This window comes from Streptomyces sp. NPDC047028 (assembly GCF_040644095.1).
GTDB lineage: Bacteria > Actinomycetota > Actinomycetes > Streptomycetales > Streptomycetaceae > Streptomyces.
Window position 1 is genome coordinate 1 of the sequence record NZ_JBEYVS010000044.1, and the last position, 56,041, is coordinate 56,041.

At 72.9% G+C, this 56,041-nt stretch carries 49 protein-coding genes (1 of these 49 cut by a window edge); 18 read left to right on the top strand and 31 right to left on the bottom strand.

Annotated features, from left to right (window positions below; all coding sequences use genetic code 11):
* Positions 1-124: 124 nt before the first annotated feature.
* The 4 genes from ABZ854_RS30255 to fabG form a co-directional block, all read right to left on the bottom strand.
* Positions 125-1,393, bottom strand: coding sequence for an FAD-dependent monooxygenase (locus ABZ854_RS30255; RefSeq protein WP_361217021.1), 1,269 nt, complete (start codon positions 1,391-1,393; stop codon positions 125-127).
* Positions 1,390-3,552, bottom strand: a complete 2,163-nt coding sequence (locus ABZ854_RS30260; RefSeq protein WP_361217024.1) for an AMP-binding protein — start codon at positions 3,550-3,552, stop codon at positions 1,390-1,392. The genes ABZ854_RS30255 and ABZ854_RS30260 overlap by 4 nt, the downstream gene beginning before the upstream one ends.
* A complete protein-coding gene (locus ABZ854_RS30265) occupies positions 3,545-4,513 on the bottom strand; it encodes an aromatase/cyclase (RefSeq protein ID WP_361217027.1) in 969 nt (322 codons plus the stop codon). The genes ABZ854_RS30260 and ABZ854_RS30265 overlap by 8 nt, the downstream gene beginning before the upstream one ends.
* Before the next feature lie 63 nt (positions 4,514-4,576).
* Positions 4,577-5,362: a 3-oxoacyl-ACP reductase FabG gene (gene fabG, locus ABZ854_RS30270; protein WP_361217030.1), complete on the bottom strand. Its 786-nt coding sequence runs from the start codon at positions 5,360-5,362 to the stop codon at positions 4,577-4,579.
* Between the two features lie 194 nt (positions 5,363-5,556).
* Here fabG and ABZ854_RS30275 point away from each other — a divergent pair, with 194 nt between their 5' ends.
* Positions 5,557-6,006 carry a nuclear transport factor 2 family protein gene (locus tag ABZ854_RS30275; RefSeq protein WP_361217033.1) on the top strand — a complete coding sequence of 150 codons (450 nt, stop codon included), beginning with the start codon at positions 5,557-5,559 and terminating at the stop codon, positions 6,004-6,006.
* Positions 6,007-6,483: 477 nt separating this feature from the next.
* Here the strand turns inward: ABZ854_RS30275 and ABZ854_RS30280 are convergent, their stop codons facing one another.
* The 7 genes from ABZ854_RS30280 to ABZ854_RS30310 form a co-directional block, all read right to left on the bottom strand.
* Positions 6,484-7,647: a nucleotide disphospho-sugar-binding domain-containing protein gene (locus tag ABZ854_RS30280; protein ID WP_361217037.1), complete on the bottom strand. Its 1,164-nt coding sequence runs from the start codon at positions 7,645-7,647 to the stop codon at positions 6,484-6,486.
* 156 nt (positions 7,648-7,803) lie between these two features.
* Positions 7,804-8,067, bottom strand: coding sequence for an acyl carrier protein (locus tag ABZ854_RS30285; RefSeq protein WP_361217040.1), 264 nt, complete (start codon positions 8,065-8,067; stop codon positions 7,804-7,806).
* Between the two features lie 82 nt (positions 8,068-8,149).
* Positions 8,150-9,403 carry a ketosynthase chain-length factor gene (locus tag ABZ854_RS30290; RefSeq protein WP_361217043.1) on the bottom strand — a complete coding sequence of 418 codons (1,254 nt, stop codon included), beginning with the start codon at positions 9,401-9,403 and terminating at the stop codon, positions 8,150-8,152.
* Positions 9,400-10,668, bottom strand: a complete 1,269-nt coding sequence (locus tag ABZ854_RS30295) for a beta-ketoacyl-[acyl-carrier-protein] synthase family protein (protein ID WP_361217046.1) — start codon at positions 10,666-10,668, stop codon at positions 9,400-9,402. Before ABZ854_RS30295 ends, ABZ854_RS30290 begins: the two co-directional genes overlap by 4 nt.
* A gap of 75 nt (positions 10,669-10,743) precedes the next feature.
* Complete coding sequence (locus ABZ854_RS30300) at positions 10,744-11,661, bottom strand: thioesterase domain-containing protein (RefSeq protein WP_361217049.1); 918 nt, start codon at positions 11,659-11,661, stop codon at positions 10,744-10,746.
* Positions 11,658-12,485 (bottom strand): cyclase family protein, encoded by an 828-nt coding sequence (locus ABZ854_RS30305; protein ID WP_361217051.1) that lies wholly within the window; start codon positions 12,483-12,485, stop codon positions 11,658-11,660. Before ABZ854_RS30305 ends, ABZ854_RS30300 begins: the two co-directional genes overlap by 4 nt.
* 687 nt (positions 12,486-13,172) lie before the next feature.
* Positions 13,173-13,997 carry an AfsR/SARP family transcriptional regulator gene (locus tag ABZ854_RS30310; protein WP_361217054.1) on the bottom strand — a complete coding sequence of 275 codons (825 nt, stop codon included), beginning with the start codon at positions 13,995-13,997 and terminating at the stop codon, positions 13,173-13,175.
* A gap of 275 nt (positions 13,998-14,272) precedes the next feature.
* On the opposite strand from ABZ854_RS30310, the gene ABZ854_RS30315 reads away from it, so the two are divergent.
* Genes ABZ854_RS30315 through ABZ854_RS30330 form a run of 4 tightly spaced genes read left to right on the top strand, consistent with a single transcriptional unit; the run spans position 14,273 to position 19,896 of the window.
* Entirely contained in the window at positions 14,273-14,431 is a 159-nt protein-coding gene (locus ABZ854_RS30315) for a hypothetical protein (RefSeq protein WP_361217057.1), read from the top strand.
* Between the two features lie 2 nt (positions 14,432-14,433).
* Positions 14,434-16,731 (top strand): TOMM precursor leader peptide-binding protein, encoded by a 2,298-nt coding sequence (locus tag ABZ854_RS30320; protein ID WP_361217060.1) that lies wholly within the window; start codon positions 14,434-14,436, stop codon positions 16,729-16,731.
* Between the two features lie 46 nt (positions 16,732-16,777).
* The gene (locus ABZ854_RS30325) at positions 16,778-17,503 is read left to right on the top strand and encodes a hypothetical protein (protein WP_361217063.1); all 726 of its coding nucleotides are present in this window, start codon (positions 16,778-16,780) and stop codon (positions 17,501-17,503) included.
* Positions 17,500-19,896, top strand: coding sequence for a histidine kinase (locus ABZ854_RS30330; protein ID WP_361217066.1), 2,397 nt, complete (start codon positions 17,500-17,502; stop codon positions 19,894-19,896). Before ABZ854_RS30325 ends, ABZ854_RS30330 begins: the two co-directional genes overlap by 4 nt.
* A 2-nt stretch (positions 19,897-19,898) precedes the next feature.
* Here the strand turns inward: ABZ854_RS30330 and ABZ854_RS30335 are convergent, their stop codons facing one another.
* The 9 genes from ABZ854_RS30335 to ABZ854_RS30375 form a co-directional block, all read right to left on the bottom strand.
* Positions 19,899-20,504 carry a response regulator transcription factor gene (locus tag ABZ854_RS30335; protein WP_129308643.1) on the bottom strand — a complete coding sequence of 202 codons (606 nt, stop codon included), beginning with the start codon at positions 20,502-20,504 and terminating at the stop codon, positions 19,899-19,901.
* A gap of 162 nt (positions 20,505-20,666) precedes the next feature.
* Positions 20,667-21,614, bottom strand: coding sequence for a 4'-phosphopantetheinyl transferase superfamily protein (locus tag ABZ854_RS30340; protein WP_361217070.1), 948 nt, complete (start codon positions 21,612-21,614; stop codon positions 20,667-20,669).
* Positions 21,611-23,395 (bottom strand): acyl-CoA dehydrogenase, encoded by a 1,785-nt coding sequence (locus tag ABZ854_RS30345; protein ID WP_361217073.1) that lies wholly within the window; start codon positions 23,393-23,395, stop codon positions 21,611-21,613. The genes ABZ854_RS30340 and ABZ854_RS30345 overlap by 4 nt, the downstream gene beginning before the upstream one ends.
* On the bottom strand, positions 23,392-24,495 hold the full coding sequence (locus ABZ854_RS30350) for a polysaccharide pyruvyl transferase family protein (RefSeq protein ID WP_361217075.1): 1,104 nt from the start codon (positions 24,493-24,495) through the stop codon (positions 23,392-23,394). The genes ABZ854_RS30345 and ABZ854_RS30350 overlap by 4 nt, the downstream gene beginning before the upstream one ends.
* Before the next feature lie 55 nt (positions 24,496-24,550).
* Positions 24,551-25,771: a nucleotide disphospho-sugar-binding domain-containing protein gene (locus tag ABZ854_RS30355; RefSeq protein ID WP_361217078.1), complete on the bottom strand. Its 1,221-nt coding sequence runs from the start codon at positions 25,769-25,771 to the stop codon at positions 24,551-24,553.
* A 59-nt stretch (positions 25,772-25,830) separates the two neighbouring features.
* Positions 25,831-27,339 (bottom strand): NDP-hexose 2,3-dehydratase family protein, encoded by a 1,509-nt coding sequence (locus ABZ854_RS30360; protein ID WP_361217081.1) that lies wholly within the window; start codon positions 27,337-27,339, stop codon positions 25,831-25,833.
* On the bottom strand, positions 27,326-28,561 hold the full coding sequence (locus ABZ854_RS30365) for a nucleotide disphospho-sugar-binding domain-containing protein (protein ID WP_361217083.1): 1,236 nt from the start codon (positions 28,559-28,561) through the stop codon (positions 27,326-27,328). The genes ABZ854_RS30360 and ABZ854_RS30365 overlap by 14 nt, the downstream gene beginning before the upstream one ends.
* A gap of 157 nt (positions 28,562-28,718) precedes the next feature.
* Positions 28,719-30,962 carry an MMPL family transporter gene (locus ABZ854_RS30370; RefSeq protein WP_361217086.1) on the bottom strand — a complete coding sequence of 748 codons (2,244 nt, stop codon included), beginning with the start codon at positions 30,960-30,962 and terminating at the stop codon, positions 28,719-28,721.
* A 127-nt stretch (positions 30,963-31,089) separates the two neighbouring features.
* Positions 31,090-31,689 carry a TetR/AcrR family transcriptional regulator gene (locus tag ABZ854_RS30375; protein ID WP_361217089.1) on the bottom strand — a complete coding sequence of 200 codons (600 nt, stop codon included), beginning with the start codon at positions 31,687-31,689 and terminating at the stop codon, positions 31,090-31,092.
* Between the two features lie 220 nt (positions 31,690-31,909).
* Between ABZ854_RS30375 and ABZ854_RS30380 the strand changes: the two genes are divergently transcribed.
* Positions 31,910-35,197, top strand: a complete 3,288-nt coding sequence (locus tag ABZ854_RS30380) for a S41 family peptidase (protein WP_361217092.1) — start codon at positions 31,910-31,912, stop codon at positions 35,195-35,197.
* A gap of 222 nt (positions 35,198-35,419) precedes the next feature.
* Here the strand turns inward: ABZ854_RS30380 and ABZ854_RS30385 are convergent, their stop codons facing one another.
* From ABZ854_RS30385 to ABZ854_RS30400, 4 genes are all read right to left on the bottom strand, one after another.
* Entirely contained in the window at positions 35,420-35,665 is a 246-nt protein-coding gene (locus tag ABZ854_RS30385) for a hypothetical protein (RefSeq protein ID WP_361217095.1), read from the bottom strand.
* Positions 35,666-35,759: 94 nt separating this feature from the next.
* On the bottom strand, positions 35,760-36,644 hold the full coding sequence (locus tag ABZ854_RS30390; protein ID WP_361217098.1) for an SDR family oxidoreductase: 885 nt from the start codon (positions 36,642-36,644) through the stop codon (positions 35,760-35,762).
* Positions 36,641-37,591 (bottom strand): alpha/beta hydrolase, encoded by a 951-nt coding sequence (locus ABZ854_RS30395; RefSeq protein ID WP_361217101.1) that lies wholly within the window; start codon positions 37,589-37,591, stop codon positions 36,641-36,643. Before ABZ854_RS30395 ends, ABZ854_RS30390 begins: the two co-directional genes overlap by 4 nt.
* A complete protein-coding gene (locus tag ABZ854_RS30400; protein WP_361217104.1) occupies positions 37,588-39,129 on the bottom strand; it encodes an NAD(P)/FAD-dependent oxidoreductase in 1,542 nt (513 codons plus the stop codon). The genes ABZ854_RS30395 and ABZ854_RS30400 overlap by 4 nt, the downstream gene beginning before the upstream one ends.
* A 175-nt stretch (positions 39,130-39,304) precedes the next feature.
* Here ABZ854_RS30400 and ABZ854_RS30405 point away from each other — a divergent pair, with 175 nt between their 5' ends.
* Entirely contained in the window at positions 39,305-39,925 is a 621-nt protein-coding gene (locus ABZ854_RS30405) for a MerR family transcriptional regulator (RefSeq protein WP_361217163.1), read from the top strand.
* Between the two features lie 11 nt (positions 39,926-39,936).
* On the opposite strand, the gene ABZ854_RS30410 is transcribed toward ABZ854_RS30405, so the two are convergent.
* Positions 39,937-40,743: an exodeoxyribonuclease III gene (locus tag ABZ854_RS30410; protein ID WP_361217107.1), complete on the bottom strand. Its 807-nt coding sequence runs from the start codon at positions 40,741-40,743 to the stop codon at positions 39,937-39,939.
* 251 nt (positions 40,744-40,994) lie between these two features.
* On the opposite strand from ABZ854_RS30410, the gene ABZ854_RS30415 reads away from it, so the two are divergent.
* From ABZ854_RS30415 to ABZ854_RS30425, 3 genes are read left to right on the top strand one after another with little or no spacing between them, the layout of a single operon-like run.
* Positions 40,995-41,375, top strand: coding sequence for a hypothetical protein (locus ABZ854_RS30415; protein WP_361217110.1), 381 nt, complete (start codon positions 40,995-40,997; stop codon positions 41,373-41,375).
* Positions 41,372-41,794 carry a hypothetical protein gene (locus ABZ854_RS30420; RefSeq protein ID WP_361217113.1) on the top strand — a complete coding sequence of 141 codons (423 nt, stop codon included), beginning with the start codon at positions 41,372-41,374 and terminating at the stop codon, positions 41,792-41,794. Before ABZ854_RS30415 ends, ABZ854_RS30420 begins: the two co-directional genes overlap by 4 nt.
* A 30-nt stretch (positions 41,795-41,824) precedes the next feature.
* Positions 41,825-43,669: a hypothetical protein gene (locus tag ABZ854_RS30425; protein WP_361217116.1), complete on the top strand. Its 1,845-nt coding sequence runs from the start codon at positions 41,825-41,827 to the stop codon at positions 43,667-43,669.
* 25 nt (positions 43,670-43,694) lie between these two features.
* Here ABZ854_RS30425 and ABZ854_RS30430 read toward each other — a convergent pair whose 3' ends face one another.
* The gene (locus ABZ854_RS30430) at positions 43,695-44,327 is read right to left on the bottom strand and encodes a PadR family transcriptional regulator (protein ID WP_361217119.1); all 633 of its coding nucleotides are present in this window, start codon (positions 44,325-44,327) and stop codon (positions 43,695-43,697) included.
* Positions 44,328-44,389: 62 nt separating this feature from the next.
* Here ABZ854_RS30430 and ABZ854_RS30435 point away from each other — a divergent pair, with 62 nt between their 5' ends.
* Together ABZ854_RS30435 and ABZ854_RS30440 are read left to right on the top strand one after the other, a co-directional pair.
* Complete coding sequence (locus ABZ854_RS30435) at positions 44,390-45,241, top strand: methyltransferase domain-containing protein (RefSeq protein WP_361217122.1); 852 nt, start codon at positions 44,390-44,392, stop codon at positions 45,239-45,241.
* A gap of 254 nt (positions 45,242-45,495) precedes the next feature.
* Positions 45,496-46,302, top strand: coding sequence for a class I SAM-dependent methyltransferase (locus tag ABZ854_RS30440; protein ID WP_361217125.1), 807 nt, complete (start codon positions 45,496-45,498; stop codon positions 46,300-46,302).
* 146 nt (positions 46,303-46,448) lie between these two features.
* Here the strand turns inward: ABZ854_RS30440 and ABZ854_RS30445 are convergent, their stop codons facing one another.
* Entirely contained in the window at positions 46,449-47,531 is a 1,083-nt protein-coding gene (locus ABZ854_RS30445; protein WP_361217128.1) for a methyltransferase domain-containing protein, read from the bottom strand.
* 709 nt (positions 47,532-48,240) lie between these two features.
* On the opposite strand from ABZ854_RS30445, the gene ABZ854_RS30450 reads away from it, so the two are divergent.
* Positions 48,241-48,717, top strand: coding sequence for a GNAT family N-acetyltransferase (locus tag ABZ854_RS30450; protein ID WP_361217131.1), 477 nt, complete (start codon positions 48,241-48,243; stop codon positions 48,715-48,717).
* 37 nt (positions 48,718-48,754) lie between these two features.
* Here the strand turns inward: ABZ854_RS30450 and ABZ854_RS30455 are convergent, their stop codons facing one another.
* The 3 genes from ABZ854_RS30455 to ABZ854_RS30465 all read right to left on the bottom strand — a co-directional run bounded on the left by ABZ854_RS30455 (position 48,755) and on the right by ABZ854_RS30465 (position 50,323).
* Positions 48,755-49,024, bottom strand: a complete 270-nt coding sequence (locus ABZ854_RS30455) for a hypothetical protein (protein WP_361217134.1) — start codon at positions 49,022-49,024, stop codon at positions 48,755-48,757.
* 210 nt (positions 49,025-49,234) lie between these two features.
* The gene (locus ABZ854_RS30460; RefSeq protein WP_361217137.1) at positions 49,235-49,603 is read right to left on the bottom strand and encodes a holo-ACP synthase; all 369 of its coding nucleotides are present in this window, start codon (positions 49,601-49,603) and stop codon (positions 49,235-49,237) included.
* Positions 49,604-49,672: 69 nt separating this feature from the next.
* Entirely contained in the window at positions 49,673-50,323 is a 651-nt protein-coding gene (locus tag ABZ854_RS30465; RefSeq protein ID WP_361217140.1) for a ScbR family autoregulator-binding transcription factor, read from the bottom strand.
* A 207-nt stretch (positions 50,324-50,530) separates the two neighbouring features.
* On the opposite strand from ABZ854_RS30465, the gene ABZ854_RS30470 reads away from it, so the two are divergent.
* The 5 genes from ABZ854_RS30470 (at position 50,531) to ABZ854_RS30490 (ending at position 55,622) form a co-directional block, all read left to right on the top strand.
* The gene (locus ABZ854_RS30470; protein WP_361217143.1) at positions 50,531-51,634 is read left to right on the top strand and encodes a ScbA/BarX family gamma-butyrolactone biosynthesis protein; all 1,104 of its coding nucleotides are present in this window, start codon (positions 50,531-50,533) and stop codon (positions 51,632-51,634) included.
* A gap of 128 nt (positions 51,635-51,762) precedes the next feature.
* Positions 51,763-52,947 (top strand): acyl-CoA dehydrogenase family protein, encoded by a 1,185-nt coding sequence (locus ABZ854_RS30475; protein ID WP_361217146.1) that lies wholly within the window; start codon positions 51,763-51,765, stop codon positions 52,945-52,947.
* A complete protein-coding gene (locus ABZ854_RS30480; protein WP_361217149.1) occupies positions 52,944-53,672 on the top strand; it encodes an HAD-IB family hydrolase in 729 nt (242 codons plus the stop codon). The genes ABZ854_RS30475 and ABZ854_RS30480 overlap by 4 nt, the downstream gene beginning before the upstream one ends.
* Positions 53,673-53,845: 173 nt before the next feature.
* Positions 53,846-54,484 (top strand): TetR family transcriptional regulator, encoded by a 639-nt coding sequence (locus ABZ854_RS30485; protein WP_361217152.1) that lies wholly within the window; start codon positions 53,846-53,848, stop codon positions 54,482-54,484.
* 157 nt (positions 54,485-54,641) lie between these two features.
* Positions 54,642-55,622 carry a LuxR C-terminal-related transcriptional regulator gene (locus tag ABZ854_RS30490; RefSeq protein ID WP_361217154.1) on the top strand — a complete coding sequence of 327 codons (981 nt, stop codon included), beginning with the start codon at positions 54,642-54,644 and terminating at the stop codon, positions 55,620-55,622.
* A gap of 317 nt (positions 55,623-55,939) precedes the next feature.
* Here ABZ854_RS30490 and ABZ854_RS30495 read toward each other — a convergent pair whose 3' ends face one another.
* Positions 55,940-56,041, bottom strand: partial view of an SUMF1/EgtB/PvdO family nonheme iron enzyme gene (locus tag ABZ854_RS30495; RefSeq protein WP_361217166.1) — the 3' end only. 573 nt of this gene lie beyond the right edge of the window; 102 of the gene's 675 nt are visible here — the last part of the coding sequence; the start codon falls outside the window, past its right edge; it ends in the stop codon at positions 55,940-55,942.

The window sequence follows — 56,041 nt, forward strand, 5'->3', positions numbered from 1 at the left end:
GGTCAGTCCGGCGTCGGCCGGTCCGGCGTCAGCACCGCGTCAGCGGCTCGTGGAGCTCACCCCTCCGCTATCACCACCGCCGAGGCCCCCGATCCGGGGTCCGGCCCTCCGTCGTCGTGGGCACTCAGGCGTCGTCCGTGAACAGCTCCTTCGCCACCCGGATGTCCGGGTTGCCGTACGCGATGTGGCGAAGGACCTTGCCGTACAGCGGGGTGCGCCGCAGCAGCGCGGCGAGCGCGGGGCGGATGCGGGTGGCGACGACGCCCCGGCCGAGCATGGCCGCGCTCTGCACGCGCTGGGTGCGCATGACGGCCGCGATGTCCGGTGCCCGGCGCGCCTCGAACGTGCCGAGGAACGCGGCGCTCGCGTCGCCCTCGGCCAGAGACGTGATCAGCAGCGGGTGCAGGGCGACGGCGTCCTGCACGGCCAGGTTGATGCCCTGGGCGCCGATTGGGCTGTGCGTGTGCGCGGCGTCGCCGATGCAGACGAGGCCGTCGACCGCCCACCGGTCGGCGCGCCCGGAGAACACGTCGAGCAGGCTCACGTCCTTGAAGGAGGTGATCTGCTCGCGGATCAGCTCCGCGTACGGCGGTGCGGCGGCGGCCAGCTGGTCCTTGAGGTGCTCGACGCCCCGGCCCGCGAGGTCGGCGTAGCCGCCGTGCGGCAGGGTCCAGCCGATCTGCACCTTGTCGGGGTAGGAGTCGTAGGCGAGGACGGGGCTGGCGCCGTGCCGGAAGACGCGGACGTCACGGCGTCCGGGCGTGCTGTCCGGGACGGACAGTTTGAACCACAGCACGTCCAGGTCGAACACGTCGCTGCGGCCGGCCCCGATGCCGGCGAGCCGGCGCAGCTTGGAGAAGCGGCCGTCGGCGGCGACGGTGACGTGTGCGCGGATCTCGCGGCGTCCTTCGGGGCCGTCGGCGCACACCCCGGTGATCTCCCCGCCGGGCCCGTGCAGCAGGGCGCTCGCCCGGTGTCCTTCGAGGTGGGTGAAGGCGTCGAACTTGGCGCAGTGCAGCACGAGTTCGTCGAGGAGGTGGGGCTGCGGGATGCTCAGCAGGTGGTCGTGGGGGGCGGGCAGGGTGCGGTAGTCGATGTCGAGCAGTACCCGTTCGCCCTCGACGAGCCGGAACCGGTCGTGCTCGTGGCAGCCGCGGGCCCGCGCCCCGGCGAGCACGCCGAGCTCGTCGAGCAGCCGCATGGCGCCGGGCTGGAGGATCTCGCCCCGGAACTCCCGGTGGTGCGCCCGGGAGCGCTCGACCAGGGTGACCCGCACCCCGGACTTCAGCAGGAGCAGGGCGAGGACCAGGCCGGCGGGGCCGCCGCCGACCACGCAGACGTCGGTGTCCGGTGCGTCGGCGGCGGGGACGGCTCCTGGCCCGGCGGTGCTCATCGGGTGCCGATGACGGGGGCCGCCGTCACCGTGCGCGAGGTGGTGAGCGCGGCCAGGGCCGCGTACTCGGGCAGTTCACGGGCGTGCCGGGCGGCGTCCGCGTCGCGCCAGCTCTCGACGGCGGTGTAGCGGCCGGGGCGGGGCAGGGAGCGGGCCAGGTCGAGCCAGGCGAAGCCGTCCAGGGCACGGGCGGCCTCGGCGTAGGCGCGGTAGGCGGTCTCGTACTCGCCCGCGTCGCCGGTGACGTCGGCGACGGTGACGTACTGGGCCTGGCCGCCCTCGTTCTCGGCGACCCGCAGGACTCCCATGGAAGGGTCGGCCTCGACGTCGACGATCCGGTGGAACTCGGCGGCGTGCGCCTGGAAGGTCTCCGAGCCGAGGACGGCCTTGAAGTCCTGCGGGGTCGCCCACCAGCCGATGTTGACGTACGTCCCCGGAGTGTCCAGGTCGCGGACGGCCTGGTGGGCACGGAAGCCGCCCTGGGCGCGCATCCACTGGACGTGGGAGCCGAAGTGCTCCTCGAAGTGGGCCGCCTCGGCGGGGTCCTTGAGGGTGAAGGTGTTGACGACGGTGAACTCGGGGGCCATGGCGGGAACCTTTCCGTTCGAGGTGGGCCGGGGCTGTGAGGCCGGACCCCGTGTCAGGTCGAGGAGCCGGGCGCGCAGGTCGCGGCGCTGGATCTTGCCGTTGCCGTTGCGCGGGATCGCGGGGACGGCGACGGCGTCCTGGACCCGCTGGTAGTACGGGAGCCGGGGGTTGACGTCGGCGAGGACGGCCTCGGGCGTCGTCTCCGGGTCGGCCAGCACGAGCAGGGCGCCCGCGACCGCCGACGAGTACGGGTGCGGCAGGTCCACGACGACGGCCTCGGCGACCGCCGGGTGGTCGAGCAGGGCGCGCTCCACGTCGGAGGGTGCGACGAGGAAGTTGTCGCACTTGAAGACGTCCTTGAGGCGGTCGACGAGGAACAGCCGCCCGTCGGTGTCGACGCGGCCGACGTCGCCGGTGGCGAACCAGCCGTCCGCACCGACCCCGCCGCCGCCCAGGTAGCCGGCCATCACCTGCGGCCCGCGCACCTCCACCTCGCCGGCCTCGCCCGCCGCCAGCACGGCACGCGTGTCGACGTCGACGATCCGGCACTCGGTGCCGAGGACGGGGCGTCCGACGCTGCCGTGCACGGGGGCGTCGGCGTCGTCGCTGTGGGTGAGCGGGGAGGTCTCGGCGAGGCCGTAGCCCTGGAAGACGGGCACGCCGAGCCGTTCGCCGAGCCGGGCCGCGGCGTGCGGCGGCAGCGCCGAGCCGCCCGAGGCGACGTAGCGCAGGGCGCGCGGGGCGGGCCCTGCGGGCTCGGCGGCGTCGGCGAGGCGGGCCAGGCGGACGGGGAGGCTGTAGTAGTGGGTGGCGCCGTAGCGGTCGGCGGCGGCCAGCGCCTCGGCCGGGTCGGGGCCCGCGAAGAGGATCTGCGGGGCGCCCGCGTGGACGGCCGAGTTGAGGTGCATCGGGTGGTACGTCGGCAGGTGGTTGAGGGTGACCGAGGCCGCGTCCAGGCGGTGGGCGTACGCGATCTGCGCGGCGTTCACCGTGAGGTTGCGGTGGGTGAGCCGGACCGCCTTGGGCAGTCCGGTGGTGCCGCTCGTGAAGTGCAGGCAGGCGATGTCGTCGCCGCCGCCCTCGTAGGGGGTGCCGGCCGGCGCGGTCTCGGCGAGCGCCTCCAGCGTGGTGTCGGCCGGGCCGCCGGGGGACGCGCCGCCGATGAGGACGACGCGCTCCAGGTGCGGCAGGCGATCGCGCAGGGCGCCGATCCGGGCGTACAGCGCGGCGTCCACGAACGCCACGCGCGCCTCACAGGTGCCGAGCACGTGGAGGAGGCCCTCCTCGCGCAGCAGCGGGTTGACGACGGCGGCCACGTGCCCGGCGCGCATCGTCGCGTAGTAGGCGACGGGGAAGTCCGGGTGCAGGACGGCGGCGACGGCGATCCGCTCGCCGGCCTGCGGCAGCAGCTCGCGCAGCGCGGCGGCGACGGCCCGGGTGCGCTGCTCCAGGGCGCCGAACGTGGTCCCGGTGCCCTCGGCGATCAGCGCGGTCCGGTCCGGGTACCGGCGGGCCGTCTCGGCGAGCAGCCCGTCGACCCGGGTGGGCACGGTGAGCTCCAGGTCAGCCACGGCGTTCCTCCGCGTACGCACGGGCGAGGTTCATGGTGGCGGTGCTGTTGGTGCTGAGCGCCTTGTGGACGTAGGCGCGGGCGTCCGCGACGGTGGCGCCCTCGCCGAGGATCCGCTCGACCGTGTCGGTGCGCAGCCGCACGTCGTGCCGCGAGGAGACGTCGACGCCGGTGCCGGACGCCTTGATGGTCCAGGCTCCGGTGTGGGCGGTCATCAGCAGTGGCACGGTGGTCTGCTTGTAGACGATGCGGCCGCCCGCCGCGTCGGGGAAGCAGACGCGGATCGACTCGGTGGTGTGCACGGAGCCGTCCTTGGTGCTGGTGTCCATGCGCATCACCTGCACGCCCGGCTCGTCCTCGGTGAGGTCGAGGGCGGCGACGTGCGGCAGCCGCTCGGGCCACAGGTCGGCGCGGTTCAGGAAGTCGAAGACGTCGGCGCCGTCGCCCTCGACGTGCACGGTGTCGGTGAAGGAGAACTCCAGCTCGGTGAGCCGGCCGCCCAGTTCGGCGACCTGGCGGATGTTGTCCAGTTCCTGGCCGCTGTTGCGGTCGAGGGCGGCGCGTATCCACTCGACGTTCTCGGTGGCGTCGTCGACGGCGCTGAAGTCGTGCCTGAGTTCCAGCCGGGAGCGGCCGGGACCGAGCTGAGTGACGATCCACTCGCCGCCCATCGCGGCCACCGGCGGCGTGGACACCTCCTGGCGGAAGGTGACGCGCAGCGCCTCCGGGTCGAGGGTGCGCACCGAGGTCCAGGACTTGACCGCGCCGTTGGCGGTGGCCCAGATGCGGATGCGCTCGAAGCCGTCGGACTCCTCCAGGTGTTCCACGTGGACGTTGGGAAGGAACCGCAGCGGCCAGGAGCGGGCGTCGGCGACGACCGCGTACACGGCCTCCGCGTCGGCGGCCACCTCGACCGCGTGCGTGGTCTCGTACGTCACCGGCTGCTGGACCGGTACTGCCATGGCGAACGCCTCCAAAGCGTGGATCTGCGTTGATCTGGTTACGGGTTTGGCGGGAGCGGGGGATCAGAAGTTGCCGAGGCCGCCGCAGACGTTGAGGGCCTGCGCGGTGATGGAGGCGGCGGTGTCGGTGGCGAGGTAGCCGATCAGGCCCGCGACCTCCTCCGGGGTGGAGTAGCGGCCGAGCGGGATCTTCGCCTGGAACTTCTGCAGGATCGCGTCCTCGCTGGTGTCGTAGGCGGCCGCGTAGCCCTGGCGGACGCGCTGGGCCATCGGCGTCTCGACGTAGCCGGGGCAGACCGCGTTGACGGTGATGCCGGTCGGCGCGAGCTCGTTGCCGAGCGCCTTGGTGAAGCCGACGACGCCGTGCTTGGAGGCGGAGTACGGGGCGCCGAGGACGACGCCCTGCTTGCCGGCGGTGGAGGCCACGTTGATGACGCGGCCCCAGCCGCGCTCGCGCACCCCGCTCTCGCGCAGGAACGCGCGGGTCAGCAGGAACACGGAGGTGAGGTTGGTGGCGATCACGTCGTCCCACAGCTCGTCGTCAAGGTCGGCGGTGACGCCGCCGCCCGAACGGCCCGCGTTGTTGACGAGGACGTCGATCCGCCCGTACGTCCCGACGGCCGCGGCCACCAGCGCGCGCACGGACTCCGCGTCGCGGACGTCCGCGGTGGTGCCGTTCGCCTCGTAGCCCTCGGCGCGCAGTTCCTTGACGGTCAGTTCGACGCTCTCGGCGGTGCGGGCGCACACGAACACCGCGTGTCCGGCGGCGCCGAGGGCCCGGGCCGCCGCCAGGCCGATTCCGCTGGTGGCCCCGGTGACCAGGGCGACTTTCTGCTCGTTGTTCGCCATCTCGGGCGCTCCCCTAACGCTGGTGGTGTCGCTGTTGCAGGTCCGGACCCGGACGGCGCCACGGTGCAGGGGTGTACTCGGGATGCGATGGAGCGGTGCTGGAAGGAGCGGTGCTCCGTCCCGTGTCGAGCGGGGCGCGAGGGCGGCGGCCCAGAGTCGGCGGCGACACCCCAGGCCCATCAGGAGGGACCGCCATGACCGTGACGGAGACGGAGTACGCGCAGGGCGCCGGCTTCGCCGAGCTGTACCAGCAGGTGCAGCAGTTCTACGCGCAGCAGATGCAGCTGCTCGACTCCGGGCGGGTCGAGGAGTGGGCGGCGACGTTCACCGAGGACGGTGTGTTCGCGGCCAACGCCAAGCCGGAGCCGACCGTCGGCCGGGACACCATCGCCGCCGTCGCCGGCCAGGTCGTCGCCCAGTACGAGCGTGACGGCATCCAGCGCCGGCACTGGATGGGCATGGTCGCGGTCGACGAGGCCCGCGGCGAGGTCGTCCGGGCGCGCTCCTACGCCCTCGTCATCGAGACGCCCCGGGGCCAGGCCCCGTTCATCAAGGCCTCCACGACCTGCGAGGACGAGCTGGTCCGCGAGAACGGCCGCTGGTTGGTCCGCCACCGCCTGATCTCCCGGGACGACCTGGCGTAGCCCACGCACCCCCTGAGGGCCACCGGACACCGTCCGGTGGCCCTCAGCCGTGCCGCACCCCCGCCCAGGGGCCAACGCCGGCCCCGCCTCGGGCAGTCCTCGCCTGACGGCCAACGCCCGCCCCCCCGGCCTCGGGGCCAGCCCCCGGCCCCGCCTCAGGCAGCCCCGCCTCCGCGGCCAACGCCCGGCCCCGCCTCAGCCAGCCCCGCCTCAGGGCCTACGCCCGCCCCCGCCTTGGGCAGTCTGCCGCCTGGGGCGGCAGGGTGGGCAAGGCGGCACCCGACGCCGGATGCGTCCCTCACGTGCCCGGAATGCGACCCCGGTACGGTCGCGTCTGCCGGGCCGGCCCATCGTCTCGGGCCCACGGCCGTCACTGGTTGCTCGCGCAGTTCCCCGCGCCCCTTACGGGGCACAGGCCGAGGGCCAAACGACCGCCGTTATGGGTTGCTCGCGCGGTTCCCCCCGCCTCCACGGGGCTCAGCGCAGTGCCAACTGCTCGATCTGCGGGACCATGTCCGCCGGCAAGGGCATTGACGCGATCTCGGTCGCCACCTCCCGCGCTGCCGACGCGAACCCCGGATCACCCAGCAGGGACGCCACCGCCTCCCGCAGCACCCCGGAGTCCGACTGCCCGTCCAGGGCCACCCGCACCCCCGCCCCGCGCGCGGCGAGTCGTTCGCCGTACACGTCGAGGGCGGGCAGTGCCTGGGGCAGGACCAGTTGGGGGAGGCCGCGGGCGAGGGCGGTGAGGCCGGTGCCGGCGCCGCCGTGGTGGATCAGGGCCGTGCAGCCGTCGAGGAGCAGGGACAGCGGGGCGGGGTCGACGACCTCGACGTTCGCGGGGACCGGGCCGAGGGCGGAGGCGTGCTCGGGGGTGAGGGTGATCAGGGCGTGTACGCCGTCGAGGCCGTCGAACGCCTCCGCGAGGGCCGCGATGCCGTCGAGGCCGCACTCGTCGACCGTCCGGGTGCTGTAGGAGACGCAGACCGTCCGCCCGGTCGTCGCGGCGCGCCGGCCGGGGTAGCCGCCCGGCCCGTTGTACGGCACGAAGCGCACCGGCCGCCCGGGGTCGGTGCCGGGGGCGACGAGGCTCGGCGGGCTGGGGTCGAGGAGCAGGGCGGGGTCAGGCAGTCCGCCGAGTGAACCCGACTGTTCCGCGAGGGATTTCAGGGCGCGGCGGGCGGGCTCGCGGGCCTGGGTCGTCAGCAGGTCGGGGCCCCAGCGGTGCACAACGCACGGCACGCCGAGGGCGCCCGCGACGATCGGCCCGGAGAACTCCAGCGGGTCGGACACGACCACGTCGGGCCGGAAGTCGCGGGCCAGCGACAGGTAGCCGTCGATGACGCGGCCCACCCTGCGCTGCCAGTTCGCCGCCAGTTTGTCCCAGTCGGGCTGCCAGCCCGGACCGGGCGCGGCGGTCCGGGCGGGTGCCTGTTTCGGCCGGACCGCCTGCGGCGCGGGAGGGGCGGGAGGCGGGGCGTCGACCTCCACCGCGTGCAGGCCGGCCGCCCGCGCGGTCGCCGCGGCGACGGGTTCGCCGCACAGCAGCACCTGGTGGCCCGCGGCGGACAGGGCCCAGGCCAGGGGCACGATGGGAAGCAGGTGACTGTTGACGGGGGTCACCACGAGCAGGACGCGCATTCGGGCTCCGTCTCAGAAGGCTGTCGTGAAGGCTGTCGTGAAGGCAGTCGGGAAGGCAGTCGTAGGAGGACAGAAAGGTCACGGCGCCCCGGCACGGGCAGCGGGGAGGCTGTCGTGCCGGGGCGCCGTGTCGGGGGGCCGGTCCGCGTGGGCGCGTCAGGCGGCGACCTGCGTACGGCTGTCGGCCAGGCTCTCGTTGATGTACGCCAGCAGCAGACGCGGGGTGTCCGCCTCGGCGAGGGTGTCGTCGGAGAGCTGTATGTCGTACTCGCGCTCGATGTGACCGGTGGTCTGGAGCACGGCGAGCGAGTCGTAGCCGAGTTCGGCGAGGGGGACGTCGAGGACGTCGCCGTCGAGGTCGACGCCCTCGGCCTCGCCGGCGCACTCGCGGAGCAGGGCGGTCAGTTCGTTCAGCGTCATGGCAGTGCCTTTCTTCGCGTTCTCGTGGGTCGTGGGTCGGTGAAAGGGGACGTGAAGGGGGCAGGCGGAGGAGCCGCGGGCATCAGGCCGCCGAGACCACCAGCGCCGCGTTGAACCCGCCCTGCCCGCGCGCCACCACCAGGGCGTTACGCAGGGGCGCCGGCCTGGCCTCGGTCACCAGATCGAGGCGGATGCCGTCGGCCGGGCGGGAGGTGCCCACGGTGGGCGGGATCACGCCGTCGCGCAGGGCGAGCAGCGCGGCGGCCACGTCGAGCGAGGCGCCGCCCGCGGCGAGCCGGCCCGTCATGGTCTTGGGCGCGGTGACCGGTACGGCCTCGGAGGCGAAGATGGCGGCGAGCGCGTCGGCCTCCGCACGGTCCAGTTCCGGCACCCCGGCCGCGTCGGCGAACACGACGTCGATGTCACCGGGGGCCAACCGGGCGTCGGCGAGGGCGAGTTCGATGGCGCGGCGCAGGGTGGAGGGGGCGCCACTGTCGGGTGCCGGGTCGAAGGTGGCGGCGTATCCGGTGAGCCGCCCGTAGATCCGGGCGCCGCGCTCGCGGGCCGCGTTCTCCTCCTCCAGGACGAGCAGGGCACCGCCCTCGCCGGACACGTGACCGCCGGCCCGCTCGTCGAAGGGGACGTACGCGGAGGCCGGGTCGGTGCCGGTGCTGAGCCGGCCGCCGGCCAGCTGGGCGGTCCAGCCCCAGGGGCAGACCGCGCCGTCGACGCCGCCGGTGACGATGAGGCCGCTGCCCTTGCGGAGCTGCCGCCGGGCCTGGCCGATGGCGTCGAGGCCACCGGCCTGCTCGGTGACGAGGACGCCGCTGGGGCCGCGCATGCCGTGCCGGATGGAGATCTGGCCGCTGTTGACGGCGTAGAACCAGGCGAAGGACTGGTAGGCCGAGACGTACTTGCCGCCCTTGCTCCACAGCGCCTCCAGCTCGCGCTGTCCGAACTCGAAGCCGCCGGCCGAGCTGGCGGTGACCACGCCCGCGGCGAACTCGGGGAGTTCCTTTACGGTGACGCCGGCGTCGTCGATGGCCTCCTGCGCGGCGGTCAGGGCCAGCCGTGTCATGTGGTCGGTCTGCGGCATCAGCCGGGACGGGATGTGCTCGGCCGCCTCGAAGCCGGGCACCTCGCCGGCCAGGGTGGCCGGGTAGCCGGAGGCGTCGAACCGGGTGACCGGTCCGATGCCGCTCTGCCCGGCGAGGGTGGCCGCCCACCAGGCATCGGTACCGAGCCCGTTGGGGGCGGCGACGCCGATGCCGGTGAAGACGGAGCCGGTGACCGGCGCCCCGGCGGCCCGCTCCAGGAGGTCCGTTGACGTACTCATGCTGCCTTCCGTTCCGGGCCGGTGAGGACCATCGCGCTCTGGAACCCGCCGAATCCGCTGCCCACCGTCAGCACGGTGTCGGTGCGCTGCTCGCGGGCGGTCAGCGGGATGTAGTCCAGGTCGCACTCGGGGTCGGGGTCGTGCAGGTTGGCGGTGGGCGGCAGCACGCCGTGCTCGATGGCGAGGGCGCAGGCCGCGATCTCCAGGGAGCCGATGGCGCCGAGCGAGTGCCCGATCATCGACTTGATGGAGCTGACGGGCGTGCGGTAGGCGTGCTCGCCGAGGCTGCGCTTGAACGCGGCGGTCTCGTGCCGGTCGTTCTGCTTGGTGCCGGAGCCGTGCGCGTTGATGTAGTCGACGGCGGTGGGGTCCAGGCGGGCCTCGTCGAGGGCGACGCGGATCGCCTCCGCCATCTCCTTGCCGTCGGGGCGCAGCCCGGTCATGTGGTAGGCGTTGCTGCGCGAGGCGAACCCGGAGATCTCCGCGTAGATGTGAGCGCCGCGGGCGAGGGCCTGCTCGCGCTCCTCCAGGACGAAGACGGCGCTCCCCTCGCCGAGGACGAAGCCGTTGCGGCTGGCGTCGAACGGGCGGGAGGCGTGCTCCGGGTCGTCGTTGCGCGGCGAGGTCGCCTTGATGGCGTCGAAGCAGGCGACGGAGATCGGTGAGATCGGCGCCTCGGTGGCACCGGCGATCATCGTGTCGGCGCTGCCCTCGCGGATGAGTTCCACGGCGTGGCCGACCGCGTCGAGGCCGGAGGTGCAGCCGGTGGAGACGACGGCGGTGGGACCCTGGGCGCCGGCGGTCCAGGCGACCTCCTTGGCGAAGGACGCCGGGACGTAGTAGTCGAACAGGTGGGGTACGGCGTACCGGTGGTCGACGTGCCAGTCGGCGCCGTCGCCGCTGACGATCCGGTACTCGGTGTCCAGGCCGGTGGTGGCGCCGACCGCGCTGCCGATGGTGACGCCGGTGCGCACCGGGTCGGCGCCGGACAGGTCGATGCCGCTGTCGGCGAGCGCCTCGCGGGCGCTGACCACGGCGAACTGGGCGGCCCGGTCCATGCGGCGGATCTCGCGGGCGTTCAGCCCGGCCGCCCACGGGTCGAAGTCGGCCTCGGCGGCGATCCTGGACCGGAACTGGGCGGCGTCGAAGAGGGAGATGGCCCGGGTCGCGGTGCGGCCCTCGGTGAGCAGGGACCAGAACTCCTTGGTGCCCACTCCGCCGGGTGCCACCACTCCGATGCCGGTGATGACCACACGCCGTGTCATCGCTGCCTCCCGGCCCACCGCCGCGCCCCGGACCGCATGGCGCGGTCGCGCTTCCTGGTCAGCTGCATCGCCCTGTCACCTCTCGCTCGTGCACTTGAGTTCTTCGGTCCGCTGTCTGGGCAGGACGGCCGCGGTGGGACCGTTCACCGCTGCCCCGACTGTGCCGCCCGCCTCTCGCGCCCGGCTCAACCCGTCCCGGAGAACGGCTGGTTGGAGGGCCGCCCCTGGTTGAAGAGCCCCCGACTGCGGACCGTCGGCGTGGTGCGTGCCGTCGGTCTGGCGCAGGCCGAGTGCGGCCGCCCGCAGGGTGCGCGGTGCCTCCTTGCCCCGGACGAAGAAGTGGTCGCCGGCGACGGTGCGCAGCCCGAACCCGGCGGGCGCGTAGTCGGCCCATTCGGCCATGCCGACGAGCGGCGAGATCGGGTCGTTGCGGGCGGCGAGCGCCAGCATGGGGGCCCGCAGCGGGGTCTGTTCGGTCTCGCACAGCGCGGCGGCCAGCCGCAGGTCGTCGCGGAGCGCGGGCAGCACCCGCCGCTCCCACACGTGCCCGCCCGCCGCGGCCTGCGGCGGCAGCGCCCCGTAGGCGACGAGGACGCGCAGCAGCTCCCGGTCGGGCAGTTCCGCCGACCGCAGCACCGGGGAGCGCAGGTGCGGTGGCTGTACGGCGCCGACGGCGACCAGGGCGGGCCCGGCCAGCCCGGCGCGTTCACGGGCCCGCGCGAACGTGTAGGCGACGAGACCGCCGAGGCTGTGCCCGTACAGCAGGTAGGGCCGGTCCTCCAGCAGCGGGCCCAGCAGCCCTTCCAGTTCGGCGACCAGTTCACCGGGGTCGGTGATGCGGGCCTCGCGGATGCGGGTCTCCCGGCCGGGCAGCAGCACGGGCACGACCTCGGCGGCGTCGCCGACGACGCCCTGCCAGGGGGCGAAGCAGGAGATGCCGGCGCCCGCGTGGTGGAAGCAGACCAGCCAGGGCGGACGCGCCTCGCCGGTCACGCGTCCACCAGGGCGACGGCCCGGGTCCAGCCGGCCCCCGCTCCCGCGATCTTCACGGGGAAGCAGGTGACGGTGAAGCCGCTCGGTCCCGGCAGGGCGTCCAGGTTGGTCAGGCGCTCGATCTGGCAGTACTCTCGGCGCCGGCCGGCGAAGTGGGCGGGCCACAGGACGGAGCGGTCGCCGCTCTCCTGGAAGCGCCGGATCATGTCGCCGAAGGGGGCGTCCAGGCTCCAGGCGTCGGTGCCGATGACGCGGACGCCGAGGTCGAGCAGGTGGTCGGTGGCGGGGCCGTCGAGGCCGGCGAAGTCGGTGAAGTAGCGCGCGGTGCCCGCGTGCCGGTCGGCGCCGGTGCGCAGGATGACGATGTCGAGCGGGTCCGGCGTGCGGCCCGCCTCGTCGAGGGCGCGCTCGATGCGCTTTCTGCCGATCACTCCGGTGCCCACGTCCCGTACGTCCAGCAGCAGTCCGGGCCGGTGGAACCAGTCGAGCGGCATCGCGTCGATGTGCCGGGGGGTGCCGTAGTCGCCGCGCGAGCCGTAGTGCGAGGGGGCGTCGACGTGCGTCCCGGTGTGGCTGGTGAGGGTGAGCGTGTCCAGGGACAGCAGCTCACCGCCGGGCAGGTCGGCCGGGTCGAAGTCGAGGCCGAAGTGCAGCTTCATCTCGTCGGCCATGTGCCGGGCGCCCTCGGCGGGCGTCATCACCTCGTGCACGATCGGGTCCGGCTCCCAGGCCGCGGCGTCGACCGCCTGGGACAGGTCGATGATCCGGGGCGCCTTCGCCGCACCTGCCGGTGCTGCCGCTGACGCCGCTTCTGTCACGGTCACGGTCACAGTGAACTCCCCACGGACACAGTCCTGTTGGCGCGTCCACCGCTGGACGGGGCGGAACGCGGCCGTTGATGGGGCAACCATCGCCGCGGCCGCTCGACCCGTGATCGAGACCGGCCACGGCGCCACTGGACACGGGCCCGCGACCGTCGGCCGGAGGGGCCGGCCGGGGCGGGCGGCTGTCGCCGGCCACCGGCGTGTGGAGCATGCCTCGGCAGGCGCGCAGGACAGCCTGTCCCGTGCGGCACCGTGTCCACCGGGGCTTCCTGAGCGGCCGGCCATCGCCCGGCACTGCCAGCGCATCCAGGCCATCGCTGGGCACGGGTCGGGGCACCCGGTCATCGCTGGGCACGAGCCGGGGCATCCGGCCACCGCCCGGCACGGATCGGAGCATCCGGCCATCACCCGGCACGGATCGAGGCACCCACCCATCGCCCAGCCCGGGTCGAGGCATACGGCCACCGCCCGGCACGGATCGGAGCATCCGGCCATCACCCGGCACGGATCGAGGCACCCACCCATCGCCCAGCCCGGGTCGAGGCATACGGCCACCGCCCGGCACGGGTCGAGGCATCCGGCCATCACCCGGCACGGATCGGCGCATCCGCCCATCGTCCAACGTGGGCCGAGGCACCCGGCCGTCGCCGGACACCGGTCGGAGGGCCAGGAGGGCCACGCGCCGGGTCAGACCGCGAGCCGCTCCAGGAAAGGGGCGTGCCGCTCCGCGTGGCCGGCCAGGTCCAGGGCCGGGTCGCCGTTGAGCACCGCCCGGTGCAGCCGCTGCAGCCGGTCGGAGGGGTCCACGCCCAGTTCGTCGACGAGCTGGTTGCGCAGGTCCTGGAAGACGTCGAGGGCCTGGCCGCGGCGGCCCGAGCGGTGCAGCGCGAGCATGCACTGCGCGTGCAGCCCCTCGTGCAGCGGGTGCCGGGCGATCAGTGCCCGCAGCTCGGCCACGAGCGCGCTGTGCCGGCCGAGGGCCAGCTCCGCGTCGATGCGACGCTCCAGGGTCGCGAGCCGGCTCTCCTCCAGCCGGACCAGCTCCACCTCCAGCATCGGCCCCACCTTGACGTCGACCAGGGCGGGCCCCCGCCACAGGGCGAGCGCCTGCTGGCACAGGTCGGCGACGGCCGCCGCGTCACCCCGGTCGGCGGCGGTGCGGCTGCGGGACACCAGCTGGTCGTAGGCGTGGACGTCGACGGACTCGGGGGCGACCCGCAGCGTGTACCCGCCGTACTCGGTGGCCAGGATGTCCTTGGCCGTACGGTCGGCGTCGGGGCCGAGCGCCTCGGTGAGCTTGCGGCGCAGCTGCAGGATGTACGTCTGCAGGGTCGTCGACGCGCTCCGCGGCATGTCGGCGCCCCAGATCTCCTCCATCAGCGTGGGCACCGGCAGCACCTGGCCCGCACAGCCGGCGAGCAGCGCGAGGATCTGCCGGGGCTTGCCCGCGCTCGGCACGATCGAGACCCCGCCCAGGTGTGCGCTGAGCGGACCCAAGAGCTTGATGTCCATCGGTTCCTCCCGTTACGCAGTGGGCCGGCGGGCTGCCGGGCGGACCGAGCGGTTCGGTCCGGGTCCACTGCGTCATCGAGACTCCCCTGACCTGCGCCGTTTCGACAGTGCGGTCGTCCCGAACCGGGGGTGAGGTTTCCCCGCTTCGAAGCGTGAATTTTTCATGTGCGCCTTGTGACGGCGGCACTGGCCGCCGGGCGGGGGGGTGGCGAGGATCGTTCTCGTCGCTGCGGGACGCGGCGGCATACGGATGAGTCACTCGACGGGGGAAAGCGATGAACATGCTTCACTGCACAACGGTTTCGGCTCACGACGACCTGCTGATAGAGGAACTCGGAACACATTCGGACGTCGCCGGCACGCGGGATCCCATCCCGTGCTACGTGACCGCCCTGCCGTCGTCCCGGCAGGCCAACGGCACGGCGGCCGCCTGACCATGGGCGCGCCTGGGGGAAGCGACAACACACTGCTGGGGTTCCGCCCGCATCTGCGGGTGGAACACGTCCCCGGTGAGGCCGTCTACGTCCTCACCGGATCGAGGGCCACGGCGCTGCACGGCCGCCACATCGCGCGGCTCGCCCCGCTGCTGGACGGGACGCGGAACATGGCCGAGCTGATCCGCCAGACGGAGGGCGCCCTCGGCGCCGAGCAGACCCGGAGTCTCGTCGACCGGCTCCGCACGGCCGGCCTCGTCACCAGCCGCGACCCGGGTGACCCCGGCTGCCCGAAGGGTGAGCCGGCGTACTGGGAGACGGCCCGCCTGGACGGTACGCAGGCGGCCAGGGCGCGGACGGCAGCCACCGTGCGCGCCCTCTCGGCGGGCGCCGCCCGGGCGGTGGCACGAAGCGCGCTGCACCTGGCTCTCTCGGACGCGGGCCTGACCGTGACCGACGCGGACACCGCCGCAGGCGCCGACCTCAGCATCGTCCTGTGCGACGACTATCTCGATCCGGCGCTGCGCGCCGTCGACGAGGAACACCGCGAGGCCGGGCGCCCCTGGCTCCCCGTGCTGGTCCACGGCACCGAAATCCACGTGGGCCCCTTTCTCGGCGTACCTGAGCGCGCGTGCTGGTCCTGTCTCGCGGACCGGCTCTGGCGCGGCCGGCAGATAGAGGCGCACATCCAGCGAGCGCTGGGACGCACGGGCCCGCTGCCCGGGCCCGACTGCGCGCTGCCCGCGGCAATCCGATCGGGCCTCGGCCTGGCCGCTCTGGAAGCAGTCAAGTGGCTTGCCGGATATCGGCATCCGGGGCAGCGGTCGCTGTGGGTCCTGAACACCCTGACAATGGAGTCCGCGCACCACCCGGTGCCGCGCCGTCCGCAGTGCGCGTCGTGCGGCGATCCCGGCCTGGTCGCCGCACGCGTGACAGGGCCGCTGCGACTGCGACGCCGTACGAAGACGGACACCACGGGCGGTGGCCACCGCGCCCTCACCCCGGACGAGTTCCAGGCCCGCTACGGCCACCTGGTTGACGAAGTGACCGGGCTCGTCAGGGACATACGGCAGGACTCCCGCGGCCCCGAGTTCCTCAACTCCTTCCACGCGGGACTCAACCCGGTCACCGCGCCGAACGGCGTCGCCGGACTGCGGACGGGACTGCGCGCCACCTGCGGCGGCAAGGGCACCACCGCTCTGCAGGCCCGCACGGGCGCCTTGGCGGAGGCACTGGAACGCTGCTCCGGCTACTTCCAGGGTGACGAGGCGACCGTGCACGGCAGTTACGGCTCGCTCGCCGCCGACGCGATCCACCCGGACGCCGTACAGCTCTACGACCCGCGGCAGTTCGCCGGCCGAGCCGAGTGGAACGCGACGCACGCCCCCGCGCAGCAGATCTGCGACCCGCTGCCCGAGGACGCCGAGATCGAGTGGACGCCGGTGTGGTCGCTGACCGAGCGGCGCCACAAGCTGCTGCCGACCGCGTTCCTCTACTACGACGTCCCGCAGCGCGAGGGCGCCGCCTACTGCATGGGCACCTCCAACGGCGCGGCGGCCGGCGGCACCCTGGAGGACGCCGTGCTCCAGGGCACGCTGGAGCTGATCGAGCGGGACGCGGTGGCGCAGTGGTGGTACAACCGGTTGCGCCTGCCCGGCGTCGACCTGGACGCGTTCGCTGACGACTGGACGCGTGAAATGCGTTCCGTGCACGCCTCGTTGAACCGCGACGTATGGGCGCTCGACCTCACCAGCGACCTGGGGGTGCCGGTGTTCGCGGCGGTCTCGCGGCGCACCGACAAGCCCGCGCAGGACCTGATGTTCGGCTTCGGCGCACACCTCGACCCGCGCGTCGCGCTGCGGCGCGCGCTGACCGAGCTGAACCAGCTGCTGCCCCCGGTGGCCCTCGCCGCTCCCGACGGCACCGGATACGACGTACGCGACCCGCTCACCCTGGACTGGCTGCGCACCGCGACCACCGAGCACCAGCCGTACGTCACCGCGGACCCGGCCCGCCCGTTCACCACCCCCGACACCCACGCCTACGCCCCCCGCGCCGACCTGCTGGACGACGTGGAGGCGCTGCGCGACCTGCTCGGCGGCCACGGCCTGGAGATGCTCGTCCTCGACCAGACCCGGCCGGACGTGGGCCTGCCGGTGGTGAAGGTGGTGGTGCCGGGCCTGCGCCCGCACTGGCCGCGGTTCGCCCCCGGCCGGCTCTACGACGCGCCGGTGGCCCGGGGACTGCTCAGGGAGCCGACCGCCTACGACGACCTCAACCCCTACCCCTTGTTCGTCTAGCCGCCCGCACTCGTCCACCGCCCGCCCGAACCGGAAGGAGGTCACCATGAGCATCAGCAGCCTCGGCGCTCCCCAACTCGCCGAATATTGGTCCCTGCTGGAGGACATCGAGGTCGACCTCGGTACCGGCCCGGGCGCGCCCCTTGTCCTGTGCCGGGCAGGACAGCGGTTGCGCATCGAGGCGCCCAGCGAGCAGTTGCGCGAGGCAGTGCGGCGCATGCAGCTCGGGGCGGTCACCCTGCGCAATGTGGTGCCCGACTTCCCCGAGTACGACACCCCGGAGACCAAGCCGGGCCCCACGGCCCGGAAACTCGCCGGAGACCTTCAGAAGCTGGGCGGGCTGACGGTCCGCACCCTCGAGGCGGGTGGCAGGCCGCTCCTCTCGTTCGTTCCCGTCCGCTCGGGAGCGAGACTCGCCCCTCGCCCACTGGAGCCCGTGTCCGGACCGGCGCTCGGGCTGGTCGGCACGGTACTCCGCCGCCCTTACGGAGCGTCCCTGGAGTCGGCGGCCTCGCGCTACCGCGCGGAGTTCCACGGCCCGCACGCCCTGGCCTTACTCTCCGGTCTCCGCCACCGCCACACGCTGCCCACCACACCGGTGGCACTAGCCGCGGTGGCCTATTTGCATGCAGCAAAGTTTCTGTTGTGGGACTCTAAACCACAGGTCAAGGCCGATTCCGGCAATTCAACTCGGCAAAGCGCCCGGCTAGGCTGGCAGAGCCTGGGCGGAGTGACCAGTCCGCTCGAAGAGCACAGGCGGGGGGAACGTTGAGCCGCACGACCATGGCCGACCGGGCCACGGATCTGATCCGGACGGTGCGCGAAGACACGCCGGTACGTCTGTCGGTGGCCGGTACGGCCGCGCTGGCCTTCGGGTTCTGCGCCATCGACATGGCATTCGTCGTCGACGAGCGTCCGTCGGGAGGCCGTCTGCTGCTCGCCGGAGCCTGCTTCGTCCTGCTCTTCGGTCTCCAGCTGTGCCATTCCTTCCCCGAGTTGTTCCGGCTGCCGTACAGAGCCCGGTACCTGACGCTGGCCGTGCAGGCCGTCCTGTCCTTCGCGCCGATGCTGCTGTTCGGCGAGGCCTTCCTCGGCATGCCCCAGCTCTTCGCCGCCTCGGCCCTATTGCTGCTGTCACCCGCGGTCGCCTGGCCGGTGAGCCTGGTGGCGATTGCCGGCATGATGTGGGCGTCCGTGATCGTGGGCGACAGTTACGACTACTTGTACGGTCTGGTGGAGGTGGCTCTCAACGTCGCCATTCTGTACGGCTTCTCGCGCTACCACCGCCTTTTCGCCGCCGTTCACCGCGCCCGCGGAGAACTGGCCCGGCAGGCGGTCGCCGCCGAACGCCTGCGTTTCGCCCGTGACCTCGACGACCTGCTGGGCATCAGCCTCTCCACGATCACGCTCAAGTCCGAGTTCGCCGCCCGGCTTCTGCCGGGGCGCCCGGAGCAGGCCGGCAGTGAGATCACCGAGATGCTCGCCACCAGCCGCAAGGCCCTCGCCGACGTCCGCTCGGTGGCCCGAAGCTACCGGCCCCTCTCACTCACCGAGGTTCTGGAGTCGGCACGCTCCGTACTCACCGCGGACGGCATCAGCACGACGCTGCGTGTGACCGAACTTCCCCGGCTCGCCCCCGCCACCGAGACCGCGCTGGCGACCGTGCTGCGCGAGGGGGTGACCAACGTGCTGCGGCACAGCGAGGCCGAGCGCTGCACCGTCTCCGTCGCCGTGTCGGCCGGCGGCGGCACCATCACACTCAAGGTGCTCAACGACGGAGTGCGGGACGGGACAGACCGTGACGGCGGCGACTCGAAAACCCTCGCCGTCCTGACCGATCGCGTCGAGCGGCTCTCCGGCACCCTGGTCACGCGGCGCAGCGGCGGCTGGTTCCATCTCGTCGTCCGGGTCCCCGTCGTCTCCGAGGACGACCTCGTGGAGCCCACAGCCATCTCCGGTTCGTGGAACGGAAACCGGGCCACCGTGCCCGCCGTCCGGACCGCCACGGCCCTGACTGTCGGGATTCTGGCCGCCTACCTCCTGCAAGGCGTCACCGTCACGTCTGGCAACGGTGTCAGCGGAGGCCGCCTGGCTCTCGCGGCCGTCATCGTCACTGCGGGCGTGGTGCTCCAGTGCTGGCAGATGTTCTCCACGGCCCGTAGCGGCCTGGTGCGACGTATGGTCCTAATCGCCCAGCTGCTGCTCGCCTTCGTCCCGTTCGCGTACTACGGCGTCGCCTGGTCCGACGCAGCCGGCATGGCGGCGGGCACCGCCTTGATGGTCCTCCCCCGGCCCCTCTCCTGGCTGACCTACACAAGCGTCGTCCTCGGCAACCAGGTCATCCTCTACGAACTCGGCCTCCACGACATCGCCCAGTTCTCCTACCAGCTCTTCATGACCGCCATGACCGGTCTCGTCGTCTACGGCCTCTCGCGCCTGCGGGACCTCGTCGAGGAGGCGCACCGGACCCGGGCCGAGCAGGCCAGGCTCGCCGTCGTCAGTGAACGGCTGCGCTTCGCGCGGGACCTGCACGACCTGCTGGGGTACAGCCTGTCCACGATCACGCTGAAGTGCGAGCTGGCGAAACGGCTCGCCGTGCGCCGGCCGGAGCAGGCGCGCGCGGAGATCGGGGACGTGCTGACGACGAGCCGGCAGGCGCTCGCCGACGTACGGACGGTCGCTCGCGGCTACCGCCCCATGTCACTGGCGGACGAGGCGAGTTCGGCCCGTTCGATGCTGACGGCCGCCGGGATCCGCGCGACCCTCGACCTCGGCCACACGGCCCCGCTGAGCGCCGCCGCCGACACGGTGCTGGCGACGGTGCTGCGCGAGGCCCTGACGAACGCGCTGCGGCACAGCCAGCCGCAGGAGTGCCGCATCTCCACGGCGGACGGGACGAACGGCGCGGACGGCACGGTCGTGCTGTGCGTGGCCAACGACGGTGCGGCCACGGGCGATCCGCGCCCGGACGACGCCGGCTCCGGGATCGGCAACCTCACCACCCGGCTGCGCCGGCTCGGCGGCACCCTGGACGTCGCGCACAGTGGCGGAACGTTCACCCTCACGGCGCGGGTGCCGCACGACGCGCAGCACGCGCCGGCCCGGGACGACGCCGACGACCTCGGTCTCGACCTGGACCTCGGCCGCGAGGCGGTCGCGGCGTGAGGTCACAGCCAGCCGGAGTCCCGGGCGATGCGGATCGCGTCGACGCGGTTGCGGGCGCCCAGCTTGGTGACGACCGTCGTCAGATAGTTGCGGACCGTGCCCGCCGACAGGTACAGCTTGTGCGCGATCTGGGCGGGCTCCTCGCCGTCGGCGGCGAGCCGCAGGACCTCCGCCTCCCGCTCGGTCAGCGGCGACGCCCCCGCGTCCAGGGCGGACAGCGCGAGCTGCGGGTCGATCACCCGCTCACCGGCCGCCACCTTGCGCACCGCCTCGGACAGCTGCTCCGGCTCGGCGTCCTTCAGCATGAAGCCCGAGGCGTGCGCGGACAGCGCCCGGCGCAGATTGCCCGGGCGGCCCAGGCTGGTGAGGATCAGCACCCTGCAGTCGGGCACGGTCGAGTGCAGGGCCTCGGCCGCCGTGATGCCGTCGGTGCCGGGCAGGTCGATGTCCAGGACCGCGACATCCGGCCGCAGCTTCTGCGCCGTCGGCACGATCTCCGCCCCGGAGGCCAGCTCGGCGACGACCTCCAGGTCGTCCTCCAGTTCGAGCAGAGAGACCAGGGCACGGCGCAGCATGTGCATGTCTTCGGCGATGAGAATGCGGATCATGTCGAGTCCCCCACTCGGCGCGATGGAGCCGAGGAGTCGTTCTCGGCCATGTGGACGGCGTTCAGAGATCCGATTATGCACCTGCGTCCGCACGGGTCCGCCATCTCGCGGGAAGTTCGCCGCCGAGCCGTCGGCCGGGCCGTTCACCGCTCCGGTCGCCGGTCAGGTCGCCCCGCCGGGTGCCGGGCGGTTCGCCGGTCCGAGCAGTTCCACGATCTCGCCCATGAACCCCTCGTCGAGCATCGTGGCGACGCCGGTGTCGGCGCCGTCGACCCCGCCGCTGTCGCCGAGTCCCGCGTCCTGCCGGGCCACGCTGATGAGGTAGCCGTCGGGCAGCCAGTGCGTGCCGAATCCCCATTCGCCGTGACTGGCCGGCCGGCCGTCGGGCCCGCACAGCTCGCCGTCGGAGCCGAAGCCGAACTGGTGGAACCCGAGCCGCATGCCCTGCCCGAGCGCCTTGGTGTAGGCCTCCTTGAGGGTCCAGATACGCAGGAGTTCCCGGTTGCGGGCGGCCTCGTCCAGGTGGGCCAGCCGGGCGCGTTCGGCCGGACTGCACAGGCTGCGCTCGACGGCGGCGTAGCGGACGCGCCGGTCGGACAGTTCGGTGTCGACACCGATCCGACCGCGTCCGCTGAGGGCGACGACGATCAGGTCCCGGGTGTGGCTGAGGCTCAGCTCGATCTGGCCGCAGCCGCGAATGTAGGGCCGACCGCCCGGTTTGTAGCTCAGCTCGACGGACCCCGGATCGACGCTCAGGGCCGCGCCGACCGCGTGCCGGACCAGCAGCCGGGACGCGGCGAACCGGGAGCGGGCCGTGGGGTCGGTCAGCCCGCTGAACCGCTCCCAGTCCCGGCCGCCGAGCAGATTGCGCAGATCGGGGTCGGCGAGGGCTGCGGGCAGCCAGCGCTGCCAGTGGCCGTGCACGACCGCGTGCCCGTGCCAGCGCAGGGCCTGCCGGACGGGGGCCCACGGGCCCTCGATGTTGGGGACGTACAGGGGCTCGCCCACGGCGAGGGCGGGCGCGGTGGTGCCGGTGCCTGTGCCGGTGATGGCAGCGTCGGTCAGGGCGGTGCCGGTGATGGCAGGGTCGGTCAGGGCAGTGTCGGTCATGGCAGGTCCTCTCCTTCCGCCAGGGGCGTGCGGTGCAGGTCGTAGCCGGTCCCCGCATGGAGCCGCGCCACCACCTCCGCCAGCACCCGGGCCACGCAACCTTCCGGTGGTTCCGGCAGGTCGAGTCCGAGGCGGCCCGCGAGCCTGCTCAGGGCGAGCAGGACCCAGGCCGGGTCGCCGGTGAACGTGCCGTCGTCACGGCAGCGTTCCCACAGGGCGAGCACCGCGCCGGCCGCCGAGAGCAGCGCGTACCGGTCGACGAGCGCGCACCACTCGGGGCTGCTCAGGTCGGGCCGGGCGCCGGCCGGCAGGGCGGCGCAGCGGTCGTGCAGCGCCCAGAGTTCGGCGGTGAAGCCGCGCGCGTACGCGGCGAGCGTCCGCTCGTAGGCGCCCTGGTCTCGGCGGTCGCGCAGCCGTCCCGCGGTGGCGTTCAGGGCGGCGGCGAGGAAGTCGTCGCCGCCGGCCACGGCGAGCGCGCCCAGATCGAGCGGGGGCAGCTCGCCCCGCGGCCGCAGCACGGCGTCGGGCGGTTCGGCCGCCCGGAACCAGGACGTGCGGGCGAGCAGCGGGAGCTGGGGCGCGATGACGGCCTGGCAGGCGGCGGTGCCCGCGTGCCCGAGGCCGGCGGCCGGCAGGTCGCGCAACAGCTTCGCGGTCAGCGCGCGGGTGATCGGCAGCGCCGCGTCGGTGCTGTCGGCGGCGAGCACGGTGGTGAGGGCCTCGACGTCGTCCCGCAGCAGTTCGGGCACCAGGTACTTGACCGCCGCGGCGGCCAGGTGGGCGCTGTCCGGGAGCAGGTGGAGCGAACGCAGCGTCGCCGAGGCGAACGCGTCGCAGGCCAGCAGGTCCGCGAAGACGCCGGCGAGCAGCGGCCCGTGGCGCCCGAAGTCAGCGCGACCACTGCCCAGTTGGGCCCGTACGGCGCCGCGCAGCGCGGTATCGACGGAGGCGATCGCGGCGGCCGGGATGAGCGCGCGGTTGAGCTGGAAGGTGCGCAGTGCGAGCCGTACGCCGTCACCCTCGGCGCCGACCAGGGCGTCGTCCGGGACCGGGCAGCCGTCGAAGTCGAAGCCCGAGAAGTGGCAGCCGCGCATGCCTCCGGTGACCTTGCGGGGCAGAGCGCGTACGGCGCCCTCCGGGAGTCCGGCCGGGTCGACGAGGAGCACGGAGTGGCTGCCGCGACCGGGGGCCGGGGCGTCGGCGGTGCGGGCGTAGACGACGAGGGCGTCGGCGCGCTCGGCGTTGATCACCATGTCCTTGCGCCCGCTGAGGGCGTACCCGCCCGACCGGCCTGGCCGCGCGGCGAGTTCGCCGCGCAGGACGGCGCTGCCGTGGGCGAGGTTGTGATGCACGATGGCCACGCGGCCGCCGCCGCACAGCAGGCCGGCCAGGTGGGCGCGCTGCGCCTGTGACCCGGCCGCCCATACGGCGGACGCGGCGAACAGCGACGTGATGCCGTGCCCGAACCCGAGCGCCAGGTCCCGGCGGAACACGGGCCGCACGGCCCGCGCCAGTTCGTCGGCGCGGGTCAGGCGCCCGCCGAGGGCGGCCGGCACCAGGCGCGCGCCGAACCCGCACGCGGTGAGCACCTCCTCGGCCGGGGCGAGGAGTTCGGACCGCTCCTCCGCCTGGAGCAGCGCCCGGAATCCGTACGGGTTCGCCGCGTCCCAGGGGTCGCCGAGCCGCCGCTCCAGCTCGGCCCCGGCGTCGGCCGCGCCCGTCAGGGCGACGTCGTCGGGAACGGCGGCCGACACGGAAGCGTGGTCGGAAACGGCTGTCACGAGTGGATCTCCGCTGCGATGCGCTGCTTGATGGTGCGCAGTTCCTCCTGGCGGGCCGGGGAGAAGCCCGTGCCCTCGGGTCGTTCCGGGATGTCGGCGCCCCCGCTGATCCGCCAGCCGGAGCCGCACTCGACGAGGGAGCGGTGCTTGACGGCGTAGTACCCGGCGGGCCCGTGGTCGAGGGCGACACCGGCGGCGCCGGCCGCGGCGGCGACCAGGTGCGGGTGGAAGCGGGAGGTGATCCAGGTCTGTCCGGCGGTGGCCGGGAACCCGTCCGTCAGCAGTGATTCCGCGCTGTAGGTGCGGGCGGCGGGCCAGCGCCGGGCGGCCTCGGCGAACACCTCGTGGTCGTCGCCGGGGTCGCACTCGACGATGCCTATCCGCTCGCCGTCGCCGCCGCCCTCTCCCCACGCCTCGACGGTCTTGACGGCGAAGTCAAGGAGTTCCACGGTCTGCGCGCAGACCATCACCGGCGGCAACTCCTCCCCGCCCGTCCGGTACAGCTGGGGGCCGGCGTCGAGGAAGAGGTCGTCGCCGGTGCAGCGGGCGTCGGTGCGGGCCAGGGCCCGCAGGGAGACCTCGTCGCGCACGTCGAGCACGGTGAACGGTTCCACGGCGTGCCGCAGCGCACTGCCGTCGTCGTCGAAGGCGGGCCACAGGCCGAGTCCGGTGAGCGCGGCGCGGCCGCCCGAGCGGCGGACGGCCGCGCCGGCCCCGGCGACGAGGCCGAGGTGCTGGGGGCAGAGCCCGTTGACGTAGCCGCCGCCGAGCAGGTGGACGACGTCGGCGGCGAGCAACTGCCTGAGCCCCGCGTCCTGTTCGGCGTCAGGGGCGAGGACGGCTCGCTCGACCCTGGCCACCGCCTCGGCGGGGCCGGGGCGGCCGGGGGCGCGGGAGAGCCGCCACAGGGTATCGGTGAACGTGGCGCGCGGGTGCAGACCGCCGAGCGTGCGCTGGGCGCCTGCGGGGTCGACGCAGTCGAGGACGACGTTCCGTTCGGGGTCGGTGCGGGCGAGGTGCCGCAGCCAGCCCGCTGCGATGGCCTCGTCGCCGTAGTTGGGGATGCCCGCGGCGGCGATCAGATACGAGGTGGCGGTCATGCCGGGACCTGTCTTTCGGTGCGGAGGAGGAGGGGAGGTCGTCATTCGGCGCTCGTCATACGGCGGCGGGGATGCGGAGCAGGTCGTCGATGTGGAGGGCGACTTCGGCGGGGCTGGGCAGCGCGTCGAGTTCGGCGCGCAGCGCGGTGAGGGCGGCGCGGTGCGGCCCGTCGCCCAGCAGGGCGGCCAGCGCCGGGGCCGCTGTCGCGGGGTGCTGGTCGTCGCCGACGAGGACAGTGCCGGCGCCGCTCGCGGCGATCCGGTGGCCGGTCTCCGAGTAGATCGGGGAGCGCGGCAGCACCAGTTGGGGGATGCCGCAGTGCACGGCGGCCAGGGCGGTCCCGGCGCCGCCGTGGTGCACGACCGCGTCCGCCCCCGCGAGCAGCAGATGCATCGGTACGGCCTCGGCGACCTCGACCCGGTCCGGCAGCGGGGGCAGCAGCGCGCGCTGTCCGCCCCCGACGGCGAGGACGATGTCGGCGTCCATGCCGCGGGTCGTCTCCAGCATGTCGGCGAGGGCCCGGGTGACGGCGGCGGTGTCGGTGCGGCTGAGGGCGACCCCGGTGGTGAAGACGATGCGGGGTGCCGTGCGCGGTCCGGTGGGGGCGGGGGGTACGGCGCCGGGCCCGTTGTAGGGGACGTGGCGCACCGGGACGCGGCGCACGGGCAGGGAGTCGCCGAGCGAGGTGCTGGGCGGCGCGGGGTCGATGAGGGTGCCGGTCGCGGGCCGCGGCTCCATCCCGTACTTTTCGAACAGGCGAGAGTACTCCGGGAGTTGGTCGCCGCTTTGCGGGTCGCGGTCGGTGCCGGTGACCGTGCCGACCTCCCAGCCGTGGGCGAGGCTCGGCACCCCGCACACGGCGGCGATCACCGGGCCGGCCAGGCTCAGCGGGTCGTGGACGACGAGGTCGGGCCGCCAGGTGCCGGTGAACGCGACGAGGTCGTCGAGCATGGCGTCGGCGACGAGTGTCTGCCGGGTGGTCGCGGCCCGCAGGGTGCGTGCCTGGGCGTCGTTCAGCAGCTCCGGGCGGGTCGCCCAGCCGGCCGGCCAGGTGCCCTCGTACCAGGCCTTGAAGTCCTCCCTGTTCCCGGCCGACTTGAGGTCGACGGGCCGGCCGACGGCGACGGCCGGCAGTCCGGCCGCGACGATCGCGTCCGTGCAGGCGGGCGGTGCCGCGATCCGCACGTCGTGGCCCGCGGCCGTGAGGGCCCAGGCCAGCGGCACCATGGGGAAGAGGTGCCCGGGGGCGGCCCAGGTGACGAAGAGTGCGCGCATGGCGGTGGTCGGTCCTTCCGCGGCAGAGGGGCGAGGGCGAAGGTCGTGGGGGGCTGGGGTCACCAGACGGCGTGCAGGGCGGCCAGCAGCGTGCGGGCCTGCATGTTCAGGAAGTAGCCGCGGCCGAGGAGTTCACCGGCCTGGGCGAGGGAGACCCACACGTAGTCGTCGGGTACGTCGCCGAGGTCGTCCGGCGCCTCGACGACGAGGTAGCGGTTCTCGGCCCGGTCGAAGCGGGCGCCCTCCTCCGAGACCATCACGTCGTACCGCACGCGCGCGGGCGGTGCGCCGAGTACCTCGCGCAGGAAGCGGGGGCGCTGCCGCTCGGGCAGGTGCCGGTGGTTGGAGGGGGTGCACTGCACGGTGGGGCACAGCTCGACCACGTCGAGGAGTCCGGCCTCGCTGCGGGCGTGCAGCAGCACGTGGAGGACTCCGTCGACGGCCCGGGTCAGCAGGGCGCAGACGCCGCCCGGCGCCGGGACCAGCAACGGCTGGGCCCAGTGGCCGACTTCGCGGCTGGCCGCCCACACCTCGGCGCCGGTGATGCCGAAGTACCGTCCGTCGGACCGGCCGAGGGCGCCGTCGGCCCGCCGCCAGCCCCCGCCGACCTCGGCCAGCGGGATGCTCTGCTGCTCCACGCGGGTGCGGGCCTTGATCTCGTTGACGGCGCTGACGAGCGCGGGTGTGCTGTGCACGGTGGGGGCGGCGGGGGCGAGCGAGCGCAGCAGGGCGGCGCCGTAGCCGTCCCGGGCAGCCGCCTCGTCCACCTCGTACGACAGGCAGGCCAGTACGGAACTCGCCTCCATCGACACGAGGTTGTCGCGCCCGAGCAGCCGACGGATCTGGCCGAGGGTGAGCCAGCAGAAGTCCTCGTGGCCGGCGACGTCGCGCGGGTCGGCGACGACGACCATGTGCCGGTTGCGCTTGCGCAGGAACCAGGAGCCCCGCTCGGACTGCAGGCTGTCCACGAGGACCCGGCCGGCCGACGGCGCGACGAAGTGCTCGGCGTGGTGCGGTCCGCGCCCCTGGTGGACGCCCATCAGGTTGGACCGGGTGGCCTGCACGGTGGGTGCGAGGTGGACGGTGTTGACGTTGCCCGGTTCGGTCTTCGCCTGCACCAGGAAGTGCCACACGCCGTCGAACTCGGCGACGAGGAAGCCGAGGACGCCGATCTCCCGCTGGCTGATCACCGGCTGTTCCCAGCATGCGCCGGGCCCGCCGTCGCCGGTGCGCACCCGCAGTCCCTCGACGGCGAAGAAGTGGCCGCTGTCGTGCCGCAGGTCCCCGGTGTCCGGCGCGAAGTGCCAGCCGTCCATCGCCTCCAGCGGGATCCGCCGCACGGTGAACCCCTCACGGGCCTGCCGCTCGGCGAACCACCGCTCGAAGACGGCGTTGGGCATGACCGCGCTGTCCCCGGCCAGCGCGGACAGGGCGAGCGCCTCGCGTACGGCTCCCGGGGCGGGCGTCGTCCCGACCGGGGCCGTCGCCGGCTCGGCCATGGCCGGCCCCGTCGCAGCCGGGACCGGCACCATCCCCGCCGAGGCCGGCGCCGTCTCAGCCGCGGGCATCGGACGTCAGTCCTTCGATGACCGGTACGACGCTCGCCGGCAGCGGCTGGGCCTCGATGTCGGCGCGCAGGGCGGCGGCGCCCTTGCGCAGGCCGGGCTCGTCCAGGATCCGGGCGACCGCCTCGCGCACGGCGTCGGACCCGGCCTGCCCGCCGTCCTCGCGGCCGGCGTCGAAGAGGTCCTGGTCGATCTGCAGGCCGGCGCCGACGGCTTCGAGCCGGTCGACGTTGAACCGCCCCTCGGGGATCTTGGTGATGCCGACCTGCGGCACGCCCTGCGCGGCGGCCGTCATCATCACGCCGGTGCCGCCGGTGTGCACGATGGCGTCGCAGCCGTCGAGGAGCATGCTCAGCGGCACCCAGCCGACGGGCCGCACGTTCTCGGGGAGTTCCCCGAGGTGGCGCAGATGGTCCTGCTCGGTGGCGCCGACGGTGAGCAGCACCTCCACGTCGAGGTCGGCCACGGCCCGTACGACCCGCCCGAAGGTCTCGATGACGCCGACGCCCATCTTCTTCTGCTGCGAGGTGCCCCAGGTGACGCAGACCCTGGGGCGGCGCGCGGGGCGCAGCAGCCAGTCGGGCTCGGCGCCGGGGCCGTTGTAGGGGACGTACCGGATCTGCTGCCGGGCGATGTCGCGCTGTCCGGGCCAGCGCAGGCTCGGCGGGCAGGGGTCGATCCACAGCGTGGGGTCCACGCGGGGTTCGACTCCGTGGCGTTCGAACAGGCGCAGGTACTCCGGGTTGGGCTCGGTGCCCGTGCGGTCGGCGATCTCCAGGCGCAGCAGGCGGGCCATGCCGTAGAGGTGGGAGACGCTGGGGATGCCGAGCACCTGGGCGACGACCGGTCCGGCGAAGGTCACCGGGTCGTGCACGATGACGTCGGGGCGCCACGCGCGGGCGTACTCCAGCAGCCCGTCGACCATGTGTTCGGCGACGCTGAACTGCTTGAGGGCGAGCTGGTCGGTGACCCGCACCCAGGCGGCGTCGTCCGGCTCGTCCTGGCGCGCCTTCCGGGGCCGGAAGACGTCCCGGGCGTACCAGGCGGCCGCGTCGATGTCCCGGCCCACCGTGACGGAGGGGATTCCGGTGCGCTCTGCGGCGTCGGTGAGCGCGGGCGTACTGGCGATCCGCACCTCGTGGCCCGCCGCGATCGCCGACCATGCGGTCGGCACGAGCGGATAGACGTGGGGGCGCGCGGCGTAGGTTGAGAACAGGATGCGCATCTCGTGCGGTCTCCTCGCATACGGCGGCTGGCTCCCCGACGCTAGGACCGCCCCCCGGAGCTGTCCTTGAGCCCGTCTCGACCTGCGGGATCGGTGTGCGGACACGCCTCCGGGGCGAGCGCCGCACGCGCTCGCCCCGGAGTTGCGGCGGAACCGGTCAGGCCCGCACCAGTTCCCGCTCCCCACCGGAGTCGGAGCCCGAACCGGAGCCGTTGTCCTGACCGTCGGCCGGGCCCGGGACGCGCAGCCCCTCGCCCTCCACGTCGACGTTGGGCAGGGCGCGGTCCAGCCACTTCGGCAGCCACCAGGCCCGCTTGCCGAGGAGGGCGAGGACGGCCGGGACTATGGCCATGCGGACGATGAACGCGTCGAAGAAGACCGCGATGGCGAGGCCGAAGCCGATCATCTTGACCATGGCCTCGCTGGAGCCGATGAAGCCGGAGAAGACGGCGATCATGATGACGGCGGCGGCGGTGACCACCCGGGCGCCGTGCCGGAAGCCGGTCACGACGGCCTGGGTCGGCTTCTCACCGTGGACGTAGGCCTCCCGCATGCGGGTCACGAGGAACACCTCGTAGTCCATGGCGAGGCCGAAGACCACGCCGACCATGAAGATCGGCATCATCGACATCACCGGACCGGTCTGCTCGACGTTCATCAGGCCCGACAGCCAGCCCCACTGGAAGACCGCGACGACGGCGCCGAGGGCCGCGAGCACGCTGAGCAGGAAGCCGAGGGCCGCCTTCAGCGGGACGAGGACGGAGCGGAAGACCACGATGAGCAGGAGGAAGGCCAGGCCGACGACAAGCGCCAGGTAGGGCAGCAGGGCGTCGTTCAGGCGCTGGGAGACGTCGATGTTCATCGCCGTCGAGCCGGTGACGAGGACCTCGGAGTCGGTCGTGGACGCGATGTCCTTGCCCTTGTCGCGGATCGAGTGGACCAGGTCCTCGGTGGTGGTGGAGGACGGCTTGGACTTCGGTACGACGGTGATGGTCGCGGTGTCGCCCGCCTTGTTCGGCGCCGGCGGGGTGACGCTGACGACGTCCTTCAGGCCCTTGATCTCGTCGCGGACCTTGGTGAAGTCCGCCTTGGGGTGGGCGCTGTCCTTGGCGTCGACGACGACCATCAGGGGGCCGTTGAAGCCGGGTCCGAAGCCGTCGGAGAGGAGGTCGTAGGCGCGGCGCTGGGTGGTGGAGACCGGCTGGGAGCCGTCGTCCGGCAGGCCCAGTTCGAGGGAGGCGGCGGGCACGGCGGCGGCGCCGAGGCCGAGGACGCCCAGCAGGAGGACGGCGACGGGGCGGCGGACGACGAAGCTCGCCCAGCGGGTGCCCATGTTGGGCCGTCCGGGCTTCTTGGGCGCCCGGCCGCCGCCGAGCAGCCTGCTCTTCTCACCGGCCGGCTTGACCCGGCGGCCCACGTAGCCGAGGAGCGCCGGGATCAGGGTGAGCGCGATGAGCACGGCGACGGCGACGGTGCCGGCGGCGGCGATGCCCATCTTGGTCAGCATCGGGATGTTGACGACGGACAGGCCGACGAGGGCGATGACGACGGTGAGCCCGGCGAAGACCACGGCGGACCCGGCGGTGCCGACGGCGCGCCCGGCCGCCTCCTCGCGTTCGCGGCCCTCGGCGAGTTCGGCGCGGTAGCGGGAGACGATGAACAGGGCGTAGTCGATACCGACGGCCAGGCCGATCATCGAGGCCAGGGTGGACGTGGTCGAGCCCAGGTCCAGCACGTCGGCCAGCGCGGTGATGGTGGAGACGCCGATGCCGACGCCGATGAGCGCGGTCAGCAGCGGGAGCCCGGCCGCGATCAGTGAGCCGAAGGTGATGACGAGGACGACGGCGGCGATCGCGATGCCGATGACCTCGCTGGAGCCGGTCTCGGGCGTGGCGTTCAGCGCGTCGCCGCCGACCTCCACGGTGAGCCCGTCGTGCCGTGCGTCCTGCGCGGCGTCCTTCAGGGCGTCGCGGGAGGAGTCCTCCAGCTCCATGCCGGAGACCTTGTACTTCACCGAGGCGTAGGCGATGGCGCCGTCCTTGCTCACGGCGTGCCCGGTGTAGGGGTCGGCGACGGAGACGACCTCGGAGCCGGCCTTCAGCTCCTTGACGGTCTTCTCGACGGTCGCCTTGTTGGCGTGGTCGGTCATCTTCTCGCCGCTCGGCGCCTTGAAGACGACCCGTGCGGTGGCGCCGTCGGCGCTGGCGCCCGGGAAGCGCTGTTCCAGCAGGTCGAAGGCCTTCTGGGCCTCTGTGCCCGGGATGGAGAAGGACGTGTTGCCGGCGGTCGGCGCGGTGGCGGCGCCCACCCCGGCCAGGGTGAGCAGCGCGACCCACAGCAGCGCGACGAAGTGCCGTCGCCTGAAGGCGAGCCGGCCGAGTTTGTAGAGGAACGTGGCCACGAGGGCGTACTCCCGGTCAGGTCGTGGGGTTCTTCTGGGCAGGGGTGATCAGCCCGGCGACGTGAGCGGTGACGTCAGGTGGTGGGCTTGCTGGGGAACTGGGGAGAGGCCTTCTCGGCGAAGGACTCTACGAGACGGGGACGCCGAGGGCGGGGAGGACGACGGCGTCGATGTACGAGATGAGGAACCGCTGGGTGGGCGGCTGGTCGTCGAGCAGCGACCGGGTGGCGAAACCGCCCACCATCATGTGCACCATGAAGTCCAGCGCCGGGCAGTCGGGACGGACCTCGCCCCGGTCGACGGCCCGCCGCAGGACCTGGCGGAAGCCGCCCATCTCGGGGTCGATGATCTGCTCGCGGAAGGCCTGGCGCAGGTCGTCGTTGTGGTGCATCGCCATGGCGACGCCGCGCATGAGCGCGGAGTTCTGCTCCATCGCGCAGTCGTCCTCCTGCGCCACGAGGGCGTGCAGGTCGCCGCGGAGCGAGCCGGTGTCGATCTCGTCGGCGTGGCCCCGCTTCATGTGTCTGAGGGCCCGGACGACCAGCTGCGCCTTGCCGCCCCACTGGCGGTAGAGCGTGGCCTTGCTGGAGCGGGTGCGGGCGGCGACGGCGTCCATGGTGAGGGCGTCGTAGCCGACTTCCCGGAGCAGGTCGAGCACGGCCGCGTACAGCTCGGCCTCGCGCTCGGGCGTGATGCGACTGCGGCGCCCGGTGGCGACCTCGGTCATCCGCCTCTCCCTTCCCGCTCCCGCTCCGGTGTCCCGCGTCCGAACGACACGATCGTCGTGTCCCGCACTCGAACGACACGATCGTCGGACGACATGGTTTGGTACGTGATGAATGTACCGCAGCACCCTACGAAACGAAACCGTTTCGTACGTGTCGTCGGTCACGAGTGTCGGACCCGCATAAGTTGCTGGCCCCCGCCACCCGGAAAAGCATGGGGAGGTGAGCTATCTGCGCCTGCCCCACCTCAACGGCGACCTGCTGTGCTTCGTGGCCGAGGACGACCTCTGGCTGGCCCCCCTCGACGCCCCCGGCCGCGCCTGGCGGCTCACCGTCGACCGCACCAAGGCGGGCCACCCCCGCTTCTCGCCCGACGGCCGCCGGATCGCGTACACGACCTGGCGCAGCCTCGTTCCCGAGATCCACCTCGTCGACGTCGACGGCGGGCCCGCGCGGCAGCTGACGTACTGGGGAAGCACCGACACCCAGGTCTGCGGCTGGACCCCGCCCGACGAGGACGGGCACAGCGAGATCCTGGCCGTCGCCTCGCACGGCGAGCCGTTCTCCTACTTCACCTGGGCCTACAAGGTCGGCACCGACGGCGACCCCGGCCGCAAACTGCCCTGGGGCCCGGTCTGCGACCTCCAGGTCGCCGACCTCGACGGCAGCCACCAGACCCTGCTGCTCACCGGCACACCACCGCACGAACCGGCCGCCTGGAAGCGGTACCGGGGCGGCGCCATGGGCCGGCTGTGGCTGCACGGCCGGCGGCTGCTGCCCGACCTCGGCGGGCACCTGCACTCGCCGATGTTCGTCGGCGGCCGGATCGCCTTCCTCTCCGACCACGAGGGCGTCGGCAACCTCTACTCCTGCGCCTACGACGGCACCGGTCTGCGCCGCCACACCGACCACGACGCCTTCTACGCCCGGCACGCCGCGAGCGACGGCACCCGGGTGGTCTACCAGTGCGCCGGCGACCTGTGGCTGGTCGACGACCTGGCCGCCGGCGCCCGGCCGCACAAGCTCGACATCCGGCTCGGCGGGCAGCGCGCGGGCCGACGCACCTACCAGGTGCCGGCCGCGCAGCACGTGGACGGCATCTCCGTCGACGAGACCGGCCGGGCCAGCGCCGTCGTCGTACGCAACGGCCTGTACTGGCTCACCCACCGCGACGGCCCCGCCCGCACCCTCTTCGACACCCCCGGCGTCCGGGTCCGCCTCCCGGAGATGCTGGGCACCACCGGGCAGGTCGCCTACGTCACCGACGCCGAGGGCGACGACGCCATCGAGATCGCCCACCTCCCCCGCGCCACCGGCGCCCGCGCCCCCCGCAGACTGGCCTCCGGACAGCTGGGCCGGGTCCTGGAGATGATCAGCGACCCCCTCGGCGAACGCCTCGCCGTCGCCTCCCACGACGGCCGCCTGCTGCTGATCGACACGGGCGCCACGGCCGAGGAGGAGCCGGAGGCCCCCGATACGGCGGCGGAGGCGGCGGACGGGCCGGTCACCGAACTCATCCGGTCCGCCAACGGCCCCGTCCGCGACCTCGCCTTCTCCCCCGACGGCTCCTGGCTCACCTGGTCGCACCCGTTCATCGGCCGCTCGCTGCGCCAGATCAAGCTGGCCCGCATCAAGGACCGGCACATCGTCGACGTCACCAACGGCCGCTTCGAGGACGAGAACCCCGTCTTCACCCGCGACGGCCGTTACCTCGCGTTCCTGTCCTGGCGCGGCTTCGACCCGGTGTACGACGTCCACACCGGTGACCTGTCCTTCCCGCTCGGCTGCCGCCCCTACCTGGTCCCGCTGTCCTCGGCGACCCCGTCCCCGTTCGCCCTCAACCCCGAGGGCCGCCCGGCCGCCGGGGGGCTCGACCCGCTCCAGGACGAGGACACCGGCGAGGCGGGCACGGTGACCGTGGAGGTGGAGGGCCTGGAGAACAGGGTCACCCCGTTCCCCGTCGTCGCCTCCAAGTACTCGCGGCTCTGCCCGGTCGCCGGCGGCGGCCTGGTCTGGCTGCGCTGGCCGATCTCGGGGGCGCTCGGCGAGACCTTCGCCAACCCCGCCGACATCAGCGGACGCCCCACGCTGGAGTACTTCAACATCGCCAAGGCGAAGAAATCCGAACTCGTGGACCACCTCGACTGGTTCGCGGTGAGCGGCGACGCCAGCCGGCTCGTCGTCGTCGACGAGGGCGAACTGCGCGCGGTGCCGTCCACCGAGCTCGGCGACAGCGACTCCACGGTCTGGATCGACCTGCGCCGGATCATCCACCGGGTGGACCCGGCAGCCGAGTGGCGCCAGTCCTACGACGAGGCCGGCAGGCTCATCCGGGCCTACTTCTGGGACCCCGGGATGTGCGGCATCGACTGGGACGCGATCCTCGACCAATACCGCCCGCTGGTCGAACGGGTCGCCTCCCCGGACGAGTTCGCCGACCTGCTGCGCGAGGTCCTCGGCGAACTGGGCACCTCACACGCCTACGTCACCGCCGCCCGCCGCAACGAGGGCCCGCCCCACTACCAGCGCTGGCAGGGCCTGCTCGGCGCCAACCTGGCCTGTCGCGACGGCCGTTGGGCGGTCAAGCGCATCCTGCCCGGCGACTCCTCCGACTCCAAGGCCCGCTCACCGCTGGCCGGCACCGGCATCCGCGAGGGTGCCGTCCTCACCCACGTCGACGGCCGCCCCGTCGACCCGGCCACCGGCCCGTACCCGCTCCTGGCCGGCTCCGGCGGTACGACCACGGACCTGACGTTCGCCCCGGCCGGCGGGACCGGCCGGGCCCGGCGGGTCGCGGTCGTCCCCCTGATCGACGAACGGCCGTTGCGCTACCAGGACTGGGTGGCCAAACGCCGGGGTGTGGTACGGGAGTTGAGCGACGGCAAGTGCGGCTACCTGCACATCCCCGACATGGGCGGCTCGGGTTGGGCCCAGTTCAACCGCGACCTGCGCCTCGAAGTGTCCCGGCCCGCCCTGATCGTCGACGTGCGCGGCAACGCCGGCGGGCACATCAGCGAACTCGTCATCGAGAAACTGACCCGGACCATCCTCGGCTGGGACCTCACCCGGGACGCGGAACCGGTGTCGTACACCTCCAACGCCCCCCGGGGCCCGGTGGTGGCCCTCGCCGACGAGGCGACCTCCTCCGACGGCGACATGATCACCGCCGCGTTCAAGCTGCTCAAACTCGGCCCGGTGGTCGGCCAGCGCACCTGGGGCGGCGTCGTCGGCATGACCGGCCGCCACCGCCTCGGCGACGGCACCGTCATCACGGTCCCCATGAACGCGGCCTGGTTCGACGCCTACGGCTGGTCCGTCGAGAACCACGGCGTCACCCCCGACCTCGAAGCCCTCCGCACCCCCCTCGACTGGGCCGAGGGCCGCTACGCCCAACTCGACGACGCGGTCCAACTGGCCCTGAAACTCCTCCAGACCACCCCCGCCGCCACACCCCCCGACTACACCAACGTCCCAGACCGCTCCCGCCCGGAACTCCCGCGGCGCACATAGGAAGCAGCAAGACTGTCCCCCTCCTCCTCCCCTCCCCCCCCGCAGGCGTCCGGGACGCTTCCAACACGCGGCACGGCAACTCCCCTAGGGGCGCGGGGAACTGCGCGACAAGCCACAACGCACCCGCACACACAGCGCACCGCACCCCCCGACAAAAACGCAGGGCACCCTCCGAAAACGAAGGGCGCCCCACGCCAAGCTCACTCGGCAGAGCCAAGCGAACTACACCTCGAAGTCGCGGTCGAACCGCTCCCCCATCTCCTGCTCCGCCGTGTCGTCCATGTCACGCATACCCTCGCGACCCCGCTCGGACGGCTGCTGACCGGAACGGCCCTGCTCCTGACCCTGCCGGCCACGCTCCTGCTGACCACGCTGCTGCTGGCCCCGCTGGCCAAGACGCTCACGGGCCTCGCCCATCTCGTCCTCGGCCTGGTTCTGCCACTCGTTGGACTTGTCCTTCATACCCATGTGGGTTCACTCCCGTAGTGGGTGAGGGTGGGGAATCGGCCCCTGAGTGGGGCCTCGACCAGATTCACACGGCCCACCACGCTACGCATTTCGATCAGTCACGGTCCGTAGCCCGCGCCGCCTCATCCGCCGCCCCACCTGCGCCGACGAGCCCGGAACGCATCCCCTGCAAACGGGACCCGAACCGCCGCATCTCACGCTGCCCGACCGTTCCGATGAGCCCCGGCAGGTACCCGCGCACGCCCTGCATCCCGCGCAGCCACCACTGCCCGTAGACGTGCGCCGAGCGGCGCTCGATCCCGGCGGCGATCCGGTCGACGGCCGGCCCCAGCGGGTACGTCTTGTTGGACGGCCACGGCAGCCGCTGCCGGAGTTCCTTCATGACGTCGTCCTGGTCGGCCCCGCGCACCATGTCGGTGTCGGTCCACGACAGGTAGCCGACGCCCACCCGCACGCCCTGGTATCCGACCTCGGCGCGCAGGCTGTGCGCATACGCCTCCACGCCCGACTTGGACGCGCAGTACGCCGTCATCATCGGCGCCGGCGTGATCGCGGCGAGCGAGGCGATCTGGAGCAGGTAGCCCCGGCTCTCGACCAGCACCGGCAGGAACGCGCGCGCGGTCACCGCCGAGCCGATCAGGTTGACCTCGATGACCCGCCGCCAGGCCTGCGGGTCGGAGTCGATGAACGGACCGCCGGTCGCCACACCGGCGTTGGCGACGACGATGTCGACCTTCCCGAACCGCTCCTTGACCTCGCCCGCGACCCGGCTCATCGCCTCGTGGTCGGTGACGTCGGCGTACCAGTACGCGCTGTCGCTGTGCAGCCGCCCGGAGACCTCCTTGAGCTGCTCCTCCTCCAGTCCGACCAGCGCCACCTTCGCACCGCGCGCGGAGAGCTTGCGTGCCAGCAGTTCGCCGACCCCGCGGGCCGCTCCGGTGACGACGGCGACCTGCCCTTCGAGGCTGACCGTGCTCATGCGCCCTCCTTGATCTGCGCGGGGGTGCCCCCCGTGACGTATGTGGTGACGAGTTCCCGGATCCGGCCGGTCACCTTCTCGGGAGCCTCGACCGGGGTCATGTGGCCGACGCCGGTCAGCTCGGTCAGGCCGACGCACTGGGGCAGCGCGGCGGCCAGGGCGCGGGCGTGCACCGGGGGCGTGAGCCGGTCGACCGCGCCGTGCACGATCGCGGTCGGCACGCGCAACTCCCTTACGCCGTGGTCGAGATCGAGCGCGGAGAGCACCTTGGACCAGGCGTGGCGCGCGGCGCGCGGGCAGGCGTGCACGATCCGCGCGCAGGCCTCCACCATGTGCGGGGCCGAACCCGGGCCCATGGTCCCGTACTTCAGGACGCGCAGCGCGACGGGCGTGACCGGGCCGAGCGGGGCGCGCGAGCCGAGGACGCGCTCGGTGATCCAGGTGCGCACCCGCCCGGCCGGCAACGGTACGACCCGGGACTCCGCGACCAGCCGCGAACTGCCGGTGCTGCACAGCAGTACGGCGGCGGCGTGGGACCGGAACAGGGGGCGTTCGGCGGCGGCCATGACGGTCATGCCGCCCATGGAGTGCCCGACGACCAGGGCCTTCTCGCCGGGGGTGAGGGTCGCGGCGAGCACCGCCTCCAGGTCGTCGGCCAGGGCCTCGGTGGTGCAGGCGTGGCTCACGGGGCTGCGTCCGTGGCCCCGCTGGTCGTAGGCGACGACCCGGTGGTCGGCCGCCAGCTCCCGTATCTGCGCGGCCCAGAACGCGGTGGAACAGGTCCAGCCGTGGGAGAGGACGACCGGGGGCGCGTCGTCGGGGCCGTGTACCTCGACGTGCAACCGGGCACCGTCGGCGGACTCGACGGTCAGGACCCGGGCGGGGGTGGGCGGGGCGTAGGGACCGCTGGTGACGGATGCGCTACGGCCGCTGCTGCTCCGGCTCATGCGGCGGCCTCGCTCTTCGACTCGGCCTTCTTCGCGCTCGCCCTCGTCTTCGGCTTCGGCTGCTCGGCGGGCCGGCGGATCACCTCGTACTCCGCGAGATCCACCCGCCGGGTCGCGCGCCGGAACTCCGTGGTCGTACCGGGCCAGATGGTGGTGTTGCGGCCGCTGGCGTCGAGGTACCAGCTGGTGCAGCCGCCGGTGTTCCACACGGTCCGCTTCATCCGCTCCTGCACCCGGTGGTTCCAGTCCTCGACGGCCGCCGGCCGGGCATCGAGGGCCGTACGCCCGCCGAGGACGTCCAGTTGCCGTAGATAGTCGGCCATGTAGTTCAGCTGGGACTCGATCATCAGGATCATGGAGGAGTTCCCGAGGCCGGTGTTGGGCCCGATGATCGTCATCCAGTTCGGGAACCCGGCGGCCGAGGCGCCGCGCAGCGCCTGCATGCCGCCCTTCCAGGACTCGGCGAGGGTGCTGCCGTGGGCGCCGACCACGCGCTCGGCGATCGGCATGTCCGTGACGTGGAAGCCGGTGCCGAAGATGATCGCGTCGACCTCGGCCTCGGAGCCGTCGGCGGCGACGACGGTCGAGCCCCGGATCTCGCTGAGCCCGCTCGCGACGACGTCCACGTTGGGCCGGGCCAGCGCCGGGTAGTAGGTGCTGGAGAGCAGGATCCGCTTGCAGCCTATGCGGTAGTCCGGGGTCAGCTTGGCGCGCAGGGCCGGGTCCTTGATCGCGCGGCCCATGTTGCGCAGGGCGAGCTTCTCGATGAGACCGAGTTCGTCGGGGCGCTTGGTGAACGCCTGCACCTGGAGTTCGCGGATGCCCCAGAGCAGTCCGCGCCGGGCCTGGGTGGTGAAGGGCACCGTGCGGTGCAGCCACCGCTCGCCGCCGCTGATGGCGCGGTCCGCGCGGGGCATCACCCAGGGCGGGGTGCGCTGGAAGAGGGTGAGGCGGCCGACCTCGGGCTGGATGGCGGGCACGATCTGGATGGCGGAGGCGCCGGTGCCGACCATGGCGACGCGCTTGCCGGCGAGGTCGTAGTCGTGGTCCCAGCGGGCGGAGTGGAACACCTTCCCGGGGAAGGAGTCCAGGCCCGGGATCTCGGGGATCTTCGGGTCGGACAGCGGTCCGGTCGCGGAGACGACGACATCGGCGGTGAGGGAGCCGCTCGCCGTCTCGATCTCCCAGCGCAGCTGCTCGGCGTCCCAGCGCATCAGCTTGACCTCGGAGTCGAAGCGGATGTGCGGGCGCAGCCCGAAGACGTCGGCGACGTGCTCCAGGTAGGCGCGGATGTGCCGCTGCCCGGAGAACGTGCGGGGCCAGTCGGGGTTGGGCGCGAAGGAGAAGGAGTACAGGTGGGAGGGTACGTCGCAGGCGCACCCGGGGTAGCTGTTGTCACGCCAGGTGCCGCCGACGCTGTCGGCCCGCTCCAGGACGACGAAGTCGGTGATCCCCTCGCGGCGCAGCCGCACGGCGGCTCCCAGCCCGCCGAATCCGGACCCGATCACCGCCACCCGTACATGCTCGTGCTGGGCCATGCCGAAGCCTCCACGCCTCGCTAGGACTCCGCCAGTGAACACTGGCGCAATGGGACTGTAGAGCAGCGGCGTACCGAGCGGTAGGGGGTGCGGCACAGAAGTTACCGGCGGTACAACATAGGCTTCGGGCGTGGCAGAACAGGCAGGACGTCCCGAGGCCCGGCGCGAGTACCGCATGGAGGAACTGGCCCGCCTGGCCGGCATCACCGTGCGCACCCTGCGCTTCTACCGCGAGCGCAAACTGATCCCGCCGCCCCGCCGCGAGGGCCGCCTCGCCTGGTACGACGAGCATCACCTGGCCCGCCTGCGCACCATCGCCGCCCTGCTGGAGCGCGGCCACACCCTGAACGGCATCGCCGAGCTGGCGGAGGCCCTCGACCAGGGCCGTGACGTCGCGGACCTGCTCGGCGTCGGCACCCCCACCGAGGAGGAGCCGGTCCGCCTCACCCCCGAGGAACTCGCCGCCCGCTTCGAGGGCGAGGTCACCCCGGAGAACCTGGCCGCCGCGATGGAGCTGGGGTACCTGGGCACCGACGGCGACGAGATCGTCCACATCAGCCGCCGCCTGCTGGACGTCTCCTCCGCGCTGGTCCGCGAGGGCATCCCGCTCGCCGAGGTCCTCGCCGCCGGCGCCCGCGTCCGCGAACACGCCGACGCGATGGCCGCCCTCTTCGCCGACCTCATCCTCCGCCACTCCCCCGAGGAGGACCTCCACCGCCTGCGCCCCCTGGCCCGCAGCGTCGTCGAGGCGGAGATCTCCCTGGCCCTGGACCGGCGCCTGAGCAAACGGGACTGAATCCCGGGGCCTCAGGGCCGGTCGTAGACCACCGTCACCGGCGCGTGGTCCGACCAGCGCTCGGCGTGCGTGACGGCCCGCTCGACGACCGCCTTGACCGCGCGCTCCGCGAGCCCCGGGGTCGCCACGGCGAGGTCGATCCGCCAACCTGCGTCGTTGTCGAAAGCGCGCCCCCGGTAGGACCACCACGTGTACGGCCCCTCCGTGTCCGGGTGCAGGGCGCGGACGATGTCGACGTAGCCGCCGTCCGCCGGGTCGAGGACGCGGCTCAGCCAGGCGCGCTCCTCGGGCAGGAACCCGGAGTTCTTGGTGTTGCCGCGCCAGTTCTTGAGGTCGGCCTGCTGGTGGGCGATGTTCCAGTCGCCGCAGACCACGACCTCGCGCCCCTCGGCGGCGGCGCGGGCGCGCAGCTCCTTGAGGTGGACGAGGAAGGCGTCCATGAAGCGGATCTTCTCGTCCTGCCGCTCGGTGCCCACCTCGCCGGAGGGCAGGTAGAGGGAGGCGACGGTGAGGCCGGGCAGGTCGGCCTCGACGTAGCGGCCGCTGCCGTCGAACTCGGGCGAGCCGAAGCCCACCCGGACTGCGTCGGGCTCACGGCGGGTGTAGAGGGAGACACCGGCCCGGCCCTTGGCGGCGGCGGGCGCGTGCACGACGTGCCAGCCGTCGGGCTGCCGTACGCCCTCGGGCAGCTGGTGCGGCTCCGCGCGGACCTCCTGCAGGCACACCACATCGGCCTGCGTCGTCGCCAGCCACTCCACGAAGCCCTTCTTCGCGGCGGCCCGCAGTCCGTTCACGTTCACACTGGTCACAGTGATCAAAGCACACTCCTCATTGCCCTCTGTCACGACGGCCCACGGGTCAGGTTCCCAGACCGGGGGAACGTCTACGAAGAGGGAACCCTTTCGCTTGCCCGCGACGATCCGCCGCACGAGCGCTGCTTCGATCTGAGCAGAGCCCGCCTACACCTTCTTCGCAAGTTGCCGGGCGCCGCTCGACGTGACGTCACGGTGTGACGCCTCGATGTCACGCCTTATGGGGTGACGGCATCAATCGAACACCGGAGGTCATCATGCCGCGTACACGCAAGGACGAGGCGCCGCTCCTCGTCGACGGGCCGGTCATGCAGGGCCGATACATGGAACTCGACGACTACACGGTCTCCTTCGAGACTTTCCCCGAGGACGCCGACGGCACGCCGGCCTTCCTCGGGCTGCCCGACGACCGCTGCCAGTGCCCCCACTGGGGCATGGTCCTCTCGGGCCGACTGGAGCTGCGTTTCCGCGACCGGACCGAGGTCTACCGGGCCGGCGACATCTACTTCGCGTCTCCCGGTCACGTGCCGGTGGTGGCCGCGGGGACCGAGACCGTCGACTTCAGCCCGACCGAGAAGCTGCGGGAGACGACGGCGGTCGTGGCCGCCAACATGAGCAGCGCGGGAGGTACCCGATGAGCACCACGCAGGTCAGTGCCGAGAACACGGCCCGTGTGCTGGCCGACAAGTTCATCACGTTCCTGGAGACCGGCACCGCGCCGCAGGAACTGTTCACGCCGGACGTGTTCGTCGACTTCACCCTGCCGCGGTGGCGACTGCAGGCGCAGGGCACTCAGAACGCCCTGGCGCTGCGCACGGCCGGCCACCCCGGGCCCAGCCGAGTGCCCCGCTCCCGGCTCGATGCCACGACGACAGGGTTCATCCTGGAGGTCGAGGAGCAATGGGAACAGGATCACGAGTCCTGGTACTGCCGGGAGCTGTTCCGTGCCGACGTGTCCGACGGGTCGATCTCCCAGCTGTCGGTGTACTGCACCGGCGACTGGGACCGAGCCCGGGTGGCCGAACACAGCCGAACGGTGCGGCTGCTCAAACCCTGAGAACGCACCCGACCGCAGTAGGGTCTGATCATGGAGTCCGCGGCCGAACAGGCTGCCGCCGCCCGGGCGGCGCTGCTGAAGGCCTACGCCCAGGCCCGTGACAGCGGCGACGCCGAACTCATGGCGGCGGCGGCACTCGACCTGCCGTCCAGCCAGCGCTTCGGCACGCATCCGGGCCAGGTTCCCGCCCTGATCCACGAGGCCTACGCGGCGGCCGCCACACCGGTGAGCCGCTGCCGCCTCGCCGCCGCGCTGGCCCGGGCCTGGGTCTACGGAGGCGACTCCCGGCGTGCGGTGGGCTTCGCCCGCGAGGCGCTCGACCTGGCGGACGAGCTCGGTGATCCTGAGGTCTCCGCCGACGCCCTCGACGCCGCGCTGGTGGCCCACTGGGGTCCCGACGACTTCGCCGAGCGGCTGCTCCTGTCGGCCCGCCTGGCCGACGCAGCCGCCCATCTCACAGATCCTGCACGTCAGCTGACCGCCCACCTGTGGCGGCTGACCACCGCGTGGGAGTGCCTCGACGTCGTCTCGATTCAGCGGCAGCTCCGCGCACTGGACCTCCTCGCCGAGGAGTCCGGCTCCGCGCGAAACGCCTTCTTCGCCGCATCCCGCCGGGCCATGCACGCCCTGGTCGTCGACGACCTCGATGCGGCCGACCGGCTCATCGCGCAGTCCGCCGAGCTGGGTGAGCAGGCCACCGAGCCGGACCTGGATGCGGTCCTGCACAGCCTGGCCGCCGCCCGCGCCCGCCGGACCGGGGACCTCGACATACTGCGGAGCGAGGCCGCCGCGTTCGCCGAATTCGGCGCCGCGGAGGGGGTGCCATCGGTGTCAGCCGAGGCCGCAGCGCTCTGGCTCGCCGCCGACGAACCGGACCGCGCACGGGAGCTGCTCGACCAACTCGCCGGCAGCGGGCTCGACGCCGTCCCGCGCGACGTCGACTTCCTGCTCACCGTGTCCTCACTCGTCGAGGTCGCAGCCGGGCTCCACTGCGAGGACCTCCTCGAAGAAGGCGCCCGCCTGCTGGAGCCCTTCGCCGGCCGAGCGGTGCTCAACACCGGCGCGGTGATCTTCCACGGCGTCGTCGACGACTACCTCCACCTTTGCGAACAGGCTCTCGGCCGCGCAGGCGCCACACGCTGGCACCACAGCGCGACCTCTTGCTACCAGCGGATCGGCGCCGGCTGGTGGCGCGAGCGTCTCAACGCCCCGACGGCTCGGACCCCACCGCCCCGGGAGCTCACCGCTCGGCTGCGCCAGGAGGGCGACCTCGACTGGGTGGTCGGGAGGAGCGGCGCCACCTTCGTGCTGCCCGACCTCAAGGGGCTGCACTATCTGCGTGAACTGCTGCGCAACCCGGGCGTCGAGATGAGCGCGCTCAAGCTGTCCTCCTCGGCCCCCGGCCACGCGCCGGTCGTCGTCGACGACACGGACACCGGAGAGGTCATCGATCGGCAGGCCCTGGCTGCCTACCGCGAGCGGTTGCGCGAGATCGACGCCGAGCTCGACGACGCCGGGCCCTGGACCGGCCAGGCCGACCTTGCCCGGCTGCGCATGGAGCGCGAGGCGTTGCTCGCCGAGGTGCGCGCGGCCACCGGCCTGGGCGGACGCCATCGTCACTTCGGTTCGAGCCACGAGCGGGCCCGTGTCGCGGTGCGCAAGACGATCGCCTCCGCCCTGGACCGCATCCAGCAGCACGACGACGCCCTCGCCCGGCTGCTGCGCGACACCCTCCACACGGGCACGTCCTGCCGTTACGACCCGGATCCCGCCCGGCCGGTGACCTGGCTGCTCGACCGTCCACGACCCGAGCCCGGGAGCGGCCCTCAGGCGGACGCCGGCCCCGGCGACGAAACGGGTCGTGGGACGCCTTGACCAGCCCGTGGCCGCGTGGTCGTGCTCAGCCGTGGCTCCACTCGGCTCGGCGGACGGTTTCGGCGAACTGCTCGGCGCCGACGACCGCCTCGCGAAGGTCGTCGGGCCAGTGTTCGACGAGGTCCGCAGCCCAGTTGGACCAGTCGGCGACGATTCGGTAGTAGTCAGTCAGGAACCGTCCGACGAGCAGAAGTTGGGCGGCGCGCTCGGGAAAAGGTCCCTCTCCCGCCTGGTAGTCGCGGGCCGCGGCGAGGTTACCCCGGTTGCGTTCGACAGCCCAGTCCCGTGCGGCGCGCAGGGTGGCCAAGGTGTCTAGCGACGACGCAGATTCGGCGAAGAACACCTGCAGCAACTGTTCGCACTCCAGCACCGGGCCGTCGCCCGGCTCGCGCAGCCAGTCCGCCAGCCTGTCACGGCCGTCCGGGGTGATGGCGTAGACCGTTCTGGGGCGCCGGCCCACCATCTGGCGCTCGGCGCGTGCCAGCCCGTGGCGGACGAGCTTCTTGGGCTCTTCGTAGATCTTGCTCTTGGCCCGGGGCCAGATCCTTCCCAGGCTGCGGTCCATCTGCTGAGCGAGTTCGTAGGTGCTCCATGGCCGTAGCGAGAGCAGGCCGAGGATCGCGTAGGACGTAGTGGTGAGTGCCGGGTCGCTTGACATCGCCACCTCCGAGGCGTAATCCGGACATTAGTCCCAAAGGGAGTATAAGGCAGGTGGTCGAGATGACCAGGACGCTTCGAGTCGCCCCGTCCAACGCCGACCAGGCCCGCGCCTGGGACGGCAGCGAGGGTGAGTACTGGGCACAGGAGGCCGACCAGTTTGACCGTGCCCTTCGCGCCTACCGGACCCGCTTCCTGGACGCCGCCGGCATCGGCCCCGCCGAGCGGGTCCTGGACATCGGCTGCGGGACGGGTGAGACCACCCGGGACGCGGCCCGCCGGGCCGGTGCCGGGCACGCGGTCGGCCTCGACCTGTCGGCCGAGATGCTCAGCGTCGCGCGGCAACGGGCCGCGGCGGAACAGCTGTCCAACGCGGTGTTCGAGCAGGCCGACGCGCAGGTGCACCCGTTGCCCGAGGATGAGTTCGATGCGGCGATCAGCCGGACCGGCACGATGTTCTTCGCCGACCCCGCCGCGGCGTTCCGCAACGTCGCCCGAGGGCTGCGCCCCGGCGGCCGGTTCGTCCAGCTCGTCTGGCAGGTCCCACAGCGCAACGAGTGGTTCACGGCCTTCACCACCGCGCTGGCGGCGGGCCGGGACCTGCCCACTCCGCCACCGGACGCGCCCGGCCCGTTCGCGCTGGCCGACCCCGACCGCGTCAGCGCGCTGCTCACCGACGCGGGCTTCCGAGCTCCGCACATCGAAGCGCTCACCGCACCGATGCACTTCGGCGCGGACCCCGAAACCGCCCAGCGGTTCGTCACCGGCCTGCTCGGCTGGCTGCTCACCGAACTCGACGAAGACGCCCGGGCTCGTGCCCTGGCCGATCTGCGTGCGAGCCTCGAGGCCCACCGCACGCCCGAGGGCGTGCTCTACCCGTCGGCCACCTGGCTGGTCACCACTGCCCGTTGCTGAGTGCGCCACTGGGACACCGATCTCCAAGGAGGTGGCCCGCCATGGGCTACTTCGCCGTCACCCGCGAAGCGGGTCCCGCCTGGTCGTGCTCGCCGGTCCCCTGTCCGGCACCGAGCAAGGACGCCTGCGCGCACTGCTGATCGTCAACGCGGACAACGAGACGCAGATCCTGCGTCCGACTTGTCAGGCAGGGCCGGCTCCAGGGTGCAGGGCGGCGCGGCGGGGCAAAGGTCTCCGGGTGCGGCACTACCGTCATGAGGGTGACGGGAATCAATGCCGACCAGCGGTGGTCCGAGTCGATGCCGGCGGCCTATGAGCAGTACCTCGTGCCCGTGGTCTTCCGGCCCTTCGCCGAGGACCTGACCGCGAGGGCGGCGGCTCTCCACCCTCGGCGCATCCTCGAACTGGCTGCGGGTACAGGCGTGTTGACATCGCACCTGCTCGCCGCAGCACCGTCGGCCGACGTGACGGCCACCGACCTGAACGAGGCCATGGTCGCCTTCGGGTCGGCCCAGGCCCCAGGCGCGGAGTGGCGGCAGGCCGACGCGCAGCGGCTGCCCTTCTCGGACGGAGACTTCGACCTGGTGGTCTGCCAGTTCGGCGTGATGTTCTTCCCCGACCGGATCGCGACCTTCACCGAGGTGAGGCGGGTGCTGGCCTCGGGAGGGCGGTTCTTGTTCAACACCTGGGGCCCGCTCGGGACGCACGCCTTCGAGGTCGCGCTGCAGGCGGGGCTGGAGCTGGCCTTTCCGATCGACCCGCCGCGGTTCTTCCCGACGGTTCCGCATGGCTACGCCGATCCCGCTGTCGTTGCCGCCGATCTGGAGGCCGCCGGGTTCGACGTCGAGGAGGAGCAGGAGCTGACGCTTCAGGGCCGGGCCGCCTCGACCGCCGATCTTGCCAACGGGTACCTCGCCGGGACACCGGTGCGCGCGGCCGTCGAGGAGCGCGGCGACGGACCAGCCGTCCGGGCCACCGTCATCGAGGAGATGACGGCCCGTCTGGGCCCCGGGCCGGTCACCGCCCCGATGACTGCGTACGTCTTCCGCGCCGCGGCATGACGACCGGTGCTCATCGGGCACCTGGCCCTGTCTGTCACTCCCTCGGCCGACCCGACCACCGCACAGCCTGCGCTGGAGCGCCGTGGCGAAGACGACCGCGAGGGCAAGCACGATGAATCGACTGCCCCGGCGCGGCGCACCGGTCCTCAGCGCTTGGCCGCGACGTAGTAGACGTTGATCGGGTCGCCCTCCACGGACTTGATGTCGATGTTCTCGAAGGACGCCTCCTTCAGCATCCGCACCGCCGTCTCCTCCCCCCACGCGGTGCCCAGGCCGGCTCCGCCCGTGCTGAGCGAGGTCGTCATGCAGTAGAAGACGGAGAAGCCGTAGAGCGCGGGCGCGAACGGATGTCCGACGTTCGCCTCCAGCTTGCTGGACGCGGCGATGTCCCCCATCAGGAACGTGCCTCCCTCGCGCAGGCCCCTCGCGATCGCCGCCAGCGTCTCGGCCGGCCGCGCCAGGTCGTGGATCACGTCGAAGGCCGTGATGAGGTCGTACTCGCCGGTAATATCTGTCGAGTCGGCAAGCGTGTAGTGGAGGTTGGCCAGCCCGGCGCGGGCCGCCTCGGCGCGCGCGGTCCCGATGCCGGCGTCCGACTGGTCCAGGCCGTGGAAGCGGCTGGCGGGGAAGGCCCGGGCCAGCACGAGAGGCGCGTGCCCCTGGCCGGTGCCCACGTCGAGAACGTCGATCCCGGCGCGCAACCGCTCCTCGAGCCCCTGCACCAGCGGCACGATCGTGTCCACCAGCGCCAGGTCGTAGACCCGGGCGGTCTCCTCGGCCTGCAGGGCCTGGAACCGTGGATAGGCGGCGTACGGCACGCCGCCGCCGTCGCGGAAACAGCGCACGACCTGCTGTTCGACCTCGCCCATGAGCGCGACGTAGGGCATCATCCCGGCCAGGTTGTCCGGGCCCGCCGCGGTGGTCAGACACGCGGCGTGCTCCGGCGGCAGAACGTACGTCTGTTGCTCCGGCTCGTACTCCACGAAACCGCCGACGACCATGCCGCCCAGCCACTCGCGCACATACCGCTCGTCGAGGTCTGCCGCCTTGGCTATGTCGGCGCTGGTCGACGGCGGAAGGGCGGCCAAGGCGTCGAACAGGCCGCACTGGTGGCCGACGCTGGCGAGCAGGGCGAGAGCGGCCTTGTTCAGGACATCGGCGACCTCCCCCGCGAACGCCTCCTGCCTGGCGGGATCCAAGGGCACCTGGTGCGCATCAAGGGTGGACATCATCGCTCCTTCCGTCCGGGGCGGATGCGACGCATCCACGAAGGCCGGTGTGCATTTTTTACGTTACGCCCGGAATGCGGACCTGATTCTTACGGCGTGAGGACGTCTCGAGCAGCCAACGCCGCGGGGCCGTGCGGCCTTGACAGGGGTTCCAGATGGCGTTGAGTCCGTTTCCGGTAGCGGTCGCGTCCGGGTTATGGAATCCCTGGCGGACGAGTCGCCCCAGGCGGGAACGGGTGACGTCGATCGAGGGCTCGTCGGTGGGGCAGGCCGAGGCGCTCGTGCAGGTCACGGACGCGGAACACCTGTAGCGACAGCCTCGCCACTTCCGCACCACGGCTGGTGACGGCCGCCGAGACGGCCGCCGCGTGCGTGGTCCGCGTGATGGCTATGGCCGCCAGGGCATCGGCGCCTACGGGGGCGGTGGCGCGTGACCGAGCCCACCAACACCGCCGCGATCGCGGGCGCCCTCGCCGAGCCGCGCGGCGCGGCGCGATGGCCGAGGGGTTCGCCACCGTCAACGGATCGTTGGCCCTGTTCGCGCAGCGCGGCGGCCAGACAGACAAGGCCCTCGCATGCACTGACCCTGCGCACCGTTCGGGTCACAGTCAGCACCCGAGCACGATGCCGGCCGGGGAGCGGCGCCCGAATTGTCTCGTTGTGTGGACCGAGCGGGAAGCGCTGACCGCAAATACGTACGATGTCCGGCGTGAACTTTCGCCGTGTCCCCTTCGACCACCCCGACGCCGTCAAACTCAACGACGAGGTACAGGCCGAGTACCACGAGCGGTACGGCGACGGCGGCGACGCCACCGAGCTGGACCCGTCGGACTTCCAGGCGCCGAACGGGACGTATCTGATCGCCTACGACGAGGCCGACCGGCCCGTCGCCACGGGCGGCTGGCGCCGGCAGGACGCGAACGACGAGGGCAACGCGGACGGCGACGCCGAGCTGAAGCGCATGTACGTCGTCGCCGCTATGCGCGGCCGGGGACTCGCCCGGCGGATGCTGGCCGCACTGGAGGAGGACGCCCGCGCGGCGGGACGGGCCCGCATGGTCCTGGAGACCGGCACCAAACAGCCGGAGGCCATCGCCCTGTACCGGTCCTGCGGCTACGAGCCCTGCGGGAAGTTCGGCTACTACCGCTTCCACGAGGACAGCCGCTGCTTCGCGAAGGGGTTGTAGGGGCTGTAGGGACTCCTGCCGGGAGGTGTACGGGGGCTCACTGCCAGCCGTTGCTGCCGGCCGGAGTGGCCTGCCAGCCGTTGCTGTCGCCCGTCGCCGTCTGCCAGCCGTTGCCGTCGGCGAGGGTCTGCCAGCCGTTGCTGTCGGGGGTGAGCTGCCAGCCGTTGCTGTCCGGGGTCGCGGTGACGGAGGCGCCGCTCAAGTGGGACGCGAGGGACGGCTGGAAGTGTGCGGTGGTGGCCACGGCGGTGGCGGCGACGAGACCGATGAGCGCGGCGGCGACGTTCTGCTTGGCACGAACGGACATGGCGATGACTCCGGTTCGACGGGGGTGGGTCCGGGTTGCCCCGGCGGCCGGGGCGTTCTCCCCGACGCCATGAATCTCTCACCACCGCATGGCCGGAACCGTTCGCTCCGCCGCCACCTTGCTGCACGCCCGCGTCAGCATGGTGTCAGCGACGGGTCAGTCCGGCGTCGGCCGGTCCGGCGTCAGCACCGCGTCAGCGGCTCGTGGAGCTCACCCCTCCGCTATCACCACCGCCGAGGCGATCCCCGCGTCGTGGCTGAGCGAGAGGTGCCAGCCGGTGACGCCGAGTTCCGCGGCACGGGCGGCGACGGTGCCGCGCACGGCGAGCCGGGGCCGGCCGGTGTCGTCGGTGAGCACCTCCGCGTCCGTCCAGAGCAGGCCGGGGGGTGCCCCGAGGGCCTTGGACACCGCTTCCTTGGCGGCGAAGCGCGCGGCGAGCGAGGCGGGGCCGCGCGGATCGCCTTGCGGGGTGAGCCGTTCGGCGGGCGTGAAGACGCGGGTCAGCAGGCCCGGCGTACGGCCCAGCGACTCCTCGAAGCGTGCTGTGTCGGCCACGTCGATGCCGACTCCGACGATCATGGTCCGGGACATCCTCTCGGGTACGGGTCATCGTGAGCGGCTACCGGTGACTGCGCCGGTGCCGACGGCTCAAGCACGCACGGCGTACAGCAGCAACTCCCGCATCTCCGCCCAGCGTTCGAGCAGGTCCCGACGGCGGGTGAGGGTGTCGGAGATGTGCTGGAGGCCGAAGAAGGCGGCGACGAGAGTGCGGGCCGCCGAAGCCGGGTCGACGCCCTCGCGCAGTTCGCCGGCCTGCGCGGCCTTGCCGAACAGGTCGGTCGCCAGCTCGGTCCAGCCGACGTACGGCGTCGGCAGCGGCACGTCGATCAGGGACCGCTCGATCTGCAGCCGCGCCCCGCCCTGCACGATGGTGTCCCCGTGGAACGCCTCCGCGCACCCGTCGAACATGGCCACCAGCGTGTCCATGGGCCCGAGCCCCCGGCGCTGGGCGCCCTCCAGCAGGGTGGGCCAGCGGCCGTAGTGGGCCTCGACGACCGCCACCGCGAGGGACTCCTTGGACGGGTAGTGGTGGTAGACGGCGCCCTTGGTCATCCCGGCCCGCTCGGCCACGTCCTTCATCGAGGTGTCCTTGAAGCCGTGCTCGGCGAACAGCTCGGCGGCCTTGAACAGGACGAGGTTGCGGGTCCGGATGGCCCGGTCCTGACGGGGTTCGGGACCGCGGGCCACCGCGGACTCCGCGGGCTTCGCCCAGGATGCGGGCGTCGACGACGCTGCCATGGCGGCTGCCTCTCTCGTACGTGCCGCCCGGCCGCGGGATACGGGCCGGACGCCGGTGTGGCCGGGTGGGACGAGACCTCCGACCGAACTGTCATTGCAATATACCTTCCCGGCGGTATATTTTCGATCCGCCAGTGAGCGCGGCGCTCCAACGCCCGCTCCGGCAAAGGCTTCTGCATGCCGCTGACGTTCTGGGGGGACGTAAACATGCACGCAACGCACCAGCCGATACAACTCGCCGGCATACCGGCCGCGCCCGCCGCGGCCGACGCACTCGGCGAGAACGAACTGCACGGCGCTGATCGGGAGTTGTCCTTCGACAGCTGTGTACCCAGGAACCTGGTCCACAAGCAGGCCGTCGCCGAGGTGTTCCTCACCGACGTGCTCGCCCGCGACCGGGACCGGTTCGCCGTCGCGGCGCAGTGGCCCCGCGACCACGTGTTCTTCCAGCCGGGCGCGGACGGCTGCGGTGACCCGCTGCTGTGGATCGAGACGGTACGCCAGATCAGCATCTACCTCTCCCACCGCTTCTACGGTGTCCCACACGGCAACCAGTTCATCCTGATCGACACGGGCTTCGTCATCGACGACCCGCAGCCGCCGCGGCCCAGCGCCGCTCCGCTCGCCGTGACACTGGACGTCAGCGTCGACGTCCAGGCGCAGGACGCGCGCCGGCTGGCGGCCTCGCTGGAGGCGGTCGTCTCCATCGGCGGCGTCCGGCGCGGTACGGCCACGCTGACCTGGCAGGCCGTGGACCGCCGTCGCTACGACACGCTGCGCAGGCGGCGCGGTGGAGCGCCGGTGATGTCTGGGACCGGTGCCGACCGGAGCGCCCTGGTCCCGTCGGCGGTGCCGGTGCTCCCGGCGGCCGTCGGGCGCAGGCACGAGGCGAACGTCCTGCTGGCCGCGCCGCCGGGAGACGGCGACCGCTGGCAGTTGCAGCTGGACGACTCGCACCTGGTCTTCTTCGACCACGCGCTGGACCACGTCCCGGGCATGGCCCTCGTCGAGGCGTTCCGCCAGGCGACCGCGCTGGCCAGCAGCCGGCAGGGGGCGCCGGACCCGGCGCCCCGGCTGTGGGCGCTGACCTCCGGCCGGCTCGCCTTCCACAGCTTCGCCGAACTCGACGCGCCGGCCACGGTGGACGCCACGCGGGCCGACGGGGCCGAGACCGCCGACGGGGAGCGCGCGTTCGAGGTGGCCGCCACGCAGGAGGGCCGCTCGCTGGCGACCGGCCGCCTGACCGGCCGGGCCCTGCCCGTCGCCGGGCACCGGCCCCGTACCCTCACGTCCGCGGGCGGTGCGGCGTGACGACCTGGATGGAGGAGAGACGCCCGGCGGAACATCGCCGGCCCCAGGTGCAGCCGGTCCGGTTGCAGGCGCGGGTGCCGCAGCCGCGTGCCCCGTGGGGCGCCGGTCCAGCGACGCCCCGGACCCCGATGGACCTGCCGGGCGGTCTCGCCGCCCTGCGTGAACTGGCCCGCACGAGCGCGCCCGAGCTCGAGGAGAGCCGCCGGCTGACGCCCGAACTCGCCGAGTCCATACGGCGGTCCGGCTTCGCCCGGCACTTCGTGCCCCGGCGCCGGGGCGGGAGCGCGGGCACGTTCGCCACGGCGCTGGCCGCCACGGCCGCCGTCGGCGAGGAGTGCGCGGCGACGGCCTGGTGCGCGGCGCTGTACGCCGCACACGGCCGGCTCGCCTCCTACCTGCCCGAGGAGGGGCAGGCGGACCTGTGGGGCGCGAGTCCCGACGTGCTGGTCGCGGCCGCGATCTTCCCGCCGTCCGGCGAGGCGGTCGACGTGCCGGGCGGCTGGCGGCTGACCGGCCGCTGGCGGTACGCGAGCGGCGTCGACCACGCCGACTGGGTCCTGCTCGCCTGCTCGACCGGCGCCGAGGGCAACCGGGAGCACCGGGTGTTCGCGGTGCCGCGCGAGCGGTGCACGGTGTACGACACGTGGCGCACGCTCGGGCTGCGCGGCACCGGCAGCAACAGCGTGGGCGTGGAGGGGCTGTTCGTCCCGGCGCACCGCACCTTCACCCTGGCCGACCTGGGCCGGCCGACCGGCCTGGAGCGCTGCCACCGGGTGCCGGCCGCGATGGTGGCCGCGCTCCAGTTCGTCGCCCCGGCGCTCGGCGCGGCCCGCGGCGCGCTGCGCGACTTCACCGCCGACCTCGCGGGCCGGCCACTGCCCGACGGCCGCCCTCGGCATGAACTCGCTTCCTTACAGGATGTGTTGACGTGCGTGGGAGCGGACGTCCACATGGCCGACCTGCTGCTGGAGAAGGCCGCCTGGCGGGCCGACCGGGGGCATCCGGCGCCGCTCGCGGTGGCCGAGAACATCCGGGACGGCGCGACCGCGATCCGCCTGTGCCGTTCCGCGGTGGACCGTCTGCTGGCGGCGTCCGGTACGGCGGTCCAGTCCGAGGACCACCCGCTCCAGCGGCGCTGGCGCGATGTGACGGCGGCGGCGAGCCACGCGACCCTCGACTTCGAGGCGGCGTCGGCGACGTACACGCGAGCGGTGCTCGCCGAGACGCCGGGGCTCGCGCGGACCGGGACGACCGCCCCGACCGGGATGACCACCCCGCACCCTCATTCCGGACCGGCCGGGGAGCGCGCGTGAAGGGCGCGGCGACCGCGCTTGCGCCGGCACCCGCCGGTGCCCGGCGGGCCGCCTTCTTCGACGTGGACGAGACTTTGCTCGGCGTGAAGTCGCTGGTCGGCTTCTGGGCATTGTGGGAGCGGACACCAGAGGGAAGCCAACGCGCCGATCAGTTCCGGGCGTTGCTGCACCGGATGCGGGACGGGTTACCCCGTGCCGAGGCGAACCGGGCGTACTACCGGCTGTTCGCCGGGGTTCCGCTCGCCCGGTTCGAGGAGGTGTCCGACGAGTGGTACGCCGGCGCGCGGAGCGGTGCGCGGGCGGCCGTGCCCGCCACCATGTCGGCCCTGCGCCGGCATCAGGGGCGCGGCGACGCCGTGGTCCTGGTCTCGGGTTCGGCGCGGGCCCTGCTGGCCGGTCCGGCCCGGGACTTCGGGGCCGACCTGGTGCTGTGTGCCCGGCAGACGGTCGTCGGCGGCGTCCTCACCGGTGAGGTGGACGCCCCGCTGATCGGTCAGGCCAAGGCGCTCGCCGTGCGGCGCGTGCTCGCGGCGTGGGGCATGGACCCGACCGGCTGTCACGCCTACGGCGACCACACGAGCGACCTGCCCATGCTGCGCTCGGTCGGGCACCCGGCGGTCGTCGCGCGTGACCCGGAGCTGGCCCGGCGGGCGCGGGACGAGGGGTGGGACGTACTGCCGTACGCTCCGGGCCCGTTGCCGCGCGCCGGCGGTCCGCACCACTGACGGACACCGGCCCGCCTCCCCCTCCCCTCCCCGCCCCACGCCGACGGGAGGGAGGAGACGGGCCCGCGGAACTGGCCGGAACCCGTGCTCTTCGAACCAGTCGCACAGCTGAAAACATTCCTTCGGGATGGTATCTTTGTAGGCACAGCCTGGACGATGACAGAAGGTGGGCCATGGCCAAAGTCGTGAAGCAGGAGCGCGCCCGTCGCACCCGGCAGCACGTGCTGGACGCCGCCGCGCTGGAGTTCGCGGCGCACGGTTACGCCCACACGACGCTGAACGCGGTCGCCGACCGCATCGGCATGACGAAGGGCGCGCTGTACGGGCACTTCGCGTCGAAGGACGACCTCGCCGACGCGCTGGTCGAGTCGGGGCGGGAGTTCTGGCAGTCGGCGGCGGCGAAGGCCGAGGCCTCCGGGGACTCACCGATGACCCGGCTCGGCACGGTCGTGCGCACCCTGGCCCGGGAACTGCACGAGGGCATCCGGCTGCGGGCGGCGTTCCGGCTCGTGGAGGAGCGGCTGCTGGCGGGCGACCGACAGGAGAACCTGCTGCTGGACATCCAGGGCCATATGACCGACCTGGTCGAACTGGCCCGACGCGAGGGAGAGATCAACCCCTGCTGCCCCGCCTCGGATGTCGTGGAGCTGCTGCTCGCACTCGTCTCCGCCGTGCAGTCCGCCACCCTCTCGGCGGCCGGCATCAGCCCGGTGGAGTGGTTGGAGAAGATCTGGAACACCCTGCGCGAGGTCCTGCACACCGAGCGGCGAGCCGTCGCCACGTGCACCGCATCTGATTCCGCCCGCACCTGACTCCGCCCGCATCCCGCACGCCCACCGCACCCCCCACCGAACGCGCCACCGGAGCACGGCGCATCGCATCGCGACGCGGCGTCGAAACATTCCTTCCAGAACGTATATTTCTGGTCCGGTCCGCCCCACGGGCCGGCCCCAGGGGGAGAACGAAGCCATGTTGGATCTGTCCTGCCTCGGACTGAGCACCGAGGACGTACGTGCCTACGAGTGCTGCCTCAAGCATCCGCGCAGCACCGCCGAGTCCACGGCCGAGGCGCTCGGCACCGAGCCGGGCGAGGCACAGGCCGTCCTGGGCCGGCTGACGGAGTTCGGGCTGCTGCGCGCCGACGAGGACGGCTCGCTCAAGGCGGTCGATCCGGTCATCGGCATCGAGCGGCTCGTCGAGCAGCGTTTCGCCGAGCTGAACGACGAACTGCGCCGTGTCTCCTCCGCCCGGGGAAGCATCAGCGCCCTCGCCGAGAGCTTCCGGCAGGGCAGCGCCCGGGACACCCCGCTGGACATCGAGCGGCTGACCGGCCTGCGGGAGATCCGCGAACGCCTGGACGACCTGGCCTTCTTCGCCCACAACGAGGTGCTGGGGCTGCAGCCGGGCGGCGCGTTCGAGCCGGAGATGATCGCCGCGTGCCGCCCGCTGGACCTGCGCTGCCTGCGGCGTGGGCTGACCCTGCGCACGATCGTCAGCCGGGAGGCCGTGGAGGACCCGCTGACCCTGGCCTACCTGCGCGAGATCGTCGCCCAGGGCGCGCAGGTCCGCTACACCGACCAGTCCGTGGAACGCCTCATCATCTACGACGGCGGCCTCGCCGTCCTCCCCGTCGACCCCGCCGACAGTGCCCGCGGCGCCCTCGTCGTACGGCAGGCCGGGGTCGTCCAGGGCATGGTGAACCTCTTCGAGCAGGTCTGGGCGGGCGCCCGCTGCGTGAGCGGGGCCGGCGCCGCGCAGGAGACGCTGAGCGAGGCCGAACGCGAGGTGCTGCGCATGCTGTGCGAGGTGGAGAAGGACGAGGTCGGCGCCCGCCGCATGGGCGTCTCCCTGCGCACCTTCCGCCGCTACGTCGCCGACCTCATGACCCGCCTCGGCGCCTCCAACCGCTTCCAGGCAGCGGTCATCGCCAAGGAGCGGGGGTGGTTGTGAACTGTGGGGTCCCCTCCGGGACCCGCCCTTCGGGACTCTTCCGGACCACTACCGAAGGGCGGCTCCCGGGGGCGGGGGAGCGGGAACGCTGTCAGTGCCTTGCGAAGCCCGGCGCGGCCGAGGGTTGGGTCGTCACCGGGCACCATCGGGACCTCCTCACGTACGTGGCACCCGACGAGCCGGTGATCGGTCGGAGATAGCCGTCGGGGTGTACGGGCGCGGCAAGCGCGACCGGGACGGCACCGAACTGCGTGTCATCCGCGTCGAGGACAACCGCGACGCGCCGAGCCCTGTGTAGGTCTCCCGGCGGCGGGCGGTCAGCGCCCTGCCGACCGGGCGACGCGGAAGCCCACGTCGTCGACTTGGAACGTGGGGTGGCTGCGGCGGCGCACCGAGGCTCGGCAGCTCCAGTGTTCGTC

Excerpts from the sequence above, each read along its gene's own strand:
- ABZ854_RS30455 (WP_361217134.1), bottom strand. The coding sequence starts at position 49,024 with ATGTCCGTTCGTGCCAAGCAGAACGTCGCCGCCGCGCTCATCGGTCTC.
- ABZ854_RS30290 (WP_361217043.1), bottom strand. The coding sequence starts at position 9,403 with ATGAGTACGTCAACGGACCTCCTGGAGCGGGCCGCCGGGGCGCCGGTC.
- ABZ854_RS30280 (WP_361217037.1), bottom strand. The coding sequence starts at position 7,647 with ATGCGCGTCCTGCTCGTGGTGACCCCCGTCAACAGTCACCTGCTTCCC.
- ABZ854_RS30325 (WP_361217063.1), top strand. The coding sequence starts at position 16,778 with ATGAGCATCAGCAGCCTCGGCGCTCCCCAACTCGCCGAATATTGGTCC.
- ABZ854_RS30335 (WP_129308643.1), bottom strand. The coding sequence starts at position 20,504 with ATGATCCGCATTCTCATCGCCGAAGACATGCACATGCTGCGCCGTGCC.
- ABZ854_RS30310 (WP_361217054.1), bottom strand. The coding sequence starts at position 13,997 with ATGGACATCAAGCTCTTGGGTCCGCTCAGCGCACACCTGGGCGGGGTC.
- ABZ854_RS30350 (WP_361217075.1), bottom strand. The coding sequence starts at position 24,495 with ATGACCGCCACCTCGTATCTGATCGCCGCCGCGGGCATCCCCAACTAC.
- ABZ854_RS30485 (WP_361217152.1), top strand. The coding sequence starts at position 53,846 with ATGGCCAAAGTCGTGAAGCAGGAGCGCGCCCGTCGCACCCGGCAGCAC.
- ABZ854_RS30440 (WP_361217125.1), top strand. The coding sequence starts at position 45,496 with ATGAGGGTGACGGGAATCAATGCCGACCAGCGGTGGTCCGAGTCGATG.
- ABZ854_RS30355 (WP_361217078.1), bottom strand. The coding sequence starts at position 25,771 with ATGCGCGCACTCTTCGTCACCTGGGCCGCCCCCGGGCACCTCTTCCCC.
- ABZ854_RS30385 (WP_361217095.1), bottom strand. The coding sequence starts at position 35,665 with ATGGGTATGAAGGACAAGTCCAACGAGTGGCAGAACCAGGCCGAGGAC.
- ABZ854_RS30255 (WP_361217021.1), bottom strand. The coding sequence starts at position 1,393 with ATGAGCACCGCCGGGCCAGGAGCCGTCCCCGCCGCCGACGCACCGGAC.
- ABZ854_RS30315 (WP_361217057.1), top strand. The coding sequence starts at position 14,273 with ATGAACATGCTTCACTGCACAACGGTTTCGGCTCACGACGACCTGCTG.
- ABZ854_RS30400 (WP_361217104.1), bottom strand. The coding sequence starts at position 39,129 with ATGGCCCAGCACGAGCATGTACGGGTGGCGGTGATCGGGTCCGGATTC.
- fabG (WP_361217030.1), bottom strand. The coding sequence starts at position 5,362 with ATGGCGAACAACGAGCAGAAAGTCGCCCTGGTCACCGGGGCCACCAGC.
- ABZ854_RS30295 (WP_361217046.1), bottom strand. The coding sequence starts at position 10,668 with ATGACACGGCGTGTGGTCATCACCGGCATCGGAGTGGTGGCACCCGGC.
- ABZ854_RS30415 (WP_361217110.1), top strand. The coding sequence starts at position 40,995 with ATGCCGCGTACACGCAAGGACGAGGCGCCGCTCCTCGTCGACGGGCCG.
- ABZ854_RS30490 (WP_361217154.1), top strand. The coding sequence starts at position 54,642 with ATGTTGGATCTGTCCTGCCTCGGACTGAGCACCGAGGACGTACGTGCC.
- ABZ854_RS30390 (WP_361217098.1), bottom strand. The coding sequence starts at position 36,644 with ATGAGCACGGTCAGCCTCGAAGGGCAGGTCGCCGTCGTCACCGGAGCG.
- ABZ854_RS30320 (WP_361217060.1), top strand. The coding sequence starts at position 14,434 with ATGGGCGCGCCTGGGGGAAGCGACAACACACTGCTGGGGTTCCGCCCG.
- ABZ854_RS30360 (WP_361217081.1), bottom strand. The coding sequence starts at position 27,339 with ATGCCCGCGGCTGAGACGGCGCCGGCCTCGGCGGGGATGGTGCCGGTC.
- ABZ854_RS30475 (WP_361217146.1), top strand. The coding sequence starts at position 51,763 with ATGGACCTGCCGGGCGGTCTCGCCGCCCTGCGTGAACTGGCCCGCACG.
- ABZ854_RS30435 (WP_361217122.1), top strand. The coding sequence starts at position 44,390 with ATGACCAGGACGCTTCGAGTCGCCCCGTCCAACGCCGACCAGGCCCGC.
- ABZ854_RS30460 (WP_361217137.1), bottom strand. The coding sequence starts at position 49,603 with ATGATCGTCGGAGTCGGCATCGACGTGGCCGACACAGCACGCTTCGAG.
- ABZ854_RS30430 (WP_361217119.1), bottom strand. The coding sequence starts at position 44,327 with ATGTCAAGCGACCCGGCACTCACCACTACGTCCTACGCGATCCTCGGC.
- ABZ854_RS30285 (WP_361217040.1), bottom strand. The coding sequence starts at position 8,067 with ATGACGCTGAACGAACTGACCGCCCTGCTCCGCGAGTGCGCCGGCGAG.
- ABZ854_RS30275 (WP_361217033.1), top strand. The coding sequence starts at position 5,557 with ATGACCGTGACGGAGACGGAGTACGCGCAGGGCGCCGGCTTCGCCGAG.
- ABZ854_RS30420 (WP_361217113.1), top strand. The coding sequence starts at position 41,372 with ATGAGCACCACGCAGGTCAGTGCCGAGAACACGGCCCGTGTGCTGGCC.
- ABZ854_RS30395 (WP_361217101.1), bottom strand. The coding sequence starts at position 37,591 with ATGAGCCGGAGCAGCAGCGGCCGTAGCGCATCCGTCACCAGCGGTCCC.
- ABZ854_RS30445 (WP_361217128.1), bottom strand. The coding sequence starts at position 47,531 with ATGTCCACCCTTGATGCGCACCAGGTGCCCTTGGATCCCGCCAGGCAG.
- ABZ854_RS30340 (WP_361217070.1), bottom strand. The coding sequence starts at position 21,614 with ATGACCGACACTGCCCTGACCGACCCTGCCATCACCGGCACCGCCCTG.
- ABZ854_RS30470 (WP_361217143.1), top strand. The coding sequence starts at position 50,531 with ATGCACGCAACGCACCAGCCGATACAACTCGCCGGCATACCGGCCGCG.
- ABZ854_RS30365 (WP_361217083.1), bottom strand. The coding sequence starts at position 28,561 with ATGCGCATCCTGTTCTCAACCTACGCCGCGCGCCCCCACGTCTATCCG.
- ABZ854_RS30425 (WP_361217116.1), top strand. The coding sequence starts at position 41,825 with ATGGAGTCCGCGGCCGAACAGGCTGCCGCCGCCCGGGCGGCGCTGCTG.
- ABZ854_RS30465 (WP_361217140.1), bottom strand. The coding sequence starts at position 50,323 with ATGGCAGCGTCGTCGACGCCCGCATCCTGGGCGAAGCCCGCGGAGTCC.
- ABZ854_RS30405 (WP_361217163.1), top strand. The coding sequence starts at position 39,305 with ATGGAGGAACTGGCCCGCCTGGCCGGCATCACCGTGCGCACCCTGCGC.
- ABZ854_RS30375 (WP_361217089.1), bottom strand. The coding sequence starts at position 31,689 with ATGACCGAGGTCGCCACCGGGCGCCGCAGTCGCATCACGCCCGAGCGC.
- ABZ854_RS30265 (WP_361217027.1), bottom strand. The coding sequence starts at position 4,513 with ATGGCAGTACCGGTCCAGCAGCCGGTGACGTACGAGACCACGCACGCG.